Origin of the sequence: Vibrio sinus, from assembly GCF_023634645.1 — a bacterium.
GTDB classification, from domain to species: Bacteria; Pseudomonadota; Gammaproteobacteria; order Enterobacterales; family Vibrionaceae; genus Vibrio; species Vibrio sinus.
The window spans coordinates 228,976-286,646 of the sequence record NZ_JAMKMR010000004.1 but is presented as its reverse complement, the minus strand read 5'-3'; the positions used below and the strand labels follow the sequence as shown (position 1 = coordinate 286,646).

General features: G+C 44.5%; 47 protein-coding genes, 2 tRNA genes and 1 other annotated feature (2 of these 50 only partly in view). Of the genes, 20 read left to right on the top strand and 29 right to left on the bottom strand.

Translation table 11 applies throughout. The features are described from left to right. A protein-coding gene (locus tag M9194_RS06770) for a putative bifunctional diguanylate cyclase/phosphodiesterase (protein ID WP_250611859.1) crosses the window boundary here: on the top strand, positions 1–677 show its 3' portion. It extends 1,393 nt beyond the left edge of the window; only the last 677 of its 2,070 coding nucleotides appear in the window; its start codon lies off the left edge, out of view; it ends in the stop codon at positions 675–677. On the opposite strand, the gene rimI is transcribed toward M9194_RS06770, so the two are convergent. The 3 genes from rimI to M9194_RS06755 are packed head-to-tail and all read right to left on the bottom strand — an operon-like array spanning position 674 to position 2,069. Next, the gene (gene rimI, locus M9194_RS06765; RefSeq protein WP_250611858.1) at positions 674–1,123 is read right to left on the bottom strand and encodes a ribosomal protein S18-alanine N-acetyltransferase; all 450 of its coding nucleotides are present in this window, start codon (positions 1,121–1,123) and stop codon (positions 674–676) included. The two genes, M9194_RS06770 and rimI, sit on opposite strands and share 4 nt — an antisense overlap. Next, positions 1,113–1,529 carry a DNA polymerase III subunit psi gene (locus M9194_RS06760; RefSeq protein ID WP_250611857.1) on the bottom strand — a complete coding sequence of 139 codons (417 nt, stop codon included), beginning with the start codon at positions 1,527–1,529 and terminating at the stop codon, positions 1,113–1,115. Before M9194_RS06760 ends, rimI begins: the two co-directional genes overlap by 11 nt. Before the next feature lie 36 nt (positions 1,530–1,565). Further along, entirely contained in the window at positions 1,566–2,069 is a 504-nt protein-coding gene (locus M9194_RS06755; RefSeq protein ID WP_250611856.1) for a GNAT family N-acetyltransferase, read from the bottom strand. A 271-nt stretch (positions 2,070–2,340) separates the two neighbouring features. Between M9194_RS06755 and M9194_RS06750 the strand changes: the two genes are divergently transcribed. Then, positions 2,341–4,416, top strand: coding sequence for an EAL domain-containing protein (locus tag M9194_RS06750; protein ID WP_250611855.1), 2,076 nt, complete (start codon positions 2,341–2,343; stop codon positions 4,414–4,416). Positions 4,417–4,441: 25 nt separating this feature from the next. On the opposite strand, the gene M9194_RS06745 is transcribed toward M9194_RS06750, so the two are convergent. The 5 genes from M9194_RS06745 to M9194_RS06725 form a co-directional block, all read right to left on the bottom strand. After that, a complete protein-coding gene (locus tag M9194_RS06745; RefSeq protein WP_250611854.1) occupies positions 4,442–5,242 on the bottom strand; it encodes a class I SAM-dependent methyltransferase in 801 nt (266 codons plus the stop codon). An 84-nt stretch (positions 5,243–5,326) separates the two neighbouring features. Beyond that, a complete protein-coding gene (gene nlpI / locus M9194_RS06740; protein WP_250611853.1) occupies positions 5,327–6,226 on the bottom strand; it encodes a lipoprotein NlpI in 900 nt (299 codons plus the stop codon). A 169-nt stretch (positions 6,227–6,395) separates the two neighbouring features. Continuing rightward, positions 6,396–8,534: a polyribonucleotide nucleotidyltransferase gene (pnp, locus tag M9194_RS06735; RefSeq protein ID WP_250611852.1), complete on the bottom strand. Its 2,139-nt coding sequence runs from the start codon at positions 8,532–8,534 to the stop codon at positions 6,396–6,398. Between the two features lie 281 nt (positions 8,535–8,815). Beyond that, positions 8,816–9,085 (bottom strand): 30S ribosomal protein S15, encoded by a 270-nt coding sequence (rpsO, locus tag M9194_RS06730; RefSeq protein WP_250611851.1) that lies wholly within the window; start codon positions 9,083–9,085, stop codon positions 8,816–8,818. 130 nt (positions 9,086–9,215) lie between these two features. After that, a complete protein-coding gene (locus M9194_RS06725) occupies positions 9,216–10,385 on the bottom strand; it encodes an MFS transporter (protein WP_250611850.1) in 1,170 nt (389 codons plus the stop codon). Between the two features lie 216 nt (positions 10,386–10,601). Here M9194_RS06725 and mtnN point away from each other — a divergent pair, with 216 nt between their 5' ends. From mtnN to M9194_RS06705, 4 genes are all read left to right on the top strand, one after another. Continuing rightward, the gene (gene mtnN / locus M9194_RS06720) at positions 10,602–11,300 is read left to right on the top strand and encodes a 5'-methylthioadenosine/S-adenosylhomocysteine nucleosidase (protein ID WP_250611849.1); all 699 of its coding nucleotides are present in this window, start codon (positions 10,602–10,604) and stop codon (positions 11,298–11,300) included. Between the two features lie 31 nt (positions 11,301–11,331). Next, entirely contained in the window at positions 11,332–12,285 is a 954-nt protein-coding gene (locus M9194_RS06715) for a cobalamin biosynthesis family protein (protein ID WP_250611848.1), read from the top strand. After that, on the top strand, positions 12,286–13,110 hold the full coding sequence (gene btuF, locus M9194_RS06710) for a vitamin B12 ABC transporter substrate-binding protein BtuF (protein ID WP_250611847.1): 825 nt from the start codon (positions 12,286–12,288) through the stop codon (positions 13,108–13,110). A gap of 86 nt (positions 13,111–13,196) precedes the next feature. Continuing rightward, positions 13,197–13,817 (top strand): trimeric intracellular cation channel family protein, encoded by a 621-nt coding sequence (locus M9194_RS06705; protein ID WP_250611846.1) that lies wholly within the window; start codon positions 13,197–13,199, stop codon positions 13,815–13,817. A 78-nt stretch (positions 13,818–13,895) separates the two neighbouring features. On the opposite strand, the gene thrC is transcribed toward M9194_RS06705, so the two are convergent. From thrC to thrA, 3 genes are read right to left on the bottom strand one after another with little or no spacing between them, the layout of a single operon-like run. Then, on the bottom strand, positions 13,896–15,182 hold the full coding sequence (gene thrC / locus M9194_RS06700; RefSeq protein WP_250611845.1) for a threonine synthase: 1,287 nt from the start codon (positions 15,180–15,182) through the stop codon (positions 13,896–13,898). Next, the gene (thrB, locus tag M9194_RS06695; RefSeq protein WP_250611844.1) at positions 15,179–16,165 is read right to left on the bottom strand and encodes a homoserine kinase; all 987 of its coding nucleotides are present in this window, start codon (positions 16,163–16,165) and stop codon (positions 15,179–15,181) included. The genes thrC and thrB overlap by 4 nt, the downstream gene beginning before the upstream one ends. Positions 16,166–16,167: 2 nt before the next feature. Beyond that, positions 16,168–18,627, bottom strand: coding sequence for a bifunctional aspartate kinase/homoserine dehydrogenase I (gene thrA / locus M9194_RS06690; RefSeq protein WP_250611843.1), 2,460 nt, complete (start codon positions 18,625–18,627; stop codon positions 16,168–16,170). A gap of 30 nt (positions 18,628–18,657) precedes the next feature. Further along, positions 18,658–18,776 (bottom strand) — a sequence feature (Thr leader region). Positions 18,777–19,174: 398 nt separating this feature from the next. Between thrA and M9194_RS06685 the strand changes: the two genes are divergently transcribed. Next, entirely contained in the window at positions 19,175–19,645 is a 471-nt protein-coding gene (locus M9194_RS06685; protein WP_250611842.1) for a hypothetical protein, read from the top strand. 47 nt (positions 19,646–19,692) lie between these two features. Here the strand turns inward: M9194_RS06685 and M9194_RS06680 are convergent, their stop codons facing one another. Continuing rightward, positions 19,693–20,178, bottom strand: coding sequence for a putative 4-hydroxy-4-methyl-2-oxoglutarate aldolase (locus M9194_RS06680; RefSeq protein WP_250611841.1), 486 nt, complete (start codon positions 20,176–20,178; stop codon positions 19,693–19,695). A 613-nt stretch (positions 20,179–20,791) separates the two neighbouring features. Here M9194_RS06680 and arcA point away from each other — a divergent pair. After that, a complete protein-coding gene (gene arcA, locus M9194_RS06675; protein WP_250611840.1) occupies positions 20,792–21,508 on the top strand; it encodes a two-component system response regulator ArcA in 717 nt (238 codons plus the stop codon). 109 nt (positions 21,509–21,617) lie between these two features. Here arcA and M9194_RS06670 read toward each other — a convergent pair whose 3' ends face one another. Beyond that, positions 21,618–22,070 (bottom strand): putative periplasmic lipoprotein, encoded by a 453-nt coding sequence (locus M9194_RS06670; RefSeq protein ID WP_250611839.1) that lies wholly within the window; start codon positions 22,068–22,070, stop codon positions 21,618–21,620. Positions 22,071–22,074: 4 nt separating this feature from the next. Further along, positions 22,075–24,423 carry an aerobic respiration two-component sensor histidine kinase ArcB gene (gene arcB / locus M9194_RS06665; protein ID WP_250611838.1) on the bottom strand — a complete coding sequence of 783 codons (2,349 nt, stop codon included), beginning with the start codon at positions 24,421–24,423 and terminating at the stop codon, positions 22,075–22,077. Between the two features lie 550 nt (positions 24,424–24,973). Here arcB and gltB point away from each other — a divergent pair. The 8 genes from gltB to M9194_RS06625 all read left to right on the top strand — a co-directional run bounded on the left by gltB (position 24,974) and on the right by M9194_RS06625 (position 39,132). Then, a complete protein-coding gene (gene gltB, locus M9194_RS06660; RefSeq protein ID WP_250611837.1) occupies positions 24,974–29,437 on the top strand; it encodes a glutamate synthase large subunit in 4,464 nt (1,487 codons plus the stop codon). 24 nt (positions 29,438–29,461) lie between these two features. After that, positions 29,462–30,874, top strand: coding sequence for an FAD-dependent oxidoreductase (locus M9194_RS06655; protein ID WP_250611836.1), 1,413 nt, complete (start codon positions 29,462–29,464; stop codon positions 30,872–30,874). A gap of 210 nt (positions 30,875–31,084) precedes the next feature. Next, the gene (locus M9194_RS06650; RefSeq protein ID WP_250611835.1) at positions 31,085–34,660 is read left to right on the top strand and encodes a T6SS effector BTH_I2691 family protein; all 3,576 of its coding nucleotides are present in this window, start codon (positions 31,085–31,087) and stop codon (positions 34,658–34,660) included. Between the two features lie 2 nt (positions 34,661–34,662). Continuing rightward, the gene (locus tag M9194_RS06645; protein ID WP_250611834.1) at positions 34,663–35,580 is read left to right on the top strand and encodes a hypothetical protein; all 918 of its coding nucleotides are present in this window, start codon (positions 34,663–34,665) and stop codon (positions 35,578–35,580) included. 41 nt (positions 35,581–35,621) lie between these two features. Then, the gene (locus tag M9194_RS06640) at positions 35,622–36,563 is read left to right on the top strand and encodes a hypothetical protein (RefSeq protein ID WP_250611833.1); all 942 of its coding nucleotides are present in this window, start codon (positions 35,622–35,624) and stop codon (positions 36,561–36,563) included. Positions 36,564–36,619: 56 nt separating this feature from the next. Further along, on the top strand, positions 36,620–37,561 hold the full coding sequence (locus M9194_RS06635) for a hypothetical protein (RefSeq protein ID WP_250611832.1): 942 nt from the start codon (positions 36,620–36,622) through the stop codon (positions 37,559–37,561). A gap of 56 nt (positions 37,562–37,617) precedes the next feature. Then, a complete protein-coding gene (locus M9194_RS06630) occupies positions 37,618–38,550 on the top strand; it encodes a hypothetical protein (protein WP_250611831.1) in 933 nt (310 codons plus the stop codon). 117 nt (positions 38,551–38,667) lie between these two features. Then, entirely contained in the window at positions 38,668–39,132 is a 465-nt protein-coding gene (locus M9194_RS06625; protein ID WP_250611830.1) for a DUF1499 domain-containing protein, read from the top strand. A gap of 60 nt (positions 39,133–39,192) precedes the next feature. Here the strand turns inward: M9194_RS06625 and truB are convergent, their stop codons facing one another. The 12 genes from truB to rlmE form a co-directional block, all read right to left on the bottom strand. Next, a complete protein-coding gene (truB, locus tag M9194_RS06620; RefSeq protein WP_250611829.1) occupies positions 39,193–40,128 on the bottom strand; it encodes a tRNA pseudouridine(55) synthase TruB in 936 nt (311 codons plus the stop codon). After that, positions 40,128–40,553, bottom strand: coding sequence for a 30S ribosome-binding factor RbfA (rbfA, locus tag M9194_RS06615; RefSeq protein ID WP_250611828.1), 426 nt, complete (start codon positions 40,551–40,553; stop codon positions 40,128–40,130). Before rbfA ends, truB begins: the two co-directional genes overlap by 1 nt. An 88-nt stretch (positions 40,554–40,641) precedes the next feature. Continuing rightward, on the bottom strand, positions 40,642–43,353 hold the full coding sequence (gene infB / locus M9194_RS06610; protein ID WP_250611827.1) for a translation initiation factor IF-2: 2,712 nt from the start codon (positions 43,351–43,353) through the stop codon (positions 40,642–40,644). Between the two features lie 21 nt (positions 43,354–43,374). After that, positions 43,375–44,862 (bottom strand): transcription termination factor NusA, encoded by a 1,488-nt coding sequence (nusA, locus tag M9194_RS06605; RefSeq protein WP_250611826.1) that lies wholly within the window; start codon positions 44,860–44,862, stop codon positions 43,375–43,377. Positions 44,863–44,898: 36 nt separating this feature from the next. Continuing rightward, a complete protein-coding gene (rimP, locus tag M9194_RS06600; RefSeq protein ID WP_250611825.1) occupies positions 44,899–45,354 on the bottom strand; it encodes a ribosome maturation factor RimP in 456 nt (151 codons plus the stop codon). Between the two features lie 261 nt (positions 45,355–45,615). Beyond that, positions 45,616–45,692: transfer RNA gene (locus tag M9194_RS06595), tRNA-Met, on the bottom strand. A 54-nt stretch (positions 45,693–45,746) separates the two neighbouring features. Continuing rightward, positions 45,747–45,830 (bottom strand) — tRNA-Leu (locus M9194_RS06590). A 13-nt stretch (positions 45,831–45,843) separates the two neighbouring features. Beyond that, positions 45,844–46,206: a preprotein translocase subunit SecG gene (secG, locus tag M9194_RS06585; RefSeq protein WP_250611824.1), complete on the bottom strand. Its 363-nt coding sequence runs from the start codon at positions 46,204–46,206 to the stop codon at positions 45,844–45,846. A gap of 244 nt (positions 46,207–46,450) precedes the next feature. Continuing rightward, positions 46,451–47,791 (bottom strand): phosphoglucosamine mutase, encoded by a 1,341-nt coding sequence (gene glmM, locus M9194_RS06580; RefSeq protein ID WP_250611823.1) that lies wholly within the window; start codon positions 47,789–47,791, stop codon positions 46,451–46,453. A gap of 68 nt (positions 47,792–47,859) precedes the next feature. Next, positions 47,860–48,690 (bottom strand): dihydropteroate synthase, encoded by an 831-nt coding sequence (gene folP, locus M9194_RS06575; RefSeq protein ID WP_250611822.1) that lies wholly within the window; start codon positions 48,688–48,690, stop codon positions 47,860–47,862. Positions 48,691–48,774: 84 nt separating this feature from the next. Next, entirely contained in the window at positions 48,775–50,742 is a 1,968-nt protein-coding gene (gene ftsH / locus M9194_RS06570; RefSeq protein ID WP_250611821.1) for an ATP-dependent zinc metalloprotease FtsH, read from the bottom strand. Positions 50,743–50,850: 108 nt separating this feature from the next. After that, positions 50,851–51,480, bottom strand: a complete 630-nt coding sequence (gene rlmE, locus M9194_RS06565; protein ID WP_250611820.1) for a 23S rRNA (uridine(2552)-2'-O)-methyltransferase RlmE — start codon at positions 51,478–51,480, stop codon at positions 50,851–50,853. A gap of 136 nt (positions 51,481–51,616) precedes the next feature. Between rlmE and yhbY the strand changes: the two genes are divergently transcribed. Next, positions 51,617–51,913 (top strand): ribosome assembly RNA-binding protein YhbY, encoded by a 297-nt coding sequence (yhbY, locus tag M9194_RS06560; RefSeq protein ID WP_250611819.1) that lies wholly within the window; start codon positions 51,617–51,619, stop codon positions 51,911–51,913. Between the two features lie 124 nt (positions 51,914–52,037). Here yhbY and greA read toward each other — a convergent pair whose 3' ends face one another. Continuing rightward, entirely contained in the window at positions 52,038–52,511 is a 474-nt protein-coding gene (gene greA / locus M9194_RS06555) for a transcription elongation factor GreA (RefSeq protein ID WP_250611818.1), read from the bottom strand. Between the two features lie 597 nt (positions 52,512–53,108). On the opposite strand from greA, the gene M9194_RS06550 reads away from it, so the two are divergent. Further along, entirely contained in the window at positions 53,109–54,233 is a 1,125-nt protein-coding gene (locus tag M9194_RS06550; protein WP_250611817.1) for a porin, read from the top strand. Between the two features lie 126 nt (positions 54,234–54,359). Then, entirely contained in the window at positions 54,360–55,817 is a 1,458-nt protein-coding gene (gene dacB, locus M9194_RS06545; RefSeq protein WP_250611816.1) for a serine-type D-Ala-D-Ala carboxypeptidase, read from the top strand. A gap of 20 nt (positions 55,818–55,837) precedes the next feature. Here the strand turns inward: dacB and M9194_RS06540 are convergent, their stop codons facing one another. Continuing rightward, positions 55,838–56,197: a hypothetical protein gene (locus M9194_RS06540; protein ID WP_250611815.1), complete on the bottom strand. Its 360-nt coding sequence runs from the start codon at positions 56,195–56,197 to the stop codon at positions 55,838–55,840. Positions 56,198–56,636: 439 nt separating this feature from the next. Here M9194_RS06540 and M9194_RS06535 point away from each other — a divergent pair, with 439 nt between their 5' ends. Beyond that, positions 56,637–57,083, top strand: coding sequence for a YbaN family protein (locus M9194_RS06535; protein ID WP_250611814.1), 447 nt, complete (start codon positions 56,637–56,639; stop codon positions 57,081–57,083). Positions 57,084–57,145: 62 nt separating this feature from the next. On the opposite strand, the gene tyrS is transcribed toward M9194_RS06535, so the two are convergent. Then, a protein-coding gene (gene tyrS, locus M9194_RS06530; RefSeq protein WP_250611813.1) for a tyrosine--tRNA ligase crosses the window boundary here: on the bottom strand, positions 57,146–57,671 show its 3' portion. 662 nt of this gene lie beyond the right edge of the window; only the last 526 of its 1,188 coding nucleotides appear in the window; its start codon lies off the right edge, out of view — the gene reads right to left on this strand; the stop codon is at positions 57,146–57,148.

Genomic DNA, 57,671 nt, shown 5'->3' with positions numbered 1-57,671 from the left:
TTATGCCCATTGCTGAAGAAACAGGCCAAATACTTCAAATTGGCGATTGGATCATTGAAAAAGCCTGCTACCAATACGCGCAGTGGCAAAGAGACGGCGTACTTCCGGACACGTTTGAACGACTGGCGATCAACATCAGCCCACTGCAATTTTCACAAGACTCATTTGTCGAGCACATCACTCACACACTGTCTCAATCAGGAATCACAGGCGATCACATAGAACTCGAGATCACGGAAAGCTTATTGCTGGAGAACGTTGAAGGGGCAGTACAAAAAATGGCCCAGCTGAAAGAGCACCATCTTAAAATATCAATTGATGATTTTGGTACTGGTTATTCTTCACTACGTTATCTTAAACACCTTGCGGTCGATGTCCTTAAGATTGACCGCTCTTTCGTCACCCAATTACATTTGGATGAAAACGACCAAGCGATTGTCGATACCATCATAATGACCGCTAGACGCCTTAGCCTAGAAGTCATTGCTGAAGGGGTCGAAGATGCCTTTGAGTTGCATGCGCTGCTAGATTTGGGTTGCACCCAATTTCAGGGTTATTTGTTTGATAAGCCTTTGGAAGTCAGTGATTTATTACAAAGCTTTGCAAAAAACCAGTATGACATCACACCAGAAAAATACGATAACTCAAATCAAAACCACTTACGCAGTCAACTCTAAAGCATGTAACTCATAATAATGGCGTCTTCCTTGCCGTTAGCCGTCGGATAATAGTCCACTCGCCTATCCACTTCATTAAAGCCCATATCCAAATACAAGCCATATGCGCGATGATTACTTTCCCTGACTTCCAACCACACGCTCTCCGCACCATTCGCCATACATAATTCAAGAAAGTGCTCGATTAACCATTTACCACACCCACTCCCTTGCTGGTTTGGATCGATTGCTACATTGAGCAAAGTCACCTCACCTACAATGTTCTGTGCATAAAAGTAACCGATAAGCCTGTCATCTTTGAGCAGCGCATGGTGAAACGCCCCTCGAGAATCGAGGTTAAACAGTAAAGATTTAGACCAAGGGTGAGAGTGAGCTTTTTGCTCGATATCAAAGACACGATTTAGATGAGGCTCCTGTAAAGGAACCAGTTTAAGGTTATGATTCATAAGAACAAATTTGCTGCCAAAGTTGGCGTTTATGAGCTGGGTTGTTGTTAATGTCATTCAGTGCTGGCGAACATAGCACCTTTGTCACTACCTCATCAACTAACGGACATCCAGCAAACCATATCCATTGCAACGCTTCTAAGTTAAAGCTATTGAGTTGATGCGGAAAAATATGCCGAGATTGGTCCAAAGAAAGGTTCATACTTTTCAGCACCTTCTCAAACATATGGGCAACCTCACCGTTAGGCAGATCAGGTGATACTAGCAACAGCTGGCAGCCATCGGGTAACGAGGCAAGCTCGACATTAATGCCCTTCATTAGCTGAGGCTTATCAAGTTGCCACTCAGAAATACCCATTTCCTTTAAGTAGCCACTATTACGTACCGCGTTACTGCTGTCTTTCATAGTTCTGAATCCTACATCTAAAGTAACTTAGGTATATCAAAGTTCAGAAAACTCTGGGCAATACTCTATCAAACCGTCATAGCCTTCAAGCACTCCATCGACAAGACCTGCAATTTGAAAAATCCCATCGGGTAGCTGCCACTGGCTAGTAAAGCCATGTTTTTCAACCGACTCGAAGCCAAATCTGGAGTAGAAAGCAGGGTCGCCCACTACCACGCAAGCAGGGTAACCAAATTCCACTAACGAAGAAAAGCCCTCTCTAATGAGTTGGCTAGCAAGACCTTGTTTACGATAAGACTCATCTACAGCAACAGGTGCAAGCCCTTGCCATCCGATATCCTGGCCTTGCACGGTAACAGGGCTAAACATAGCGTGACCGATGACTTCACCATCGTCGGTACTGGCAACCAGAGAAAGGGTCAAATGGCCGTTCTCTCGTAACTTCATAACCAAGTTGGCTTCTGCATCTGTATCAAAGGTGGACTTAAGTAGTCTATCAATCGCCAATATATCAGCTGGCGACTCGGCTCGAATTAGCATGGCTTACCTCATTTTGTCTATGCGACAATTGTAAGCCCTTTGACACAAATTCTGCTAGCGCATTTATTAAGATTTTTAATAGCACAAAGCGGCTCCTATTTCTAACCTATCCATTGGGCCTTCCTTGTTCACTCCATTTTGACTCTCCTGCCCCAGCCAAAATGAGATATGCTGCCATGTATCTCAATTCATTGTGAAAGAGCGGCTTCGCTCACTTTAGAATTGGCACTGGTAAGTTATAGTTAAATTAAAAGGGACATTTAACTACGACATGCTGCCGTCAGAAATACAAGGTTGGTTTCAGGCTATTACCCAAGATAGCCCATTTTTTTTCGCTATATTGGATAATCAATACCGATATACGGCCGTCAATAAGCGGTATCAAGACATATCGGGTATGGCGGCTGCCCAGCTGATAGGGAAAAATGATGAGCTTGTCTTTGGTGAATCAACATTTCAGACACTTGCTCTGCTATACCAACAGGCATTAGCTGGAGAAATGCTCGAAACCGAAGTTTCATTGTTATCGCAAGGGAGAGAAACAACCCTACACGTATTCGTTTATCCTATCACCGTATCCTCTGTTGGTGCTCACATTGCTTTTCAAGCCATTGATGTCACCGAAAAACATCGACTTATCGAAAGTGTTCGCGAGTCTGAAGACAAATATTCAACGCTCACCCGTCTGATTCCCTTTGGTGTGATGCTGGTAGAAGACAGTGCCATTATTTCAGCCAATGATGCCTGTGCACAGTTGCTAGGTTTCAGCACACCCAAAGAAATATTAGGAGAAAATTTAGAGCACCTTTTTATCGATGGGAAAACCAAAGAAGCCTATAAAGAATCAATCGGTGGCCTGCTCAAGGAGAAACCGATCAGTTGCTTCACAAGTCCAGCCTGTGGGTTAGAGCGACGAATACAACTATTTTCTGGCAATGCCCAGTTATATGGCGCTCCTTTGCAGCTTATCCTTTTGCAAGAAATCCCTCCCCGTGCTGATATGCTTAGCACATGCACTCACGATGTTTATCGAGATTCCGTTACGGGGCTGTACAACCGAATGGGTTTTATACAGTGTACCGAGCAACTCATTAATCAATCTTCGCCATTAATTCTGCTGTATTTAGACATAGATAACTTCAAAAACATCAATGATTCGTTGGGCCATCAGATCGGTGACTTAGTATTGAGAGAGGTCGCTGAGAGGCTCAAAGATATTTTCCCCTCGACTTCCCTCATCGGTCGGCTTGGTGGCGATGAATTTGGCATCATAGTAAAAGAAGCGCACAGTGAAGAAGCCATTGCCAACTACGCAAAATCCATCAAGCTCGCTATTTACCAGCCCTTTGATCTGCATTATTTCAATAAAAGGCTGACTTGCTCTATCGGTAGTGTCAGCTACCCCGACGGGGGAAAAAATACCTACTCATTGCTACAAAATGCCAATTCCGCCATGTATCAGGCTAAGTACGCCGGCCGCAACCGGCTCGTTGCGTTTGACGAAAAAATAGGTAAAGAAGCGCGAAAACGGCTTTGGATAGAAATCGAGCTGCAAAAAGCGCTGCAACACGACGGCCTTGAAGTCTGGTACCAACCTAAAGTCAGTAGTGAAAATTATCTCATTGTGGGCGCCGAAGCGCTTATCCGCTGGAAACACCCCGTCGAAGGCTATATCAGCCCTAGCGAGTTTATCCCCGTAGCAGAAAACGCGGGGTTAATTGAAAACATCGGCCGGGTTGTAATGCGAGAGGTATTTCGTAGCGTCAAGTTATGGAAAGTGCAGAATATTCTTCCTGGTAAGATTGCAATCAACCTATCACCTGAGCAGTTTCTCAATACCCAACTCGTTGGCTACGTAGAAAAGCTGCTGACCAGCACCCAGCTCGATCCAAGCTGTATCGCATTTGAGCTCACCGAAAGCTCTATTATGCGCAACAGCCTAGACACGTTAAAAATGTTGAATGCTCTAAAAAGCTTGGGTTTTTCCTTATCCATCGATGATTTTGGCACCGGATATTCCTCACTGTCCTACCTAGCGCGCTTTCCTATCGACGAGTTAAAAATCGATCGGGCCTTTATTACCGATATCGAATCACTCCCTAAACAACTCACTGTGGTGGAAAGCATTGTAAATCTAGGAAAGTCTTTAGAGCTCACTGTGGTTGCAGAAGGCATAGAAACCGAACAACAAGCGCAGCTATTAAAAAAATTGAAATGTGACTCGCTACAAGGGTTTTATTTCCATACACCAAAGCCTAAACACGAAGTCGAAAAACTGTTTCTTGCTGATATGAACAGACGTAAAACCTACCAGCGTGTTAAAACGAAAAAGCGGAATGAAAGTTAGCTAAAACCATTGGCTCATCGCGTCTCTATAACTTCTTAACCAACATAAAAGCTCTTGGGTAAGTGATCTTAATGCTTCTATACCCATATATTTTTTCAGCCACTAAGTCGTAAAACTTACTCATACACTGTTTGTCTACCTGTTTTGTAAAATATTTGGGATCGGCATAGGCCTTTATTGGGCCAGAGTTAAATACTTTTAGTCCATCTTCTGCACTCAATTCATATTCAAAGTCTTTTGCCATAAAGCGCTGAAGAGCTAAGCCATGAGAATGAAAGAAGCTGCTGTATTCTTGTTCGTTATCTAGATAAAAACATGGAAACTGATGATAAGAAAACATTTCTCTTATATCTTCATTGTGGCTTTTTATTTCCTCTACAATATCAATAAACTCCGGACACCAACGATGGGTATATGATGTTTGAATATAAAACTCTCCTTCATCGGCAAGAGCACACTTGATGTTACGAAGCGCTAATTCAAAGTTGGAAAACCACAAAAACGATGAGTTTGAGATAATAGCGTCATATTTTTCTTGGCTCTCATAGCTTTCTATTGCAACATTTTCGAATCTAACACCTTCTACCTGACAGTTCTTTTTCGCCTGCTCGATCATCACCTCAGACTGATCAATTGCATGCAGAATCTTCGGCTTTAATGAAGAATGCAGTAGCTTGGTCACGAGTCCAGAACCACAGCCAATATCGAGTACCTTATTAACATTGGTTGTATTAACAAACTCAATCAACGTCCTTGCGGCATCAAACTGTATAAAACCATTCTTAGCATAGTTGACATCGTAACTCTTACGTAAATCACTTAACATATACTTGCCATATCATTGTTATTAAAGACAAATATTATATACGCATCGACCAAAAGAGTACTGGATTCAAAACACTAATTAGAGCTAATTAACTTTCTCTTCATCCGCCTCATGTTGCTGAAGCTGAGCGGCTTCTTTTTTAATCCTATCTAGCTCTATATAGGCGTATTTATGCTCGATGTAATCGTAAACATTGGAGGATAAGACAATTTTATACAGGGTATATGCGCTTTTTAGATCGCCCATCAATTGGTAACGCTTGGCAATATAGAAATACGTTTCAGTTAAGCGCTCAGCCAGTACCACATTGTCCGCTGAAGTAGTGACAATAGCTTTTAGCGCTTGCTCATTGGTGACTTTATTGAGCATGACACCCACCAAAAACCACCCCCAGCCCGGACGTTTAGATGCATAGCTTTCCGTTAATGTCTTTTTGGCAAGGGCGGGATCAACTTCGTACTGGATGATGTAGCGCCAAAGGCTGATGAAAGGATCAGCTTCGCCGTCTTTGGTAAGTGTTTGTAGATCTTCTAAGGCCAGTTCATAGCGACCGCCATAATACAAAGCGATAGCTCGATTTCGGATGGCAAACAGGTTTTTAGGATCGAGCTCAATAGCAGAATCAAACGCTTCATAGGCATCATCAAACTGCTGCTCTTCAGTAAAATTCACACCAAGCAGGTTATAAACATCGGACTGAGCAGGGTCAAGCGCCAACGATTGATCGAAATCCAGACGAGCTAACAAACGCAAACCGACACTGTCGTAAAAGCTGCCTCTTTCATACAGCATTTTAGCTCGAACTTTATCGTCGAGGTTTCGGCGCTGAATAAGCTGAGTCAATTGTGCAATTTGAACTTCTTTCTTCGCACTGACTTGCAAAGGAATTGCCATGGGAGGATAAAGCCATTGGTTTTGCGATGCACAGCCACTCACTAGTGCTAACAAAAACACACTCAATATAGCGGTTCGAATCCTTTTCACAAATAATACTCCTGTATGCCAGCAAAACTGCTGCTAGGCTTCGCAGCCTTAGGGTCTTTCCCTTATGATCCGCATTAAAAAAGGGAGCGGCAGTGCTCCCTTTTTTATAACACGCTTTTATCTAGCAAGGGGAATCCCCTGCTAAGCCGTGTGAAGTCAATACAGATTATTACTCTGCATTTCCTTCCGCGCTGTCATCGGCTACCACTTCTGTCTCTGGCTTTTCTACCGCTTCTTTCATGCTTAAACGAATACGGTTTTGACGGTCAATTTCCAGTACTTTAACTTGTACTTCTTGGCCTTCTTTCAAGTAGTCAGAGACTTTCTCAATACGCTTATCCGCGATTTGAGAAATGTGTACCAAACCTTCTTTACCGCCAAGAACAGCAACGAATGCACCGAAATCAACAATACGGGTCACTTTACCAGTATAGATGGTTCCAACTTCAACTTCTGCTGTGATCTCTTCGATACGTTTGATAGCCGCTTTTGCTGCAGTACCTTCAGTCGCTGCAATCTTAACTGTACCATCATCTTCGATTTCGATAGTCGTGCCTGTTTCTTCCGTCAACGCACGAATTACCGCACCGCCTTTACCAATCACATCTTTGATCTTGTCAGCGCTGATCTTCATAGTGTGAATACGCGGCGCAAACTCAGAGATATCTTCACGAGCACCAGAGATGGCTTGATCCATAACAGACAAGATGTGCTTACGAGCACCCTGAGCTTGGTTCAATGCAATTTGCATGATCTCTTTAGTGATGCCTTCGATCTTGATATCCATTTGCAGCGCTGTGATACCAGTGTGAGTACCCGCTACTTTAAAGTCCATGTCACCTAGGTGGTCTTCATCACCCAAGATGTCAGAAAGAACAACAAAGTCATCGCCTTCTTTCACTAGACCCATTGCGATACCAGCTACAGAAGACTTAATTGGTACACCTGCATCCATAAGCGCAAGAGAAGTACCACATACAGAAGCCATTGAAGAAGAACCGTTAGATTCTGTGATTTCTGATACAACACGTACTGTGTATGGGAACTCATCTACTGATGGCATTACTGCAGCAATACCACGCTTAGCCAGTTTACCGTGGCCGATTTCACGACGCTTAGGAGAACCAACAAAGCCAGTTTCACCTACACAGTATGGAGGGAAGTTGTAGTGTAATAGGAAGTGATCTTTACGCTCACCTGTTAGCTCATCGATGATTTGTGCATCACGTTGAGTACCTAGAGTCGCAGTCACAAGAGCCTGTGTTTCACCACGAGTAAATAGAGACGAACCATGTGTACGAGGTAGAACGCCAGTACGTACGTCTAGCGCGCGAACCATGTCTTTCTCACGACCATCAATACGTGGGTTACCAGCGATGATGCTGCGACGTACAACTGTCTTCTCTAGATCATGGAAGATAGTGTGAATTTCTTTTGTGTTCGCTTCAGGATCTTCAGCGAGAAGTGCTTCGTTTACTTCATCAGCAATCTCATGGATGCGGTCGTAACGAGCCATTTTCTCAGTGATTTTGTAAGCTTCAACAAGCTTAGTTTCTGCTAGATCAGCAATCTTAGCGTTAAGCGCAGAGTTCTCTTCAGGAGCAGTCCAATCCCACGCAGGAGTAGCAACGTCAGCAGCAAACTCGTTAATTGCTTTAATCACAGCTTGTTGCTGGTCGTGACCAAATACAACAGCAGAAAGCATTTCTTCTTCAGTTAGGTTGTCAGCTTCTGACTCAACCATCAATACCGCTGACTCAGTACCTGCTACAACTAGGTCTAGACGAGAGGTCTCTAGCTCAGTTTGGCTAGGGTTAAGTACTAGTTGACCATCGATGTGACCAACGCGAGCTGCACCGATAGGGCCATTGAATGGAATACCTGAAATTGCAAGCGCTGCAGAAGTACCAATCATTGTTGGGATATCTGGCTGAACGTCTGGGTTTACAGATACCACTGTCGCGATAACTTGTACTTCATTTTTAAACGCGTCCGGGAAAAGTGGACGAATTGGACGGTCGATAAGACGTGCAATCAAAGTTTCGCCTTCAGAAGGACGACCTTCACGCTTAAAGAAACCACCTGGGATTTTACCCGCTGCGTATGTACGCTCTTGGTAGTTTACTGTTAGTGGGAAGAAGTCTTGACCTTCTACCGCTTCTTTTTTACCAACAACAGATACGAATACTGCTGTGTCGTCCATTGTAACCATTACCGCAGCGGTGGCTTGACGTGCGATGACACCAGTTTCTAGAGTAACCGTGTGGTTACCGTACTGGAATGTTTTAACTACTGGTTTTTCAAACATTATATTTCCTTGCTCTAAGCATTGCTTAGAATAATTGACTTACCACTCAGAGCATTACAAATCGCGACTAGTAAAAGCACACTATTGTATAAATTTCACTTTTAATAGCCGCGACCTTCCGGTCGACTTCGGTGACTGCAATGCCTTAAGTATTTAAATGAGCGATTCCCTCGTTTTTACGATGACGTTCGCCGGACGTAGTATAAACTAGATACCTTTTGATTGGTAAACTCTAGATAACAAAAAAGGGGCATAATGCCCCTTTTTCGAACAAACTGATCTTAGCGACGTAGGCCTAGACGTTTGATTAGATCTTGGTAACGAGAAAGGTTTTTGCCTTTCAAGTAGTCAAGAAGCTTACGACGGCGAGATACCATACGTAGCAAACCACGACGGCTGTGGTGATCGCCTTTGTGCTCTTTAAAGTGACCTTGAAGGTGGTTGATAGAAGCTGTAAGTAGTGCAACTTGAACTTCTGGTGAACCTGTATCGCCTTCAGATTGAGCGTAGTCAGCTACGATAGCCGCTTTAGTTTCTGCATTCAGAGACATTGTTCTCTCCTAATAAGAGTAAAGTAGAATGTAGCAGCCAATCTCTGATTCAGCCGCTACGCGAAGCGCGGATTATAAGAAAACGCTGTCGTTTTATCAACCGCTAATTTCATCCCGCTTAAAAGACAATTTAAGTACGGACCACGTCTTTGAGCGCCCAAAATGAAATCAAAGCGGCAACCAAAATAAATACCCCTTCCCAATAAAAGTTGCCCAGATTGATGTACACGGTAATCAGCATCCCTATTCCGCCAGACACATACGTTGCCACACCAATTAACCCCGACGCACTACTTTTTCCTTCATCAATGGTATTGAAGGTATGAAAAAGCAGAATCGGAATTAAGGCAACGGAATACAAGGTGGCGAGAAAGCCAGGCAGCAGCCATAACCAGCTGATGGTATTATTAAAAAGGCTCAAAGCAAACGCACTCAGAGCCGCCAATATAAAGCACACCTTAACCGAGTTTAGTATAAACCGCTCGCCTAGCTTTTTGATCATGTAGTTGGAAAACGGCGGATAAATGATACCAGGTAACAATGTGGGTAGAAGATAATACGCCACTTCCGTCGGTTGAATGTGATAAACCGGAGTGAGCCAAAATGGCACAGCAATGTAGTAGCTCTGGATGATCGCAGCCATGCACATCACAACCACTAAGGTCTTTCGGAACACGCTGTTTTTGAAGTGCGCGCCCATCTGCAAAAGCGAACGTTTAAAAGTTAACGCTTGAGCACTTTGCGACTGCTCCGGCAGTTTGCGTACCAGAAAAAACATCACCACCAACCAGATGGGGATAATAACAAACACCGCTCGCCAACCAAGCCAAGTGCTGACCCAACCTGATAGCAATGGTGTCAAAAACGCTGCTGAATAACCACCAAACGAAGTCAAAGATAAGGCATGCTTTATTTGTTCAGCATCTTTGAGAAACGTAACAGGAAAGGCTCGACTGCATACAGACATACCACTGACAAAAGCACTACCAATAACAAAAACCACCCCAAAAAAAGCGATATTTCCAGCAATAGACGCCAATACAAGAGACACAACTCCCACGACGCACACCAGCTCAATAAATCGCTTCATCTGCATTTTGTCGATTAAAGGCCCCCAAATTAAAGGGAAGAGACCGGCAAAAATGAATGATAAAGAGATAATAAAGCGCACGGTGTCTTCAGAGGTATTCAATAAACTGGGCATGGATGGAAAAATGGGCAAGCCGACTTTCATCAGTCCCCAAAAGGTCGCCATAAACAGCATGGGAAAATAAACCAAAAAGCGAGTGTGTAAACTCATTACGCCTCCAAGAGCAATTCTGACGAGACGTATAATGTACCGAATTCATTGCAAAGCAAAGTTATCAATAACCAAAAGTTTCGAATAAAAGCCAATACTACCTTACTTGCCTAGATGCCAGTTTCACTTCAGACTTACACCAAACAACAGTCCCGACAATCAAGCTTACGTGGTACACTTTCGCCACATTTATTGCAAACAAGATAGAGAGTCATTATGAAAGTTGGCATCATTGGTGCGATGGAACAAGAAGTCACCATTCTCAAGCAAAATATCGAAAACTGTAAAGAAGAGAACAAAGTAGGCTGCACATTCTATTCCGGCACACTGAATGGCCTAGAAGTGGTATTGCTCCAGTCTGGTATTGGTAAGGTTGCCGCAGCCATTGGTACCACTATTTTGCTTGACGAGCACCAGCCTGATTGCATCATCAACACAGGTTCAGCTGGCGGTTTTGACTCCACTCTCAACCTTGGCGATGTCGTCATTTCGACAGAAGTGCGTCACCACGATGCCGACGTCACCGCATTTGGCTATGAAATGGGCCAAATGGCAGGACAACCCGCCGCCTTCGTTGCCGATGAAAAACTCATGAATATCGCAGAACAAGCCCTTACCGCAATGGAAGATAAGCACGCCGTACGCGGTTTGATCTGTACTGGTGACGCTTTTGTTTGCTCAGCAGAGCGCCAACAATACATCCGCCAGCATTTCCCATCTGTCATTGCTGTTGAGATGGAAGCCTCAGCGATAGCTCAAACTTGTCATCAGTTCAAGGTCCCATTTGTTGTCGTGCGCGCGATCTCAGATGTCGCAGACAAAGAATCACCAATGAGCTTTGAAGAATTTTTGCCACTAGCCGCACAGAGCTCATCAGAAATGGTGATTAAAATGGTAGAACTACTAAAAAATTAGGAAGAACTAAGCTCTCTAGAGCAAAGAAATCATGGAAGATTTTTTCAAACACATCTATTCCAATGGCACCCTCCTTATCATGTGGGGAGCGGTGCTGTTTAACTTTATCCTACCAATTCCTAAAAACGCTCATCCTATTGCGCTTTGGCACAAGTTTGCCGAGCTGCTGGCAGAAAAGGTCAACAACAATACCAACCATTCACAAAGCTTAATTTCTGGCACGTTAGCCTGGGCTTTGATGTGTTTGCCCGCTTTGGCGGTATTGATTGCTCTGCAGCCGTTGGTTTGGGAATCGCACCTTTTTGAGCTCGCCCTGCTTATTCTCGCGCTCGATTGGAGAAACAACGACAAACTGGCTCATCAACTTATCTCTGCGCTAGCAAAAAACGATAAGGAAACGGCGAAAGCCACGCTGCAGCCCTTTGTCAATCGCGACACCGCGACTTTATCGCAGCTCGGGCTTGGCAAAGCCAGCACTGAAACGCTTATCATGGGCTACGGACGAAACGTCATTGGCGTCTTATTCTGGTATGCATTCTTAGGCGGGATTGGCGCTTTCTTTTATCGGCTGGTTGCCGAACTCGCTAGGGCTTGGTCTCCTTCTAGGCAAGAATTTGTCCCTTTTGGATCACCAGCGATTGCTGTATTAGCGACGTTGGACTTTATCCCTCTAAGAATATTTGCTGCCTTGATCTCAATAGGGAGTCGTTTTATCAAAACTTGGCAACTGATTCGGATGCAATCGGCCTCTTGGCCCCTTCCTGGTCCTGGTTGGTTATTAATTGCAGTGGGTGGAAAACTGGAGTTGTCACTGGGTGGTCCTGCGATGTACAACAAAAGAAAAAGTGTCCGCGCCAAAGTTGGCGGTCGCATCGCTCCTGCGGCGATACATTTATCACAGGTGCAAAAATTATTAGCATGGAGGTCACTGGCTTGGGTAGTATTGCAAAGCATTACGCTAGGCATTATTTACCAAGGCATTTAAATGAAACGCTACTTACTTTTGCTGCTGAGCCTTCTTGTCAGCCACACTTACGCTCATGAAATAGCAAAACGTGTTATCACCTTATCTCCTCATGCAACTGAGCTTGCTTTTTCTGCTGGACTTGGAAAAAACATTGTCGGCGTCAGCGATTACAGTGACTACCCCCCTCAAGCCAAACACATAGAGCGGGTGGCGAACTATCAAAGCCTCAATATCGAACGTATTGTAGCGCTCAAGCCAGACTTGGTTATCGCTTGGCCTGCAGGCAACCCAAGCAAACAACTGAACAAACTCAAACAACTTGGCGTTCATGTCGTTGATCTCAATATTCACTCGTTAGACGACATCGCCAAAGCCATTGACCAACTCAGCCAATTCAGTAGCGACCCTAAAATAGGCGAGCAAGCCGCAATTAACTTTCGCCAGCAACTAAAAGTGCTTGCCAAACAATATCAAACCCAACAACCCGTGAAATATTTCTATCAACTGTCAAGTAAGCCCATCATCACTATTGCCAAAGGTAGCTGGCCTAGCGAGGTGTTTTCCTTCTGTGGCGGTAAAAACGTTTTTGCCAATAGCCCAGCACCTTATCCGCAAGTTGGGATTGAGCAAGTTCTGTTGGCAAAACCACAAGTGATTTTCACCACACAAGATCCCTCTCTGACCCAACAAATGTGGCAACAATGGCAAAGTGTTTTCCCTGCCGCCAAAAAAGACAACATTTGGCGCATCAATCCCGATTGGTTAAATCGCCCAACAATGAGAACGTTAAAAGCCATTAAGCAGGTGTGCCAAGATTTGGATTTGGTAAGAAAAAGATCGTAGATTTAATCGCTAAAGTCTGCGTACAATTGCTTGATATTCAGGTCAATACACCGATTAAAAACCTTGATAGATAAGAGTACATCACTGTGGAATCCCCGTTAATTTACACCGTTGATTTGTTTGGTACTGCGATATTCGCTGTTTCTGGCGTATTGCTCGCAGGAAGGTTAAAAATGGACCCTTTTGGTGTCATTGTATTAGGCAGTGTAACGGCGATAGGTGGCGGCACTATTCGCGATCTATCGTTAGGCGCTACCCCAGTATTCTGGGTGAAAGACACCACCTATATTTGGGTGATTTTGGTCACCTGTTTGTTCACCATGTTGCTGGTACGCCGGCCCAAGCGCATTGCGTGGTGGGTACTGCCCGTTTGTGATGCAATAGGCTTAGCCGCTTTCGTTGCTATCGGGGTAGAAAAATCGCTTATCTATCAGCACTCAGGGCTGATTGCGATCATTATGGGGGTCATTACTGGCTGCGGTGGTGGCATCATTCGGGACGTACTCGCGCGAGAAGTGCCGATGGTATTGCGAAGTGAAGTCTACGCCACGGCTTGTATCATTGGTGGTGTATTCCAAACTGGCGCATTGTCGTTAGGCTTTAGTAACTCGAGCGCGTTTTTCTCCTGTGTTCTTTCGGTGCTGCTGATTCGACTCGCTGCAATTCGTTGGCACTTATCTCTGCCAACCTTTGCTATCCATAAGTAGCATCTACAGCCCAACTCGGGGTAAGAGATCATACTCTATCTGAGTTGGGCTTTGAGCGTTTCCCTAACGTAACGTCACTTACTGACTAGCGACTTTTCTGAGCAACAATTTCAGACTAGAGAAATCATTCTCCATTTCTGATGAAAGAAGTGGCATTGAAGCATGTTTTGCCAACGGAGCAGGCAACTCAATATCCGATTGAAGAATCTCGTCAACGACTTCTTTAAACTTGGCTGGGTGCGCTGTACATAAGAACAATCCAGTCTCCCCATCCTCTAGCTGGTCATCGAGCACTCGATAAGCAATCGCTCCATGTGGCTCACATAGATAGCCAAGATCGTCTAGCTCTTTGACAGTTTGCGCACTTTGCTCATCCGTCACTGCACCTTTTGCTAGCATCTCAAGCGCCCAGCCTTTTGTCTTTACCAGCTCTTCAATACGAGGCCAATTATTTGGCTGACTAACATCCATCGCATTCGATGTCGTGGCAATCGTTGGCTTCGGGCTCCACTCACCCGTATCAAGATATCTTGGCACCGTATCATTCACATTGGTAGCAGCGATAAATCGTTTTATGGGTAGTCCCATGGCTTTGGCAAGCAGACCAGCAGTTAAATTGCCAAAATTGCCACTTGGCACTGACACCACAACCTGATCTCTTTTTGATTCAGGTAGTTGGGAAAATGCTTCGAAGTAATAACAGATTTGCGCCATTAAGCGGCTAATATTGATTGAATTGGCCGAATTGAGGCCAATTTCCTGACGTAGCGCTTCATCATCAAAGGCCTGTTTTACAAGCGCTTGGCAAGCATCAAAGTCACCATTGACCGCCACCGTATGAATGTTTTTACCTAGGGTACAGAACAGTTTTTCTTGTAGTGGGCTAATTTTGCCTTTCGGGTATAAGATCACCACATCAATATTGTCCATATCATAAAAAGCGTGGGCTACCGCTGCGCCTGTATCACCTGATGTTGCAGTTAAAATCGTAATTCTTCCACCGTCCGATACTGCCGCCAGTGATTGAGCCATAAAGCGTCCACCAAAATCTTTAAACGCTAGGGTTGGACCATGGAATAGCTCTAATGCATGAACATCCTCTTTCACTTGCTTAATGGGGGCGGGAAATTGGAATGCCGCTTCGACCATAGAATTAACTTGCTCTGGACTAAGCTCATCGCCAACGAGAGCGGATAAAATTTTCGAGCTGCGAGCGACAAAGCTTTCGGAGAGAAGCTGCTCAATATTATCAAACTCTGGCAATGTTTCAGGAAAGAACAAACCTTGCTTGCGGCCTAGCCCCTGACGTACAGCTTGAGCGAAGGAGACGCGCTCTTGATTGTCTTTAATATTGTATAGCTTCATAGTTTGCTTCCTGTGATTGTTGAGCCTTGTTTGTCCAATCTGCAAACGTGAACAAAGCCATCTTTATTTTGTACGTAATGAGTTTCAAGCCAAGTCGCTACACGCTGTGCGACTTCTTTTTCTTGGCAAATACTAAATAGTGTTGGGCCACTGCCTGAAATTCCGGTCGCTAAAGCCCCTGCAGATTCCGCAAAAGCACGTGCTTGCGCAAAACCTGGCAATAACTTTTCACGGTATGGTTCGGCGATGACATCTTTTATCATTTTCGCTGCCAGTTCTGGTTGCCCACTGTGGCAAGCGTGGATAAAGCCCGCTAAATGGCGGCCATGATTAATCACATCTTGGCGACGATATTGGCATGGTAATATCTCTCGGGCTTCAGAGGTGGATACCGTGATACCTGGGTAGGCCATCACCCAATACCAGTTTTCAAAACTGGGGACTTCCTGACTGATCATGCCCAATTCTTCAACCATCAGTTGAACACCGCCTAAATAGCATGGCGCGACATTATCGTAGTGGACACTACCTGAAATTTTGCCTTCCATTTCTCCCATGACCACCAGCAGTTCATCTTGACTCAGTGGTTCACCATGGAACTGATTAAGCGCATCCAGCGCCGCAACAATAGAGCAAGCGCTAGAGCCTAGCCCTGAGCCAATCGGCATGTTCTTTTCGAGTGTGAGATGAACGGGTTGGCATTCCAAGCCTTTCTTATCCAATTCCCGAGAGAAAGCAGCCCAGCAATCAAAAACAATATTATCCTTGGCATCTTCAGGCAGCTTATCGACAAAAGAGCCCGAGGTAGATAAAGAGAAGGGCTCAGAGCCAGCCGTCACCGCTACTCTGTCGCCTAGCAAGGAGCCATCTATAGGAGAGACGGCCGCCCCCAAAACGTCAAAGCCAACGCTGACGTTACCAATTGAGGCCGGCGCATAGACAACCACGTCATGGCTAACTTGCGCTGTTAAACTTCCAGGCATTGTTATACTCCTAGTTTCCATCCAAGTGTACGCATGACATCGGCAAACACACCAGCCGCCGTCACTTCTGTGCCTGCGCCATAACCACGCAGCACTAAAGGTATAGGCTGATAGTAACGGCTATAGAAAGCAAGTGCATTCTCGCCATCTTTTATCTTGAACATGGGATCATCTTGATCCACAGCGGCTAAGCTCACCTTACACTTGCCGTTTAGGATTTCACCAATATACCTAAGCACCTTGCCGTCTTTGGCTGCTTTTTCCAACAGCTCAGTAAAGTATTTATCCGCTTGCGGCAAACGCTGCAAAAACTCTTCAATGGTTCCGCTTGAATCGAAACCTGGTGGCAGTGCTGGCTCGACTTCAACCTCATCAAGCTCTATCGACAACCCCGTTTCTCTTGCTAGGATCAGTAGTTTTCTCGCCACATCCATTCCGGAGAGGTCGTCCCTAGGATCAGGCTCGGTAAAGCCATTTTCTTTTGCGATATTGGTTGCTTGGCTTAAGGTCATGCCTTCATCAAGCTTACCGAAAATATAGGAAAGTGAGCCTGACAAAATGCCATTAAATTTCTCGAGCTCATCACCGGCAGAAATCAGGTTCTGCAAATTTTCAATCACAGGAAGCCCGGCACCGACTGTGGTTTCATACAAGAACTTACGGCGGGATAAACTCGCGGCATTACGCAGTTGGTGATAATACGCCATGCTGGCCGTGTTGGCTTTTTTGTTTGGCGTCACAACATGGAAACCCGCGGACAAAAATTCATCGTATTGATTGGAGATGGCTTCACTAGACGTGCAATCCACAAGGACAGGATTGATAATGTGATTACGTTGCACCAGTGCGATCAACCTGGCCAAACTGAACCCTTCTGTCGCACCAGTCATTCGATCGCGCCAGTGCTCTAGAGGCAAGCCATTGCTATCGAGTAACAAGCCTTTCGAATTGGCCAAACCGCACACTCGGATCACAATCCCTCTTTCTGCCAGCTTATTTTGCTGGCGCTGAATTTGGTCTACAAGCTCTCCGCCCACACCGCCAACACCAACAACAAAAATGTCTAAGTGGTGGTTTGCATTAAATAAATTCTCATGACACGCTTTCACTGCTTCAGAAATCTTATCTTCAGGGACGACCGCCGAGATAGCTCGCTCTGACGAACCTTGGGCAATAGCAACAATGTTCACATTCACTTCAGCCAGTGATGAGAAGAACCTTGATGCCACGCCTTTCGACGTCCTCATGCCATCACCGACTAAAGTGATGATGGACAAGTTCTGCATAAACTCGACGGGTTCTAACAAGGCATTTTTTAATTCAAGGTCAAAAGCTTCTGCTAAGACTTGCTCGGCTCGAGATTTATCTGCAGATTCTATGCAAAAGCTAATACTGTATTCAGAAGAGGATTGTGTAATAAGCACAATGGAAATGCCCGCTGACGACATAGCACCGAAGACTCGGCTAGCCATGCCAACCATACCTTTCATACCGGGGCCGGACACATTCACCATAGTAAGGTTGCCTAGGGTGGTAATGCCTTTAATCGGCAACTTATCTTCGCCAGTATCTTGGCCAATTAATGTGCCCTCTCCTTGCGGATTAAAGCTGTTTTTGATTAAGCAAGGAATGTGGAACTGTGCAATGGGAGAGATGGTTTTTGGGTGCAGCACTGACGCGCCAAAATAAGACAGCTCCATCGCTTCTTGGTAACTAAGAGACTTAAGCAGCCTCGCATCATCAACCAACCTAGGGTCGCAATTGTAAACGCCATCTACATCGGTCCATATTTCGCAGCACTCCGCTCTCAAACATGAAGCCAATACAGCCGCAGAATAATCCGAACCATTGCGCCCCAACGTGACTAACTCACCTTGACGGCTGCCAGCGGTAAACCCGGGCATAATATGCACACATCCAGAAGTGAGCGGCTTTTGTTTAAAGTTTTCCGTTGACGCATCCACATCGACCATGGCTTCTAACGGCTCACCATCGGCAATCAAGTATTTAACCGGGTCAATCAGGCTTGCTTGTTGACCTTTCGCCTCAAGTACCGACTTCATCAACTGAATAGAGACGCGCTCACCTTTACTGATAATACGAGCGTTAACGTTGTCAGGGCACATCCCGAGTAGATTGATGCCATGGACAAATTGACGCAACTGAGACAGCGACATTTTGACCTGATTGAAATAACCCGTGCCGTCTAGCTCAGGTAATCGCTGCTTAATGTCATGAAAAAGGGATTGAAATGAAGACTCAAGCTCGGCAATTTGTAATTCCGCTTCTCCATTTCGAAGTGCTCCATCTATGACAGATACGAGTTTATTCGTGGTTTTTCCCGGTGCAGAGAGAACAACGGCGACCTCTCCTTGTTGGGCATTGTTAACAATTATGTCTGCAGCTCTTAAAAATCGATCAGCGTCCGCTAATGACGAGCCACCAAACTTCAATACTCGCATCTCATCCTCCACAAGTCTTAAAAAATGGCATAAAAAAAGGCCTGTATCTTTTGGGATACAGGCCTTTTTTAAAATTTCTTTCGCTCAGCAGCCTGCCCCAACATTGATGGTGTCGGTAATAATAATGGTTGTGGTCATTACTAGTTGCTTGGCAGAGTGCATAAAATAGTTATTCGATTACTTCTTTGTGTGCGTACCCATTACGTTTACCTTAAATTCGCCTTGGCAGTCAATCAAAAAATTCAATTATTTCCGATTATCTTGTCTTTCAGACATCGAGAAAGTGCACAATTTCCTGTGCAACAAACGTAACTGTTTGAGATAAGTAAGGCAGCCCTCCTTTATATGCAACAAGTTAAAATAAACTGGATGGACTAATAACCAAATACTATATAGATGTGACCACAGTTGGTGAAAAACTGTGCTTTACTTATACCCAAGTGACGCAAAAAAGCAGTGCTGACGTCACTGAGCTGACAACCGATTTGGAACGAAGTTGCAGCTATAAAAATGGATAATAACTAATATAAAAACTAAGGAGCGGTGGATGAAAACAGTCATGTATTGGTTGCCGCTTGCATTTTGTTTTCCGTTACAAGCAGAGGACTTACCTAACTTTCCTTCCGAAAAAAAAACCTCTCCGCATAAGTTGTTCGTATCTAGCGAAAACAATACGCAAAGCACAGAGTCTTACAAAATTGATAGTGGCTATTCCTATAATATTTTCAACAAGGTAGATCTTTATATCGGTGCTCGTATCGACCGAACCGAAGACAACAATGATCCGAAAATGATCGATGGATTATTAAGTGGTTTGAGTTATCAACTAACAGAAAATATTTCCGTAAAAAGCACATTACGCTCATACACGGAAACTGTTTATCAAGATAATGCGACCTCGATGGCAGCAGAAGTATCCAGCCGAATGAAGATCACCGACAACTTAGATGTCCACGCCACACTCGATTATCAAGAGTGGCGTCAAGGTATTGAAGTAGGTATAGGATTTCGTTTTTAGTCAGTTAAGTTTGTTCACCTTGACCGGTGAACAAACTTATATTCCTCTCATCTAATCTCTAACTTATCTTTAGACATCACGACACCATTCCAATCTGCATACAGATAATCACCAGGCTGAATCATTTGATTGTTGACGGTTAAAGACACATTGATTTCACCTACATTTTTTTTCTCTGTTTTTAATGGACAAGTGCCTAGCGCTTTGACTGCAATGTCCATTTCAGAGATGGTTGCTGCATCACGTATGGCTCCATAGATTATCACCCCTTCCCAGCCATTTTTCACTGCCAGCTCAGCAACTTGATCGCCAAGCAACGCCTTCTGACAAGAGCCATTTCCATCAACAAACAAGACTTTGCCATTCCCGCTTTCTTGCAAAACTTCACGAACTTTTGAATTATCGTGGTAGCAACGAACGGTAACGATTTCTCCACAAAATGCGCTTTTTTTCCCATAGTGGGCAAAATCTAGATCTAATAATGTCACTTTATCTTCGTACTGATCGCAAATATCTGGTGTTAAATCTTTCATTTTTCCTCCAAGAATTGCTCTACATACTGTCATTGATTCAATTTACATAAGTTGGCTCGTGACCAATGCTAGGGGCTCGCCGCTCGCAGAACCCTAGTCGCTGATAGACAAGTTAGACCTAAGTGGTATAGACGATGATGCCATTCTATATAATCATGGCTAGATCAACTCCGATACAGCTTCCAAACTAGCATATTTCGCTATACAGCCCCCTCCCACTACAGCAAACTTACATTGCATTCTAAAGGGTTTGAGTTTTTCGCCTTGAAAAGAGATGTTCAAAAAAGGTTGCACATTTTGTAACATTATTTTATTCGTATTCAATAGGTTTCAGCTATTGATATAAATCAACAAAATGTTGAGAATTAACATTATAACGTTGTTAGCAAGCTGTTAAGAATATAAAATTCCCTCTACCGACTAGCAGGCTTAATGAATGGAGCACGGAAATATCAGCGCCATTCGAATGTAAATCCAAGGAGGGCGGGCATCCAAAGTTAGTGTTTTTTATCAAACTTTGGTTTATTATCAACATCACATTACCCGTATGTTATCTTTTTTGCCTAATATTTATTCTGTTAGCACAATTTTTTCACAAGTTTAGGTATAGCCAATGCAAAGCCCGCAGATCCTCATCGTTGAAGATGAGCAAGTAACTCGTAACACTCTGAAGAGTATTTTTGAAGCAGAGGGATATGCTGTTTTTGAGGCCAGTGACGGTGAAGAGATGCACCATGTGTTATCCAACAACCAGATTAATCTGGTCATTATGGATATTAACCTACCAGGCAAAAATGGTCTTCTTCTTGCGCGCGAATTACGTGAGCAAGCAAATGTTGCACTGATGTTCTTAACCGGTCGTGATAATGAAGTCGATAAGATCCTTGGTCTTGAAATTGGTGCAGATGACTACATCACTAAGCCATTCAACCCAAGAGAGCTGACCATCCGTGCGCGAAACTTACTTGGTCGTTCAATGAACACCAGTATCGCTCAAGAAGAAAAACGCAGTGTCGACAAATACCAATTTAATGGTTGGGTGCTAGATATCAATAGCCGCTCTTTGGTCAGCCCAAATGGTGATGGTTATAAACTTCCTCGTTCCGAATTTAGAGCACTTCTTCATTTCTGTGAAAACCCAGGACGCATTCAAACTCGTGCCGATCTATTAAAGAAAATGACGGGCCGTGAGCTGAAACCGCACGATCGTACTGTTGATGTAACGATTCGTCGTATTCGTAAGCATTTCGAGTCAGTAACAGGAACACCAGAGATCATCGCGACCATTCACGGTGAAGGCTATCGTTTTTGTGGTGATTTAGAAGAATAACCTTCTCTTGCTCAAAACAGAAAAAGGTCGGGGTTTATCCTCGACCTTTTTGTTTGTACTTTTTTGTTTGCACCTTCTTGTTTAAAGAGAAGCCGCAAATCTATATCGCTCACTCAACCGAGTTAACCTGCACATCATGCTCAACAAGCCATTCCGAGCGCTTGCCATTTTTAACCTGCAACGCTACATCAACAGATTTCGCTAAGTTAACAGGGGCTTTTTGCCAGTGAAAGCCGACTTCCCACTGGTTTTCGTAGTTGGTTTGCACTTCCAGCTCATCGCCATTAAACACCCATACATCTTTGCCTTGTTTAATCGATACTTCGACCACGGCAAGATTTGGCGGCAAAGGTTTCTTCGATTCTAGATACAAGTTTCCATGTAGCGTTTGATCCTGGCCTTCTACGGACGCTGGAACATTGGTGATCCACAAGTTGCTCTTCATCACGATCTTGTCGCCAGATACTTGAGCGTGGTTGTCTTGATACCAAATGCCTTGTGGGGCACTGCTACACCCAGCCAGAAGCACCAATACTAGTGACGTAAAAAGAATTTTTTTCATAATATTACCTGTGTGATAGCCACTCTTTTAATACTTGAACATCATGTTGATATTCGTTTTTGATTTCTTCTACCCAATCAGCAATATTTTCTGACCAAGCTGGGGTGTCAGGTGTCTGCGCTTTTTTGGCAATCTGCTGAATGTGCTTTAGCCCGACAGAGCCCGCCGCCCCTTTAATCTTATGTGCTTCAGAAACGATGCCTTTTTGGTCTTTTGCTGTCAGGTTCGAGGACAATATTTCGACATAACCAGGCATCAACTTCTCGAACATTTCAACGCTATCTTTCATCGGATTAACTCCGACAATATCAACGTATGACTCAAGCATATCTAAATCGAGTAAATGCACATAAATCTCTTTATTGTCAGACTCGGGCACCACTTTATTATTTGGTGTTTTCATCGCAACCATTTCTTCATATTCGCTTTCAAATTTCGCAATGACTTCTTGAACTGCGTCTACGGAAAGAGGCTTGCTGATCGCATCATCCATGCCTTTATCCAAGTAATCTTTCATGTTGCTGATCGAGTTCGCCGTCAGTGCAACCAATGGTGGTAGATTCTCGTAGGTATCGCGATAGTAATTGGCAATATCAAACCCTGTCATATCTGGTAATTGAATATCGAGAAGTACCAAGTCAAACCGCTCTGGCTCAAAGGTTTCGAGAGCCTCTTTACCCGTCAAAGCCACCGTCACCGTATGTCCTAGGCTCTCTAGTAGAGAACAAGCCACTGTCACGTTAAGCTCAATATCTTCTACCATAAAAATGTTTAAGCTGCGTGTCGAAACACTTGTTTTGGGCAGCAAAGCTTGCTCGTCTGCAAGGGGAACTGGGATAGACACAGTAAACGTACTGCCGAAACCTTCTTCACTCATGACATCAATGTCGCCGCCCATCATCTTGATAAGTTGAGCCGACACAGCCAGACCGATCCCCGTCCCCACCGCATGTAAGTTATCTTTGTCGGATTTTACCTGATAATACATGGCGAAAATCTTATCTAGCTCAGAATTTGGGATGCCAATTCCACTGTCTTCGACCTGAAATACAATGGATGCGTCCTCTGCTTCCATATCGGCGCTCACCGAGACGATAACGCCCCCTTCTTTGGTAAACTTCATGGCGTTGCTGATCAAATTCCAAAGCACTTGCCTTAACCGGGTGGCATCCACCTCAATGGCTTTGGGAAAATCAGTCAGTCTTTCTAAGCTAAACCTTAATCCTTTTTGCTGCGCCATTAAGGCTGAGATCGATTCAAGCTCGTTAACGAAGTCGTCAAATCTAATCGGTACAGGAAATAATTCAAGCTTTCTCCTGTCAAATTTATCCATATCGATAATGTCGTTAAAAATATTGCCTAGAGTAATGGCACTGACATTAATGGTTTGCATATGACTGCGCTGCTCTTGTGATAAATTCGAATCCAACAGCATTCTGCTCAAACCAACGATACCATTGAGCGGCGTACGCAGTTCGTGACTGATGGTAGAAATAAAGGTGGTTTTTTCACGGCTCGCCCGCTCGAGAGATTCTTCATGGCGCTTACGCTCAGTAATATCACGACCAAAGCCGACCAAACCTAAGTGGTGGCCATCTTTGCTATAAAAGGGGACTTTGCGTAGCTCGAAGTAGTGTTTACGTCCATCAGGATACTCAAGCCATTGCTCATAGGTAAGCGATTGATTACTAGTAAACACTTCCTGATCAGTGGCAACAACTTGTTGCGCCACTTCTTTGCTATACACATCCCATGGCGTCAACCCCACCAGCTGACGTTCGGACTTACCCGTTAGCGTTTCCATTGCCTTGTTACAGCCAGAAAATACACCATTGGCTTTACGGTAATAGATAAGATCAGGCGAGGCATCGATAAACGAGCGCAGCAGTGCGGTCCTCTCGGCCAGTTCAACTTGAGTGCGTTCACGTTCATACACTTCGTTCTCAAGATCGAGGATAGCCATTTTACGTGCTTCTTCTGCTTTCGTTCTTTCTTGGATCTCTTGGTTTAGCTTTTCTATGTTTTCTTGTAACTCAAGGTTGAGCTCGTGATCTCGCACTCTCATGTCCTTGAGTTTCGACACCAATTTTGACAACCGCTGACGCGACTCTTCAAGCTGATCCACGACAACAGAAAGAAAATACACCGCCCATGGGGTAATCAAAATACCAAAAAAGACGGAACGGACGATATCGATGTTGGCCACATGTCCTGTTAGAGCCATGGTGATGCCTACTTGTACCACGACCGCTAAGGCCACCAAAGCGAGCGCTAAAAGAATTGAAAAGCGCAAAATGCCAAGTTTTACCAATAAATCAACATAATACTGTGCCAGGTTTTTGATCAGTTTCATGTAGCGTCTCACCATCCTTCGTTAGCGCTAGTTTACATGGTTTGCTTGATGGGAGTAACCGTTTGATGAGGAAGTTTACCTATAAGAAACTCAGGGCGTGTTGAGTGGACCACTACCTTAATTTAAAGCAGGTTTATCTATGAGTCGCAGTAAAGTAAGCGGAACTCGCTAGTAGAAGCAGATTAGTTAGCAAGAAATAATTTATTCATTTAATAGTAATGCCCTCAAATTTTGTCAGTCAGCGTATCGTGCATAAAAGAGGCACAATATTATTAACAAAACCGTTACAATCAAAGTTCAGATAAAATCACAACTTATTGTTATTTATAAAGAAGATTGCACTAACATGATAAGTTTCTCTATTCAGCCATTTTTTCTCAATAACTTGACCTTTTTCACAATAACCATTAGCTTGTAATTTCGGTTTAAATTTGAACTTATCGCAACATCAGATTTTTAGTCATAAGAATCGAATACTTAATCGATTTATACAATTATTATAACTATCCGTTTACTGTCTGGTAGACAGAAAATTACAGGGAGAATTGCAATGGCGCTTTACGATCCTCTTCTTGAGAAAGACAATTGTGGATTCGGTTTGATTGCCCATATGGAAGGCGAACCAAGTCATAAGCTTGTTCGTACCGCAATTTCAGCACTTGACCGTATGACCCATAGAGGCGGTATTGCCGCTGACGGGAAAACAGGTGACGGTTGCGGCCTTTTGCTGCAAAAACCAGATTCCTACATGCGTCTTGTCGCCGAAAATGAAGGGTTTAACCTAAGCAAACAATACGCAGTTGGAATGGTGTTTTTAAGTAGAGATACTTCTAAGGCCCAAAAGGCACAAGACATTATCAACGCCGAATTAGCAAAAGAAACCTTAAGCGTTGCAGGTTGGAGAGCCGTCCCAACCAATTCAGAAGTCTTAGGCCCGATTGCTCAAGATTCACTGCCTAACATTCAACAGGTGTTTGTCTCTGCCCCCGCAGGCTGGCTGGAGCGAGACATTGAAAGGCGTTTATACATCGCGCGACGAAGAATCGAAAAGCAGATTACCGACGACGATGATTTCTATATATGCAGCTTATCCACTCAGGTCATCGTCTATAAAGGCTTATGTATGCCAGCGGATTTACCGCGCTTTTATCTTGATTTAGCCGACCTCCGAATGGAATCATCCATCTGCCTTTTCCACCAACGCTTTTCCACCAACACCCAACCCCGCTGGCCACTGGCACAACCCTTCCGCTATCTCGCACACAATGGTGAGATCAATACCATCGAAGGCAATAGGCAGTGGGCTCGCGCAAGAGCCTATAAATTCGCCTCACCGCTACTGCCAGACTTACAAACCGCCGCACCTTTTGTAAACGAGACAGGCTCTGACTCCTCAAGCTTAGATAATATGCTCGACCTATTCTTAGCTGGCGGTATGGATATTTTCCGCGCGATGAGAATGTTAGTGCCACCTGCATGGCAAAACCATCCGGATATGGACCCTGACTTACGTGCGTTTTATGACTTCAACTCAAAACACATGGAACCGTGGGATGGCCCAGCAGGTATTGTGCTTTCCGACGGTCGTTATGCCGCATGTAACTTGGATAGAAACGGACTTCGTCCGGCTCGCTATGTCGTCACCAAAGACAAATTGATTACCCTAGCCTCAGAAGTGGGTATTTGGGACTATGCACCTGATGAGGTCGCTGAAAAAGGTCGGGTGGGCCCAGGTGAATTATTGGTCATCGATACCCAAGAAGGTAAACTGTGGCAATCTAGCGAAATAGATAACGATCTCAAAGAGCGCCACCCATATAAAACTTGGATGGAAAACAACGTCCATAAGCTCACGCCTTTTTCTGAATTGGCGGATGATTTGGTGGGCGAGCGCAGCTTTGATGGCGATTTGCTTAAGACCTATCAAAAGCAATTTGCCATGTCGAACGAAGAGATCGATCAGGTACTGCGTATATTAGGTGACATGGGCCAAGAAGCCGTCGGCTCCATGGGTGACGATACCCCAATGGCCGTATTGTCTTCAAAAGAGCGCTTAGTGACCGACTACTTCCGCCAGAAGTTTGCCCAAGTAACCAACCCACCAATCGACCCGTTGCGTGAAAAGCATGTCATGTCGTTGGCAAGTTCAATCGGACAAGAGATGAATGTCTTTTGTGAAACCGATGGCCACGCCAACCGAGTCACTTTCGATTCTCCAGTACTCCTTTATTCGGACATGCAACAATTACTCGAGCTGAGTGACGAACATTATCGTAATACCATCATCGACATCAATTATGACCCTGCGACAACTACGCTAAAACAGGCGATTGAAGCCCTATGTAGCGAAGCTGAGCAAGTAGTACGAGAAGGCACAGTCCTTGTCGTTCTATCCGATAGAGCACTGAGCAAGGGCAAACTGCCCATTCCAGCCGCGATGGCTGTCGGCGCGGTGCAAACGCGACTAATTGACGCTAACTTACGCTGTGATGCCAATATCATTGTTGAAACCGCAAGTGTCCGTGATCCGCACCAATTTGCCGTATTACTTGGCTTTGGTGCCACCGCGGTCTATCCATACCTTGCCTATGAAACATTAGGTAAGTTGGTCGATGACAACGCCCTCAACAAGAGCTATCGAGACGTGATGCAAAACTATCAGTACGGCATCAATAAAGGCCTGTACAAGATCATGTCAAAAATGGGTATTTCTACTGTTGCCTCTTATCGCTGCTCTCAACTATTTGAAGCAGTGGGCTTACATCAAGATATTGTCGACTTATGTTTTAAAGGTGTCGCGACTCGTATTCAAGGCGCGAACTTTGACGACTTCCAGCAAGATCTTTATAACCTTTCTCGAAAAGCCTGGGCCAAGCGTAAGCCAATTGATCATGGCGGATTGCTCAAATATGTTCACGATGGTGAATATCACGCCTATAACCCAGATGTCGTCAGCAGCTTACAAAAAGCCGTCAAGTCGGGTGAACATACTGACTACGCCAGTTTCGCCAACGAGGTAAACGCTAGACCCGCGACGACGCTTCGAGATTTGATGTCTATAGAAAAATCCTCAAAACCAACTCCGTTGAAAAAAGTCGAACCAAGCTCCGAGTTATTCAAACGATTTGACACCGCAGCCATGTCAATTGGCGCACTTAGCCCTGAGGCGCACGAAGCCTTAGCCATCGCGATGAATAAACTCGGTGGTTACTCCAACTCAGGGGAAGGCGGAGAAGATAAACGCCGCTTTGGTACCAACCGCAACTCTCGCATCAAACAAATTGCATCAGGTCGATTTGGCGTCACGCCGCATTATCTAACCAATGCTGACGTCCTACAGATCAAGGTAGCTCAAGGCGCAAAACCTGGCGAGGGTGGTCAGCTGCCTGGACACAAGGTTACCGCTGAGATTGCAAAACTTCGCTATTCTGTGCAAGGCGTAACGTTAATTTCCCCGCCACCGCATCACGACATCTATTCCATCGAAGATTTGGCCCAGCTTATTTTCGATTTAAAACAAGTGAACCCCAATGCTCTGGTCTCGGTAAAGCTTGTCTCTGAGCCAGGTGTCGGCACTATCGCAACAGGGGTTGCGAAAGCCTACGCCGATCTGATTACTATTTCAGGCTACGATGGTGGAACCGCGGCTAGCCCTCTTACTTCGGTCAAATATGCTGGTAGTCCGTGGGAACTAGGTCTTGCAGAAACTCAACAAGCACTGGTTGCCAATGGCCTGCGTCACAAGATCCGACTGCAAGTCGATGGCGGTTTAAAAACCGGACTCGACGTGGTAAAAGCCGCCATTTTAGGCGCAGAAAGCTTTGGCTTTGGTACAGCGCCTATGGTCGCTTTAGGCTGTAAGTTCTTACGAATTTGCCACCTGAATAACTGCGCGACAGGTGTGGCGACTCAAGATGAAAAACTCCGTAAAGAGTATTTCAAAGGCTTGCCCGAAATGGTGGTCAATTACTTCACAGGCTTGGCCGAAGAAGTGCGTCAGTATCTCTCCGAGCTGGGCGTGGAAAAACTCACAGACCTTATCGGCCGCACCGATCTGCTCAGCATAGTAGAAGGCAAAACGGCAAAACAAAGTAAATTGGATTTATCCCATATTCTGGAAATGCCAATCTCACCCGATAACCACCCTATGTACTGGACTAAGCCCAATACACCGTTTGATAAAGCGGAGCTCAACCAAACGATTGTTGACGATGCCAAAGAGGCTATCGAGAAAAAACAGGCGACGACCTTGTTTTATGATGTGCTCAATACCGACCGTTCTATCGGCGCTCGTTTATCGGGTGAAATTGCCAAGCGATATGGCAACCAAGGGATGGCAGCATCACCAATCAAGCTTCAGCTTCAAGGTACTGCTGGTCAATCATTTGGTGTCTGGAATGCAGGCGGGGTGGAGCTGCACTTAACTGGCGATGCAAACGACTACGTCGGCAAAGGCATGGCCGGTGGCAAAATTGTCATCAAACCACACCTAGGCACAGCGTTTAATTGCAATGAAGCCACCATTATTGGCAATACCTGCTTGTATGGCGCAACAGGCGGAAAACTGTTTGCCGCAGGCACCGCTGGTGAGCGATTTGGCGTTCGAAATTCAGGGTGTATTTCAGTGGTTGAAGGCGCAGGGGATAATGCGTGTGAATACATGACTGGAGGCATCGTGGCTATTTTAGGCGCAACCGGGGTCAACTTTGGCGCAGGTATGACTGGCGGCTTTGCTTATATCTTAGACGCTAACGACGACTTCCAGGGCCGCGTCAACAACGAATCGGTTGAAGCCCTATCGCTTTCATCGCTCAACATTCACCAAGAACATCTTCGTGGACTCATTGCGGAGCACCTTGAGCTGACAGGCTCAGTTCACGCAGAAAATATTCTGGCTAACTTTGACGAGTGGATTCCAAAATTCTTCCTCGTCAAACCCAAAGCTGCTGACCTCAATACCTTACTCGGTCATCAAAGCCGTAGCGCCGCTGAACTGCGCGTTCAAGCACAATAAGAATTGGAAGGAGCCCGAATTACAATGAGCCAGAATGTTTACCAATTTATCGACGTTAACCGCGTAGATCCGGCAAAAAAACCGCTTAAAAAGCGCAAAATCGAGTTTGTAGAAATCTACGAGCCCTTCACCAAGCAGCAAGCGACAGCGCAAGCTGATCGCTGCTTAGACTGCGGCAACCCTTATTGTGAGTGGAAATGCCCAGTGCACAACTACATCCCACAATGGCTTAAATTAGCCAATGAAGGCCGTGTAATTGAAGCAGCAGAGCTGTCACATCAAACCAACAGCTTGCCAGAAGTGTGTGGCCGAGTATGCCCACAAGATAGGCTGTGCGAAGGCTCTTGCACACTCAACGATGAGTTTGGCGCAGTCACCATAGGTAATATCGAAAAATACATTACCGACGAAGCCTTTAAACTTGGCTGGAAACCCGATATGTCCAATGTGGAGTGGACGGACAAAAAGGTTGCGATTGTTGGCGCGGGCCCCGCCGGGCTTGCTGCGGCAGATATTTTAGTTCGTAACGGCGTTAAAGCAGTCGTGTACGATCGCTATCCTGAAATTGGCGGCCTGCTGACTTTTGGTATCCCCTCATTTAAGTTAGAAAAAGGGGTAATGGAGAACCGACGCAAGATCTTCAGCGAAATGGGGGTCGAATTCAAACTCAATGTTGAAGTGGGCAAAGATGTCTCTTTTTCTGAGCTAGTCGATAACTACGACGCAGTGTTTCTCGGGGTCGGCACATATAAAAACATGCGTGCAGGCCTTGAAAATGAAGAGGCACAAGGCGTTTACGACGCGCTGCCATTTTTGATTTCCAACACTTATAAAGTCATGGAGTTAACCACTGATCAACCGTTCATCGACATGGCTGGCCAAAAAGTTGTGGTACTCGGTGGTGGTGATACCGCCATGGATTGTGTACGCACTTCGGTAAGACAGGGCGCGAGTAATGTCATCTGTGCTTATCGCCGTGATGAAAGCAATATGCCAGGTTCACGCCGCGAGGTAAAAAATGCCAAAGAAGAAGGAGTGAACTTTATGTTCAACCTCCAACCTCTCGGCATTGAAGTGAATTCATCAGGCAAAGTAACTGGGGTCAAAGTGGTCAAGACCGCCCTAGGTGAGCCGGATGAAGCGGGACGTCGCAGACCGCAACCTGTAGAAGGCAGTGAACATGTCCTCTCCGCCGATGCCGTCATTATGGCGTTTGGCTTCCAGCCGCACCAGATGGATTGGTTAGCACCTTTTGATGTTGAACTCGACCAATGGGGGCGCATCAAAGCACCAAATGAGCAAGAGTTCATGTATCAAACCAGCAACAAGAAAATATTTGCTGGTGGCGATGCGGTGCGCGGCTCTGATTTGGTCGTCACAGCTATTGATGAGGGAAGAAAAGCCGCTGAAGGCATCCTGGATTACTTAGAGATCTAGCTGCCAACAAAACGATCAAGGGCCCTATCATAAGATTGGGTCCTTTTTATCGCAACAAATTAGCAGAATTTCTCAAAAGTTAGCGAAGCCGCCCAAAAACTCACAAAAACAACTCTTTTATCAATAAAAGCCAATGATAAATAACACCTTATCATTGGCATTATTCCTGCCTAATGCTATTGGTTGTCACCAATAAATGAGCATTAGCACGTGAGTAAGTCATACCCTTTTCCGCCAAAAGATTCGATTCACTGGCAACATAGCAGCTACAGCCATGACCAAGCAAGTCAAGCCTTTGATAAGGATGGGACACTGGCCCAGTTTGTTAACAGCAACTTTGCCTCAGCCGATGATGTCGATGGCCTGCCACCAAAACACAGCATGTATTGGCAAGGCCACACGGAAAAAGCACCTCAAGTAACGGAACCCGTTTCTCCCGCTCCGTTAGACTTAACACCAGCCACAAAGCCCGAGCCAGCGGATGCCCACTTTATTCCCGTACGTTACGCCATCGACCAAATGGATGATCCTAATTCAATCCCCTTACAACAACCTTTTGGTCTACCAAGTGACTGGCAAGGCCAAGGGCTGTTAGCTAGCCGCCTTGAGTCTTGTCACTATACGTTGCGCCAGCTTCGTGATGGATGGATTTATATCTACAACAAAACGACCCAAACTTTGGATGAGTACCAGCTGAAAGGGAGCCAGTTTAGCTACTTTAAACCCACCCCAAACGAAAACCCAGATAGTGAAGGCCGAGGTGAAGAACAACCGAGCAAAACCTATATCAGCTACCCAAAAGGCAGCGTGTTATCACTTGTGTTCTCCACACATCGTTGGACATGGATTAAATATTTAGAAGTACTGAGCAACATCAAGGTGCATTTGCAACATATGCAAACCATTATCTTGACTGATGAGCAGCCGACAGAACATGTGGGTCCGATCAGTCAATTAAGCCAAGTTGCGGATATTGAACCTTCTGAAGTGGAAGATGAACGTTTTTCTCTCAGTTGTGTGATGACTCAAGCCAACGATAGAGAGGATATAGATTGCGATGATATTGAAATAAAACCCATTGTGAGTGAAGACAGCTTAAAGTCCAGCCTACCTCAAGACGAAGTTGCCCTTATCGTTGCTATTAATGACCCAATCGCTGACGGTCAGGATATTGCAGCAAGGCATACTTATTATGCGTCGAGTTACAAATTTGTCGAAGAGCAATACGCTAGCCAATGGGCACTGATGCAAACCGTCATGACCCTTTGTATGTTTGGAGCCAGTGACGAAATCCGCTTTCCCTACTCGGTCAAAAAAAATCATCAGGAGATTGAGTTTTATGCGGACATGGCAAAGTACTATCAAAACCAAAGAGGACTAGAAGCTGAGATAGCCAAAAGCCAATATATGCCAATGTCGGTAATCAATTCCGATCAGCATGTCATTCGCTCAGATAGTTATACCGAGCAACCCCAATTAGCCGATGCCATTCAAAAGAAATATCAGGTCAACCCTGACACGTTTGGTCGATTTCAAGATTGGATGGCGACTGACCGCTATCGACAACAAATTGATTGGCAAAAGCTATTATCTGATATGCAAGACATCGTCGACCAGCGAGATGGCTATTTACCTGAAATCCAAGCCAGCAAACAAGATCTGCACCGCTATTGCGACTACCTCAATGGCTTTCGCTGTGAAGCCTTATTTGACTTGTGGAGTGTCGATACCCAGAGTCTTCTGCAATCATTCCACACTCAACTGGCCGAGGCATTGACTCTACTTGTCGATGAAAAAGATCAAGCTTGGCTAAAAGCGAAATTTATACACCCCAATTCGTTTATTGCTTTATATACGGTTGGCTTCAGTCACTCACTCTATGATGCCTTAATACAAAAGAAATTTTACCCAGACACTCAGGCTATCTTAAAACCCAAAGAAAAAGATAAGACCGCGTGGAAAACCTTCACCTCTCTCGCATCAGACTGGTCGCAAGCCACGGGTATTTACACGTCAATGAACAATTTCATCACCGCTCCAGATGTCCAAGAAACCAAGATACTTAAAGACATTGCCAGTGGGTTTGGCCACCTCAATAAACTAATGCTCGCTTATGCTGAAGCTCTGAGTAAGGGAGTAACAAATATGGGTGTCAGTGCCATCGCCCAATCTTCCGCTTTGCTTCTGTCAGCATTACCAAAAACCTTTAACTCGCATCAGCTAATGTGGATGATAGCAAGCGCAGAGAAAATGGCACTCAATACTCAGTTTTCTGTCGCTCAAACGTTTAAAAACCAAATGCAAGACTGGTATCTTCAGCTCAAGAACTTGGAGAAAGAAATCACCCAGTCAAAGAATGTTATTGAACGGTATAATCTCAACCGACATAAAGGTACTGTATCTCGAAAAGCCTACCGAAATGCCACCAAGAAAATTATCAACCTTCAACATGAGTTTGCCGTGGCAGTCAACAGCCCTCCTGCTATGCTCGTTGAAACTCAATCCATTGCTAATACGATAAAAAACAACCTTAAGGACTTTATCAAGGGCCAAACTGACGCAATCAAGCAGCGCATTTCCACCATTGGCGGCTTAGGTTTTTTTGCCGCAATATTAAACTCTATTGCTTTGGCTGATGCATTGATAACCCTAGATAAAACAGGATTGGCCACCAAAGACGAATGGCAAAATATAGGACAAGTGACGTTTTATACTGCGGCAGCATGGTCAGGGATACGGACGTCTAAGGCTTGGACGCCGATTAAAGGGAATCAGGTATTAAGAAAAAGCTCTCTTCGAACATTAAACCAACTTATGAGTAGGAAACGGCTTCAGGGAACAAGCGAACTCGAGCTATCACAAGCCAAATACTTTAGTAAATGGCTAGCTATTACAGCAACTTTTGGGCTAGTTGCAAGTGGAATTGAAGGCTTCCGTACCTTGGATACTATTGACAAAACCGAAGGTGTAGAAAAAATGCTAATTAAAGCTAAACTTGGCGCGATAGCATTAAATTTCGTAGCGTTTGGTATTCAAACGATTGGAAGCACCTTTGGTATATTTACCATTTCATTTATGACTGGCGCATTCATTACAGGCGCATTTTTCTTTACTACAGTAGCCCTGCTTTTTATTGGTTTTATATTACAAGCCATAAAAAAAGATGAATATCAAAAATGGCTATTCTATTCACCTTGGGGCTACAGCAAGAAACATCTCAGGTGGTCTAACGCCAATGTGGAGCTATCCGATATCCAAAATCAAGATACTGCGGAAAAAGCTTTACAAAGGTTAGAAAAAATCATTTTTCAGCCAAGCATCACGCAAAAGCCAATAGAACTTATCGAACCCTACTATCATTACACACGCAAAGAACTTGTAGAGCTTGAAGTCACTTTCCATATCCCGGAAAGATATGCTCTCCGAGGGATACAAATTTCCACCAATCTAGTTAAAAACGAGAAGTCGATAGAAGAAGGCGGGTGGCTGACAAATTATGCAGATAGAAATGGCAAGATTAATAAGCCTACCACTGACAAGATACTTAGCTATCGCATAACCTTACCGATAGACGATACACAAAGTATTTTATCAGTAAAGTTGGACTATTTATCAGGTATCGCTCCAAATAATGGCCCACAAAATGACAATATTCAGTTCAGCTACTTCTTACAACATGTCATTTCCAAAAAATCAGAATACACTGCCCTCTCCGACCCAGAAAAAATAGAGAAATGTCGGGCGAATATTCAAGGAGAACCTGTCATCATTTGCGCAAGGAGTTAAGCGTGGCCTATTTACCTTTTTATATTACGCCTGAAAAGTTTCAGGAACACCAACAACAGCGTGTAAATTCCATTGAATATTCTCCAGATGTCACTTGTTGGATGTGCAAAAATGTAGAACACAATTATCGTTTCTTTCGTGCTATTTTTTGGTTACTCCCGACATTACTAGCTGGTGCATACTTTTTGGGCATAAGCCAAATATCACGTGAACCATTTTGGTCTTTGGCACCTTATATTATCGTTCCACTTGCCATTGGCGGGTGGGCAGGCTACCTAAGCTATGGCATTGACGACCGATATGACTACACCTTATCTTCTGCTGGCCTCGTCTATCAAAAACGTTTAGACGAACCCTTATGGGGACCTAGATTTGTGCAAATCATGGCTTATTTTGGCTGCATTGGGTGTCTACTCGCCGTTATTATCGCTGGCCCCATGGTTTTAGTCGGCTCAGGTGGCTTTCTTCTGCTTGCTTTTGCCAGCACTAAGAAAAGAGAAATCCATGTTGATGAACATATCATTCCTTCAGAGCAATTCCTGTTTGTTCGGCATCATAAAAAAAGAAAGGTGTTTTGCCTGTACTCAAAATACGATGTTTGCGAAGAATCACTAGAGCAACCTAAATCTGTTTTTCGTGTTCATACCAAAGAAGACAGTTGTTTGTTCTATAAGAACAAACAACAATTCACTGCAATAAATCAAATACTTAGAGGCTTAAACATCCCTTACGAAGACGTCGATGATATCAAGTTAATCTTTGACTTTAACCAAGCACCAAAATGTTTTTATGAACTGCCGATGGCAAGTGAAACCTTCCACCGCGATGAAGCTCTAACTCGATTTAACGATCCACCTCCAGCAGGAAAGTCACAAGAGCAAGCAAACAAAGAAGCCGAGGAGCTGTTTAGTAAAATCTGAATAAAAGGAGAACCTGTCATTATTTGCGCAAGGAGTTAAGCGTGGCCTATTTGCCCTTTTATATTACCCCTGAAAAGTTTCAGGAATACCAACAACAGCGTGTAAAATCCATAGAATACACTCCAGATGTTACTCGTTGGATGTGCAAAAATGTAGAACATAATTATCGCTTCTTTCGCGCTATTTTCTGGGTTATACCTGTACTAGTCACTACCATTATAATTGGCGGAATAATGACATTTGGTAGCAACAGGCCAGTTTGGTATATTTCTAACCCTGATATTTACTTACTCATTGTTCCATTAATTATTGGCGGGTGGGCGGGCTACCTAAGCTACGGTATTGACGACCGATATGACTACACCTTGTCTTCCGCTGGCCTCATCTATCAAAAACGTTTAGACGAACCCTTATGGGGGCCTAGATTTGTACAAATCATGGCTTATTTTGGCTGCATTGGGTGTTTATTCGCTGTAGTTATCGCTGGCCCATTGATTTTAGTCGGCTCAGGTGGTTTTCTTCTGCTTGCTTTTGCCAGTACTAAAAAAAGGGAAATCCACGTAGAAGAGTGGATAATTCCTTCAGACCAATTTGTTTACGCTAGAGAGTATAAAAAGCGCAAGGTTATTTGCTTATATGCCACAAAAGAAAACTGTGAGTACTCTCCTCGAGCCACTACAGCTCATAAAATTAATCGAACGCAAAATCGTGGTGATTTTTTTCTGTTTTATAAAACCAATGAAGAATATGAAAAAATCACAAGCATACTGAGCCAAAAGTTAGGTATTAGAATAGAAGCAGTGAATGATTCTTCTCATATTTTTGTCTTCGAACAATGGCCGCAACAAGTTATTGATTTATTGATGTTCTCAGAGCAATATTGCTCCGAAGACATTATCAGCCGCTCAGAGTCAGACCGCCCGAAAGGAGAGACACAAGAAGAGGTCAATCAAAGATATGAAAGGTTATATGGGAACCTGTAATCGAGGAAAAATGAGCCCCAAGAAGAGCCCGTCATCATTCGCGCAAGGAGTTAAGCGTGGCCTATTTGCCCTTTTATATTACCCCTGAAAAGTTTCAGGAATACCAACAACAGCTTGTAAAATCCATTGAATACACTCCAGGTGTTACTAGTTGGATGTGCAAAAATGTAGAACATAATTATCGCTTCTTTCGCGCTATTTTCTGGGTTATACCTGTACTAGTCACTACCATTATAATTGGCGGAATAATGACATTTGGTAGCAGCGGGCCAGTTTGGTATATTTCTAACCCAGATATTTACTTACTCATTGTTCCATTAATTATTGGCGGGTGGGCAGGCTACCTAAGCTACGGCATTGACGACCGATATGACTACACCTTGTCTTCCGCTGGCCTCATCTATCAAAAACGTTTAGACGAACCCTTATGGGGGCCTAGATTTGTACAAATCATGGCTTATTTTGGCTGCATTGGGTGTTTATTCGCTGTAGTTATCGCTGGCCCATTGATTTTAGTCGGCTCAGGTGGTTTTCTTCTGCTTGCTTTTGCCAGTACTAAAAAAAGGGAAATCCACGTAGAAGAGTGGATAATTCCTTCAGACCAATTTGTTTACGCTAGAGAGTATAAAAAGCGCAAGGTTATTTGCTTATATGCCACAAAAGAAAACTGTGAGTACTCTCCTCGAGCCACTACAGCTCATAAAATTAATCGAACGCAAAATCGTGGTGATTTTTTTCTGTTTTATAAAACCAATGAAGAATATGAAAAAATCACAAGCATACTGAGCCAAAAGTTAGGTATTAGAATAGAAGCAGTGAATGATTCTTCTCATATTTTTGTCTTCGAACAATGGCCGCAACAAGTTATTGATTTATTGATGTTCTCAGAGCAATATTGCTCCGAAGACATTATCAGCCGCTCAGAGTCAGACCGCCCGAAAGGAGAGACACAAGAAGAGGTCAATCAAAGATATGAAAGGTTATATGGGAACCTGTAATCGAGGAAAAATGAGCCCCAACAAGAACCTGTCATCATTTGCGCAAGGAGTTAAGCGTGGCCTATTTACCCTTTTATATTACCCCTGAAAAGTTTCAGGAATACCAACAACAGCGTGTAAAATCCGTTGAATACACTCCAGATGTTACTCGTTGGATGTGCAAAAATGTAGAGCATAATTATCGTTTCTTTCGCGCTATTTTCTGGGTTATACCTATACTAGTCACTGCCATTATATTTGGTGGAATAATGACATTTGGTAGCAGCAGGCCAGTTTGGTATATTTCTAACCCTGATATCTATTTCCTCATTGTTCCTTTAATTATTGGCGGGTGGGCTGCCTACCTAAGTTACGGCATCGATGACCGATATGACTACACCTTGTCTTCCTCTGGCATCATCTATAAAAAACGTTTAGACGAACCCTTATGGGGACCTAGATTTGTGCAAATCATGGCTTATTTTGGCTGCATTGGGTGCCTACTCGCCATTATTATCGCTGGCCCCATGGTTTTAGTCGGCTCAGGTGGCTTTCTACTGCTAGCATTTATCAGCACTAAGAAAAGAGAAATCTATGTTGATGAGCATATTATTCCTTCTGAACAATTCCTGTGTGTTCGGCATCATAAAAAAAGAAAGGTGTTTTGCCTGTACTCAAAATACGATGTTTGCGAAGAATCACTCGAGCAACCTGAATCTGTTTTTCGTGTTCACACCAAAGAAGACAGCTGTTTGTTCTATAAGAGCAAACAACAATTCACTGCAATAAAACAAATACTTACAGGCTTAAATATCCCTTACGAAGACGTCGATGATATCAAGTTAATCTTTGACTTTAACCAAGCACCTGAATGTTTTTATGAACTGCCGATGGCAAGTGAAACCTTCCACCGCGATGAAGCTCTAACTCGATTTAACGATCCACCTCCATCGGGGAAATCACAAGAGCAAGTAAACAAAGAAACCGAGGAGCTGTTTGGTAATATTTAGATTAGGCTCTAATAACCTAGGTGTTCGGTTTCCAAAATACATTTGATGCCGTTCACTTTATCTACGTAACTCGAATGATATGGTTAAAACAACCTTTAAGTAGATAGTTGCGCTAACATGCTGAAAACCCGATACCTAATACTAACTTTGTTGGCGGCTCTCGTCGCTGGATGCAGTCAGGGAGTTGCTGATATGAAAAATCGTGTGGAGCTGCCTTGCGCGGACAAGCCGAATTGTGTTTCTACCCAAGATTCACGTAAAGAGCACCATCTTGATCCCTACGTGCTTAAAAAAGGGGTCACGATCAATCAAGTCGAAGCTGCGGCGCTCACCCTACCTCGTTCGAAAGTGATCAGTAAATCTGGCGACTACTTACACATCACTTGTACTACAAAAATTTTGCGATTCACCGACGATCTTGAACTGGAGATTAAAGGAGAAAAACTGCTGGTTCGTTCAGAATCACGAGTGGGTTATTCTGATTTTGGTGTCAACCGTAGCCGGGCAGAGGCATTACGCAACATATTACTCGAGAAAGAGCTGATAGTCCCCAACGAAAACGTTGATAACAAATCTGAGTAGCTTGGATATAAAAAAACCAAAGCGTTATGCTTTGGTTTTCAGACTGCTAGTGGTGCTGCGTTACCTAAACACAACCAATCGCTTCGGTGCAATACGGCCATCATCATCGATTTCTGCCACACCAATGAATTGACGATCTTCACCAGAGGTCATACGCACAAAACCTTCGCTCGGCGCACCAAACACTTGCACAGGTTGACCATGCTGAACCATGTCCGTTAACTCAGGGATTAAGTTCACTTCCGGCAAAGATTCTACCGCAGTATCCATTGGCATCAAGATGGGATCGAGCAACAAACGTGGTTCGATCTCTTGCTCTCTTGCTTGCTCAAGCAAAGTGTTCAGCTGCTCTAACGTCACCATCTTGTCTACTGGGTAGTTTGCTACACCAGTACGACGCAAATAGGTTACGTGTGCACCACAGCCTAGCATTTCACCTAGATCATCGGTGATGGTTCGAATGTACGTGCCTTTCGAGCAGTGGATCTCCATTTCAACTTCATCGCCTTCAAAACGAAGCAGCTCAATTGAATAAACGGTGATCTTACGTGCTTCACGAGGGACTTCGATACCTTCACGAGCGTATTCATACAGAGGACGACCTTGGTATTTTAGTGCCGAGTACATGGATGGCACTTGATCCGTTTCACCCTTAAACGCTTCGATGCACTCAAGCAAACGCTCTTTGCTGACATTGACTTCGCGAGTTTCTACCACTTCGCCATCAGAGTCCGACGTGTTTGTTCGCTCACCAAGCTTGGCGACCACAACATAACGTTTATCTGAATCCAGCAAAAACTGAGAGAACTTGGTCGCCTCGCCCAGACAGATTGGTAGCATGCCAGTTGCCAATGGATCTAGAGCGCCAGTGTGACCGGCTTTCTCTGCAAAGTAGATGCGTTTGACTTTCTGCAACGCATCATTAGAGGAAATGCCTGTTGGCTTATCCAACAACACAATGCCGTTAACTGGGCGACCTTTACGACGACGTGCCATTAAGCTTGCTCTCCTGATTCATCAGAACCAGATTGCTCGTCTTCACGGCCTGCCTGTTTTTGCTTACGCTTGTCTTCGCTGAGTACTTCACTCACCAAGTTAGACATGCGCATACCTTCCACTAATGTGCTGTCATATTGGAAGCGAATTTCAGGGGTCAAACGCAAACGAATACGTTTGCCAAGCATCATGCGAATATGGCCTTCGTGCTCTTTTAATGCATTTAAACAGCTCTTAGGTGTTTGTTCGCCGACACAAAGAAAAGTAACGAATACTTTGGCGTACGCCAAGTCTCTTGACACTTCAACGTCTGAAATAGTGACCATTCCAATTCGTGAATCTCTCACTTCACGTTGAAGGATAATAGCTAGCTCTTTTTGTAGCTGTTGGGATACCCGTTGGGTACGGCTAAATTCTTTTGACATATCTTTTCTCACAATAGAAAGAATGGGGGGATGGTTCTAACCAGCCCCCCATGGTGTATGTAACAACCAATTAAATGATGTCAGTCAATTAATCTAGTGTTCTCTTAACTTCAACGACCTCGAATACTTCGATTTGGTCACCAACGCGAACATCATTGTAGTTCTTAACGCCGATACCACATTCGTAGCCGTTTTTCACTTCTTGTACATCGTCTTTAAAGCGACGTAGTGACTCAAGCTCACCTTCATAGATAACCACGTTATCGCGAAGTACACGGATTGGGTTGTTACGCTTGATGATACCTTCTGTCACCATACAACCTGCAATTGCGCCAAGTTTTGGAGACTTAAATACATCACGCACTTCTGCAAGACCGCTGATTTCTTGTTTGAATTCAGGAGCAAGCATACCGCCCATCGCTTGTTTCACTTCATCAATCAATTGGTAAATGATTGAGTAGTAACGAAGATCTAGGTTTTCTGTCTCAACAGTACGACGAGCAGATGCATCCGCACGAACGTTAAAGCCAAGGATAATCGCGTTAGAAGCAGCAGCAAGTACGGCATCAGTTTCTGTAATACCACCTACGCCAGAGCCAACGATGTTCACTTTCACTTCGTCAGTTGATAGTTTCAGTAGTGAGTCAGAAATTGCTTCTACAGAACCTTGTACGTCAGCTTTAAGTACCACGTTCAGCTCAGCAACATCACCTGCTGCCATGTTAGAGAACATGTTCTCTAGCTTAGCTTTCTGTTGACGTGCTAGTTTCACGTCACGGAATTTACCTTGACGGTAGTTAGCAACTTCACGTGCTTTACGCTCATCACGTACGACAGTCGCTTCGTCACCAGAAGAAGGCACACCTGAAAGACCTAAGATCTCTACAGGGATAGATGGGCCAGCTTCAACCACTTCGTTACCTACTTCATCACGCATCGCACGAACACGGCCATATTCTTGACCACAAAGTACGATATCGCCTTTGCGTAGCGTACCAGATTGAACCAGTACAGTTGCAACAGGACCACGACCTTTATCAAGACGAGACTCAACCACAACACCTGAAGCCATGCCATCTGCAACCGCAGTCAGCTCAAGAACTTCAGCTTGTAGAAGAATTGCTTCTAGAAGACCTTCGATGTTAGTGCCTTGTTTTGCAGAGATGTGAACAAACATGTTCTCACCGCCCCACTCTTCAGGGATCACATCGTACTGAGCCAGTTCGTTTTTAACGTTGTCTGGGTTCGCATCTTCTTTATCGATTTTGTTTACCGCAACAATCAGTGGCACTTGTGCCGCTTTTGCGTGCTGGATAGCTTCGATAGTTTGAGGCATCACACCATCGTCCGCCGCTACAACCAAAATAACAATATCGGTCGCTTGAGCACCACGTGCACGCATCGCAGTAAAGGCTGCGTGTCCTGGAGTATCCAGGAAGGTGATCATGCCATTGTCAGTTTCTACGTGGTACGCACCGATGTGCTGGGTAATACCCCCGGCTTCACCAGACGCAACGTGTGCACGACGAATGTAGTCTAGTGTCGACGTTTTACCATGGTCTACGTGACCCATGATAGTCACAACAGGTGCACGGTGAATCGCTTCAGCGTCATGGTCGCGATCTGAAAGTACCGCTTCCTCTAGCTCGTTCTCTTTACGTAGAACAACCTTGTGACCCATTTCTTCAGCAACTAGCTGTGCAGTCTCTTGGTCAATGACTTGGTTGATGGTTGCCATCGCGCCCATCTTCATCATTACCTTAATGACTTCAGTGCCTTTTACTGACATTTTGTTTGCCAGTTCAGAAACAACAATCGTTTCACCGATCACAACGTCTTGTTTTGCAACGGTCGCCGTTTTATCGAAGCCATGTTGCATAGAAGTAGGTTTAGCTAGCTTGCCTTTGTTGCGACCTTTACCACGTTGGTTACGGCCACCGCGATCATTATCTTGATCGTTACCAGCAGGCTTTTTCTTCTTCTTGCGACGAGAGTTCTCTTCACGACGATCTGCTTCATCTTCGGCTTCACGTGCATAACGTGAAGTCGTTACATGGTAATCTGTATCTTCCATATCACCCTTTTTCTTTTCTGCAGCAGACCAACGCTCTTTGTTTTTCTCAGCCATTTCGCGAGCTTCTTCAAGCTTGCGCTGACTTTCCTCTTCAGCTTTACGCCTAGCTTCTTCTTCCTGACGACGTTTAAGTTCGTCGGCCTCAATTTTTGCTGCTTCTTGCTTTAATTTATCTTCAGCATCACGATCCGCATTTTCTTCTGCATCACGTTTTGCTTTCTCTTGAGCTTCACGTTTGGCTTTTTCTTCAGCTTCACGTTTTACTTTTTCTTCCGCTTCGCGCTTAGCTTTCTCTTCAGCTTCACGCTTGGCTTTTTCTTCCGCTTCACGCTTGGCTTGTTCTTCTGCTTCGCGTTGGGCTTTTTCTTCCGCTTCACGTTTCGCTTGTTCTTCTGCTTCACGTTTCGCTTCATCTTCGATTGCACTGCGTTTTACGTACGTACGTTTCTTACGCACTTCAACTTGCACATTCTTGCTCTTACCGCCGCCAGCGTTAACGCTAAGCGTGCTGCGAGTTTTGCGCTGCAATGTCAATCTAGTCGGAGCTGCTTCGCCCTGAGTGTCACCATGTTCTTTTTTAAGGTGAGCAAGAAGTTGTTGCTTCTCATCCTCAGTCACATTATCCGCACTAGATTTGTTCATGCCTGCATCAGCAAGTTGTTCTAACAAACGGTCAACTGGCGTACCAATTTCGTCACTCAGTGTTTTAACTGTAAGTTCTGTCATACCGCTACCTCCTTGCTGAAATTATTCTTCGTCGCCAAACCAACAGATGTTACGAGCTGCCATGATCAGTTCGCCTGCACGCTCTTCTGTCAGTCCTTCGATACCTTCTAGCTCGTCAATGCCTTGGTCAGCTAAATCTTCTAGCGTTGCTACGCCTTTTGCTGCCAATTTAAATGCCATTTCGCGCTCTAAACCTTCTAGCGCTAGCAAGTCTTCTGCTGGCTCTAAGCCTTCAAATGATTCTTCCTGCGCCAATGCAAGCGTGGTTAGCGCTTCTTTTGCACGGCTACGTAGCTCTTCAATGATTTCTTCATTTAAACCATCGATTTCGAGCAACTCGTTAACCGGAACATAAGCGACTTCTTCAAGTGTTGAGAAACCTTCTTCAACAAGCATCTCCGCAAAATCCTGTTCAATATCAAGATACTTCATAAAGTTCTCGATAGAAGCTGTGGACTCTTCTTGGTGCTTTTTCTGTAGGTCTTCAACTGTCATTACATTCAGTTCCCAACCTGTTAGTTGAGAAGCCAAACGTACGTTTTGACCATTACGGCCAATCGCTTGTGCTAGGTTATCCGCTTCAACGGCAATGTCCATTGCGTGTGCATCTTCATCAACGATGATAGACGCTACATCAGCTGGAGCCATGGCGTTAATAACAAACTGCGCTGGGTTATCATCCCAAAGTACGATATCGATACGCTCACCACCGAGCTCACCCGATACCGCTTGTACACGCGCGCCACGCATACCAACACACGCACCCACAGGGTCAATACGCTTGTCGTTGGTTTTTACTGCGATCTTGGCACGAGAACCTGGATCACGTGCTGCGCCACGAAGTTCAATCAGTTCTTCACCGATTTCTGGCACTTCAACACGGAACAGCTCAGCCAGCATTTCAGGCTTAGAGCGGGTAACAAACAATTGGAAGCCACGCGCTTCTGGCTTAACTGAGTACAGTAGACCACGAACGCGGTCGCCAGAACGGAAGTTTTCACGTGGTAACTGGTCTTCACGTAGGATAACCGCTTCTGCATTGTTACCTAGGTCAAGCACGATGGTATCGCGGTTAACTTTCTTAACCACACCAGTAACCAGTTCACCTTCGTTATCGATAAACTGTTCAACGATTTGTGCACGCTCAGCTTCACGTACTTTTTGTACGATCACTTGTTTTGCCGTTTGCGTTGTGATGCGATCGAATGTCACTGATTCGATTTCGTCTTCAACGTAGCTGCCCACTTCCATGCTGTCGTCTTCATATTGAGCGGCTTCAAGTGAAATTTGCTTAGTTGGGAATTCCACTTCTTCCACGACTTCCCAGCGACGGAAAGTATCAAATTCACCGCTTTTACGGTCAATTGCCACCCGGACATCAATGTCCATTTCATGTTTTTTCTTTGTTGATGTGGCAAGCGCAATTTCCAACGCTTCAAAAATACGCTCACGAGGTACCGCTTTCTCGTTAGAAACTGCCTCTACTACCGCTAAAATTTCTTTACTCATTCTATCTAGCCTCTTAAGCTCTTTTCTCTAGGAGAACTAAAATTTCGGGATCAGGTTAGCTTTCGAAATATTGCTTAGCGCAAATTGTTCTTCTTGTCCTTCGACAGTAACCGAGATGGTTTCGCCATCCACAGAGTGAATAACGCCTTTCCATTTGCGACGATTACCAACAGCCATTTTCAGAACGATGCTCACCTCGTGACCAATATACTGCTCATAGTGCGCTGCTTTGAAAAGTGGTCTTTCTAATCCTGGTGAAGAAACTTCAAGGTTATAAGCCACAGAAATTGGATCTTCAACATCCAAAACAGCACTTACTTGATGGCTAACCTCTGCACAGTCATCAACATTGATCCCATTCTCATGATCGATATAAATTCGCAATGTCGAATGTTCGCCAGCGCGGATGAACTCTAATCCAACCAATTCATACCCAGAAGCCATTACTGGAGCTTCAAGCATTTCAGTAAGTTGTCTTTCTAAACCAGTCATTTAAACCACTCCAGAAACAAAAAAAGGGCTCAGAGCCCATAATAAATCCCAAGCAACATCTAAACCTTTTTCTCCTTATCACAAAGAGAAAGTTTAGATAACAAAAAACCCCGAACGTCGGGGTTTTTTGTTGCTGGACCCTGATAAGTTAAATATTTGCCTTGCCTTAGCGAGGTTCGTATCTAACTTGCAGTGAGTCTGTTCACTGCACAAACTTGCCCACTCTATCCAAAAGCCTATCTAAAACAATGGCTAAGGGATTGGTTGCGGGGGCCGGATTTGAACCGACGACCTTCGGGTTATGAGCCCGACGAGCTACCAAGCTGCTCCACCCCGCGTCCGACTGCAAAGCATTATACGCTCTACAAAGTGTTTTACAAGTTTGTAAATCATGGTGCCGAGAGAGGGACTCGAACCCTCACACCTAAGGCACTAGCACCTCATGCTAGCGTGTCTACCAATTTCACCATCTCGGCATCAATAATTTGATTATTGAGGAATTTCGCTGTCTTTTTTCTTAGCAGGAACTTCACTCTTAGTATCCGTAGCTGTCTTCTGAGTCGTTGTGGTTTGTTGCTGAACCTGGCCTTGTGCCGGGTCAACCCACTGTGAGTCAGATTTATGAGAAGTCGAAAGATTTCCCAAAACTAAGCTAAGGATGAAAAATGCTGTAGCTAAAATCGCTGTTGATCGAGTTAAAAAGTTACCCGATCCACTGGCACCAAATACTGTGTTTGATGCTCCAGAGCCAAAAGAGGCTCCCATATCTGCGCCTTTACCTTGCTGTATCAACACTAGGCCAATTACACCGACTGCGACCAACAGGTAAATCACAAGTAGAATCGTAAACATTCTTTCCACCTATGTTCCAAATTGTTGAGCCAGCGCGCCGAAAAATGTGATTCCAGGGCAAAGCTAGCGACCTCCTTTGCTGAAGGCCGGGCAATACTAGCGAAACACCGTCACGCTGACAAGTAAAAATTATAAAAAAGTCGTCTCTTACGGTTTAAACGATTAAAAAAGGGACAAATGACTAATTGTTAACCTTTTATATCGCTTAACTCCATCAGCTAGAGCTGAGGATTCCACCACAAAATTAACAACTTGCCTTGACCGCTTCAGCAATTTTTAGTGCCGAAGAGCGAACTAGCTGATCATCTTCCCCTTCCACCATCACTCTTAATAGGGGCTCAGTACCGGATTTACGTAGTAATACTCTTCCCTTATTACCTAATTCTGCCTCTACGTCCACAACGGCCGCTTTGACCGCTTCAGCCTCCAAAGGATTACTATCGCCACTAAAACGAACATTTTCTAGTACTTGTGGATAAAGCGTCATACCTTGCGAGAGCTGATTGAGTGATTGCTTGCTATCTACCACTGAAGCCAGAACTTGAAGCGCTGCAACTATTGCGTCTCCCGTTGTGACCTTGTCGAGTAAGATAATATGGCCTGAGTTTTCTGCGCCTATCTTCCAGCCATTTTCTAACAGCTGCTCCATCACGTATCGATCGCCTACCGCGGCTCGAATCAATGGTATACCTAGTTTCTCTAGGCCTTTTTCCATGCCAAGGTTGGTCATTGACGTTCCAACAACGCCGCCTTCAAGCTCGCCACGCCTTTGCATATCACGCGCAATAATAAAGGCAATTTGGTCACCATCAATCTTATTGCCCTTCTCATCGACCATGATAAGACGATCACCGTCACCATCAAATGCCAAGCCGAGATCCACGTTCTCTTCCAGAACTCGTTGCTGCAACGCGTTCACGTCTGTCGCACCAACCTGATCATTAATGTTAAGGCCATCAGGGTCCACCCCCATGGCAACCACGTTTGCGCCAAGTTCTTTAAACACGCTAGGCGCAATATGGTAAGTCGCACCATGCGCGCAATCGACCACGATTTTTAACCCAGCCAAACTCAATCGGCTAGGGAAAGTGCTTTTACAAAACTCAATATAACGGCCCGCTGCATCGGTTAAGCGACTTGCTTTACCTAATTGCGCGGAATCCACACATTCAATTTGTTTGTCTAGCTCGGCTTCGATGGCCAATTCAATCTCATCTGGAAGCTTAGTGCCTTCTGAAGAAAAGAACTTGATGCCGTTATCGTAAAAAGGATTATGAGAGGCCGAGATCACAATACCGGCCTCTGCTCGGAACGTTTGCGTCAAATAAGCAACGGCTGGCGTTGGCATTGGCCCGGTAAAAGTGGCCTTTAGGCCTGCCGCAGCCAAACCTGCCTCAAGAGCAGATTCCAACATATAACCTGAGATACGCGTATCTTTACCAATAATGACCTTTTTGGTTCCTTGTTTTGCCAACACGCGTCCCGCTGCCCAACCAAGTTTCAAAACAAAATCGGGAGTGATTGGGTATTGGCCAACTTTTCCACGCACACCGTCGGTGCCAAAGTAACGTCTTTTATTTGACATGTGACATTCCTATCTAAACTTCTAATGTCTGTATTTTCGTCTCTTACCACATTCGTTGCAGTAAAAGGTTATTTATTCTCTGCAGTGATGCTAACAATCTTTACTGCATCCATTGTTTCGGCTACGTCATGAACACGAATGATGTGTGCCCCTTTCGTTGCCGCTATTGTGGCGCAAGCAATACTTGCACCAATAACTTCTGAAGGCGATTTTTCAAGCAGCTTAAACAGCATTGATTTTCTCGACATCCCCACTAACAAAGGTAACCCGAGCTTATGCAGCTCTTCTAAGTTGGCAAGCAAATGGTAATTGTGAGGAAAAGTTTTACCAAAACCAAAACCAGGGTCGAGAATCAATTGATCGCGGCTGATTCCAGCTGACTCACAAGCGGTAATTCTTTCATCCAAGAAGTGCTTAATATCATCCAGCACATGATTATAGGTTGGATTTGATTGCATGGTTCTCGGTTGCCCTTGCATATGCATTAAGCAAATCGGTACGTTAGCTTGCGCAGCAACCTCTAACGCCCCAGGCTCTTGCAATGCACGGACGTCATTAATCAGATCAGCGCCAGCTTCAACAGCCTGCCTCATCACTTCCGCTTTGCTGGTATCAATCGAAATCCACACGTCATGCTTTTCGCGTATCGCTTGAATAATAGGAATCACTCTTTGCAGTTCTTCTTCAAGCTCTACATCAGGTGCACCAGGCCGAGTCGATTCACCACCAACATCGATAATGCTGGCTCCAGCTCGGATCATTTGTTCCGCTTGCTCGACAGCCCGCTCAATCGTGGTGAACTTACCGCCATCAGAGAACGAATCTGGTGTGACATTGAGTATTCCCATCACTTGTGGGGTGGTCAAATCCAACTGCTTGTTTTTACTTTTAATAATCATGTGGGTATCAACTTATTGGACTAGATGAGAGAGATAAGAACAAAAAGCCCCGAGCAAAACCCGGGGCTTTTAGTAACACTGATATTATTCGCCGTCTTTTTTATCCGTTGGCTCGCTAGGTGCGGCTTCAGAAGTTTCAACAGGCTTTTCAGAAGATTCAGATGCTGGTTTTTCTTCAGCAACTGGCTTTTTCTCTTCTGGTTTATTGTCGTCTGATTTGTTTGCTTGATCACCCCAGCCAGCAGGCTCACGGATGTCAGCTTTGCGTTCCATCAAATCGTCAATTTGACCAGCATCGATCGTCTCATACTTCATCAATGCATCTTTCATCGAATGCATGATGTCCATATTATCTTCGAGGATTTTTTTCGCTCTGTCGTAGTTACGATCAATCAGAGTGCGAACTTCATCATCAATCAGCTTAGCGGTGTCGTCAGACATATGCTTGGTCTGAGTTACGCTACGGCCTAAGAACACTTCGCCTTCTTCTTCAGCATAAAGAAGTGGACCAAGTTTTTCAGAGAAGCCCCATTGAGTCACCATTTTACGCGCAATGTCTGTGGCACGTTCAATATCGTTTGAAGCACCAGTAGAGACTTTATCCGCGCCGTAAATGAGCTCTTCGGCAAGGCGACCACCGTAAAGGCTTGAAATCATCGATTCAAGATGCTGACGAGACATGCTCACTCTGTCTTGCTCAGGCAGATACATAGTCACACCTAATGCGCGACCACGTGGAATGATTGAAACCTTGTATACAGGATCGTGCTCAGGCACCAAACGACCAACAATGGCATGGCCCGCTTCATGATAGGCCGTTGACTCTTTGGTTTCTTCCGACATCACCATAGAGCGGCGCTCTGCACCCATCATGATTTTGTCTTTAGCCAGTTCAAACTCAACCATAGAAACGTTGCGCTTGTTGCCGCGTGCAGCAAACAATGCAGCTTCGTTCACAAGGTTAGCAAGATCAGCCCCTGAGAAGCCTGGTGTACCACGGGCAATCAAAGATGGTTCAACATCACCAGCCAATGGCACTTTACGCATGTGAACTTTCAGAATTTGCTCACGGCCACGTACATCTGGCAAACCAACTACAACTTGGCGGTCAAAACGGCCAGGACGCAGTAATGCAGGGTCTAGAACATCTGGGCGGTTGGTTGCAGCGATAACGATGATACCTTCGTTACCTTCGAAGCCATCCATTTCAACCAGCATTTGGTTCAAGGTTTGCTCACGTTCATCGTGACCACCACCAACACCTGCACCACGTTGGCGACCTACAGCGTCAATTTCGTCGATAAAGATGATACAAGGCGCGGCTTTCTTCGCTTGTTCAAACATGTCACGAACACGTGATGCACCCACACCAACAAACATTTCAACGAAGTCAGAACCTGAGATAGTGAAAAACGGTACTTTAGCTTCACCGGCAATGGCTTTCGCCAATAGCGTTTTACCCGTACCAGGAGGACCAACCATCAACACACCCGTTGGAATTTTACCACCCAGCTTTTGGAAACGGCTTGGATCACGTAGGTAATCTACCAGCTCTTTCACGTCTTCTTTGGCTTCATCACACCCTGCCACGTCGGCAAAAGTGGTTTTGATTTGCTCTTCGCTCATCATGCGAGCTTTGCTCTTACCGAAAGACATAGCGCCTTTACCGCCGCCGCCTTGCATTTGACGCATGAAGAAAATCCACACACCAATCAGTAAGATCATTGGGAACCAAGAAATAAAGATAGTACTTAGTAAGCTTTGCTCTTCAGGCGGAGTGCCTTTCACTTTCACGTTTTGATTAATCAAATCATCTAGGATTTTATTATCATAAACTGGCATGTAAGTGGTGTATTTGCCACTTACGCCATTACGTGTAAATGAGATCTGCTCACCTTTAAATGTCGCTTCCTGAATTTGGCCTTGACCAACTTCATGTACAAACGTGGAGTAATCGATGGTTTTCCCATCGTTGCTGCCAGGTCCAAAACTTTGGAATACCGACATCAAAACTACAGCAATAACAAGCCACAGAATTAAATTTTTTGCCATGTCACTCAAGGTGTCAGCCTCTCGATAACTAATTGTAATTAAAGGTAGGGTACTACAGTTTCAAAGCTGTAGCTATACTATAAAATTTAACATTTAGAGGTTAATCCGTTAGCCTTTGTAACCAGTCGCTACAACATACACTTCACGGGATCGAGCCCTTGAAGAATCAGGCTTTCTGATCTTAACCGTTCTAAACATGTCGCGCACTTCTTTCACATATTGGTCAAACCCTTCTCCTTGGAAGACCTTAACAACAAAACTACCACTAGGTGCGAGAACTTGTCGACACATATCTAATGCTAGCTCAACCAAATACATAGCGCGCGGCTGATCGACAGATAAATTGCCAGCCATGTTTGGAGCCATGTCAGACATCACAATATCGACCATATCTGGTTGAATTCTTTCTAATAACGCATCTAGTACAGACTCTTCACGAAAGTCACCTTGCAAGAAAGCAACGCCCGCAATGGAATCCATGGGTAAAATATCGCAGGCAATGACCTGCCCCTCATCTCCAACTATATTGGCCGCATATTGAGACCAACCACCCGGAGCAGCACCTAAGTCGACGACCGTCATTCCCGGCTTGATCAACTGATCTTTGTTTTGAATCTCTTCGATTTTGAATATAGCGCGTGAGCGATAACCTTTTTTCTTCGCCTCATTCACATATTTGTCATCAAAGTGTTCTTTCAACCAACGACCTGAGCTGGCAGAATGTTTTTGTTTACTCATTCCGGATTTAAGCCTTTATTCACTCTTCCATCCAATCTTTATCGGATAAAGCTGGGTATAAAATATAGTCTTCATTGATAGATGGCGTTAAAATAGCGCTTTTCAACCCTAATAGTAAAAAATAATTGGCCGCAAAATGAATTTAAGCACCAAACAAAAGCAGCACCTAAAAGGCCTTGCGCACAACTTAAAACCTGTTGTGTTGATGGGCGCCAATGGACTGACTGAAGCGGTATTAGCAGAAATTGAAATCGCACTCGATCATCATGAGCTAATCAAAATCAAAGTTGCCTCAGAAGATCGTGAGACAAAACAGCTTATTATCGACGCTATCGTTCGTGAAACGGAAGCCGAGAAAGTACAAACCATCGGAAAAGTGTTGGTGCTGTATCGTCAATCTGAGCAAAAGAAGATTGAGCTGCCGCGTAAGTAACGCGCTTCGCTCGTTAAGGTAAAAAAGGTCGCGCGAGCGACCTTTTTAATACGTAACAAAACATAACACACTAGGCCAAACACCGCCGAACTAGGCAGCCTGTGCACCAAGTGACATGTTTCGTTTAAATGTACTCAACTTTATCGATTTCGAAATCTTTGTCACCGCCTGGTGTAGAGATAATCACTTCATCTCCTTCCATTTTGCCGATAAGGCCACGGGCAATTGGTGAGCTAACTGAAATGCGCATCGCTTTGATGTCTGCTTCATCATCGCCGACGATTTGATAAGTCTTCTCTTCGTCGGTGTCGACATCAATCAATGTCACCGTTGAGCCAAAAATGACTTTGCCGCTATTGTCCATCTTCGACACATCGATAACCTGCGCCATAGATAGCTTGTATTCGATATCACGAATTTGCGCTTCGCAGATACCCTGCTCTTCTCGGGCAGCATGATATTCGGCATTTTCTTTTAAGTCACCGAGCTCGCGCGCCTCAGCGATAGCTGTAGAAATCAGTGGGCGTTGTTTGAGTAGTCTATCTAGCTCTTCACGCAGCATTTGCTCGCCGCGTACTGTCATTGGAACCTTTTCCATTTTATACCTCTCGCCAAAGCTAACTTTGGACAAAAAAAACCTACCCAACTGCACTGGTTAGGTAGTGTTCGATTAATCGCGTTTTCATTAGTGTAAACAAAGTTCGATACTAAATCACCTTAAAGTTCTAACACCTTGTTTTCTCGTTCCTGGTGGTTATTTTTCAAACAAACAATAAGCTAAAAAACACTGTTCAAAATTGTAAAAAACACTATTCAAAATAAAAAAAACTAAAGAAAAAAAACTTTAACATCGATCACAAAATGAAATAATTGTTATTTAAAAACAATATGTTGATATTTTTTTATCAAAGTATAAAATCGACCACCAAAAGCGATTTATATCATTTTACTAACGAAGTCAGGAACTTTAACGGTAAAACATCCGCAGTCATTGCACAGATTCGCTTTGATGCCTCGTAAAGGACACACTACGGTGCACAGCTGGTTTGGAGCAATACCAAGAGAACATCGAACTTGATTGGAGCTCCAGTAGCGACTCAATTGAAACTCCAGTTGATAAATCAGCTTGAATCGATAGTGCTCATATATAAATACAATTATCTATTTATGAACCATAAATTTAGGATTTAATAAGATGAAAAAGACTCTGATTGCTCTTGCGGTATCTGCTGCAACTCTAGCATTTGGTGCAAACGCTGACACTCTAGCCACTGCTCAAGCAAATGATGCAAACCTAAGCGGTACTACTCTATATTCTGCTAACGGTAATACCATTATCATGAACGGTCGTATCGAAGGTGTAGCGAAAGAACAAGGTGGTAAGGTAACTAGCGACTCTGACGCTCGCATCGGCTTTGGTGGCGTTTCCGTCATTAACGCTAAAAATAATCTTTATGGTGTAGGTTATTATCAAGCCCAGCTTACAACGGCTGACAACGGTTCAACAGATTCGGGAAGTACCACTATTACTAACCGTTACCTATATGCTGGGGTTGGTGGCAACTTTGGTCAAGTTGTCTACGGTAAGGATGATGGTGCATTCGAAACCTTTATGGATGGCTACACTGATATCATGTCTACCTTTGGCGACAACTACAGAATGCTAAACGTAGCAGATCGTTCAGACAACACCGTTACTTATCAAGGCTCTTACGGCAACTTCTCTGCTATAGCAAACTATCGCTTCGCAGATGGTAGCACTAACACTAACGGTGATGTAGTAAGCAACGGCCAACGCGGTACCTCTGCGGCGGTTAACTATGTAATTGGTGATACAGGCGCGACCATTGGTACTGGTTACTCTAACCAAAATGGTTCTCATCTATATATGACCGGCGTTGGATACACTATTAGTAACTTCTATGTAGGTGCTACTTACAACACTGGTAAGCTAAACTTTGGTAATACTACTTCACGAAGCGCATTTGGTGGCTATAAAACTTCAGAAAACTTTGGAGCAAACACTTTAAGCTTTACTAATGAGCAAGACTACCGTGAGTACGAACTAGCGGCTTCTTACACTCTAGGCAAGACACTATTCACAACTAACTACAGTAACGAGAAAACGGGCGACTTCACCACTGGTAAAGCTCTTGCTATAGACGCAACTTACTTCTTTACCCCGAACTTCCGTTCATACATTGGTTATAACTTCAACCTATTGAGCCAAGGTGATTCAATTGGAACTAGCTCAACTGACGTAGTGACCAAAGCAGGTGCTGAAGACCAAGCTATGGTTGGTATGCGCTACGACTTCTAATTTAGACCCCTGTCTAAATCCAATAATAACGCCTGCTTTATGCGGGCGTTTTTTATGGCCTTTTAACAAAGGCATGGAGGTTTCGGGTTATACTTTATGGTCCTAGCGCTTTACATGGACTTTGCTATGCCTTTAAATCGGACCTTGCGTCGCTGCCACTTTTCCACTTTTGTATTTTTTATCTCTGTTTTCTTTAGTGCAAACAGTTTTGCTGCTTTACCTAGCGATCCATTACCGTTAGGCGCTCGCAGCACGCTTATTGTACAAGATCTGAAAACTGGCAAAGTGCTGATGCAGTCTGGCAGCAATGAAGACTTTTTCCCTCCCGCCAGTACGCTAAAGCTGATTACTGCGCTTGCGGCCAAGTTAGAGCTTGGTAACCACTTTCGCTTTCATACCTCGCTGATTAAATCTGGCAATGATCTGGTGTTTAACTTCTCAGGCGATCCGACCTTAACCAGCCAAGATCTGAATGCCATGGTTAAACAGATTGCTAAAGATGGCATTCAGACCATTAAAGGGGATATTTGGCTAAATGGCAGCGCATTTAATGGCTATGAAAGGGCTATTGGTTGGCCTTGGGATATTCTTGGTGTGTGCTACAGTGCCCCGCCTAGTGCGATTAATTTGGATGAGAATTGTGTTCAAGCGTCTATTTCAACACCTAACCCAACTCCTTACAGCACCAAAACGCGCGTTTACGTGCCTGAGCACCTACCCATCCATGTGGCAAACAAAGTCGTGGCGGTCAGTAAGCAAGAGCAAGAAGACACCCACTGCGCGTTAGAGTTGCTCACCTCATCCAACAATCACTACACACTAAAAGGGTGTGTTGTGAAACGCAAAAATGCCATCCCACTCAAATTTGCCGTTCAACAGCCAGAGCTTTACGTAACACGCATGATTTACACCATGTTAAAGAAACAAGGTATTCGATTGGATGGGCAAATTAAAATTGGCAAACCGGCTATCAAAAACTCTCGATTGATTGCCTCTCATCAATCCAAGCGTTTACCGGAATTGCTAGAAGTCATGCTTAAACAGTCTGATAATTTAATTGCCGATACGCTAACCAAAACCATAGGCGCGAAGTATTACCAGCAACCGGGCAGTTTTAACAACGGCACCGCTGCGATTAAAGCCATTATTTTAGAACATACTGGGATCAATCTAGAGCATGACCAACTGGTGGATGGTTCTGGGCTGTCTCGTAACGATCGCATCACTCGCGCCAATATGACAGATATCCTGCGCTATATTTGGCAGCATAATAATCAACTAGAATTGATCGACATCATGCCCGTCTCTGGCCAATCCGGTACACTGCAATACCGTAAAAGCATGCGTAAAGCGCCGATTAAGGGCAATATCATTGCCAAGAGTGGCAGTGTTTACGGCACTTACAATATGGCAGGCTTTGGCTTAGACAGACAAGGTAAACCAAGGACGTTATTTGTTCAGTATGTCGCCGATTACTTTGTTAAAAAAGACAAAAATGGCAAAAAGACCGCCTCACCGATCACTCGGTTCGAGCAGTCTTTTTATAAAGAAGTGGTGAAACTCAGCCGTTCCGCTCAGCCATAAGCTCTTTCTTAGCCGCAAAGTTAGCCGTAAAGAATGTAAGTGGATATACCCGATATGGCACCAATTAACGCCACGCTCGCCAAAGCGATACGGGCGTTGAGCCAATCTAAAGAAAGCTGATTTTTACTTAGCCCGAGTTGACTGGCAAAATATCGAGCATGGTGGTGATGGCCGTGCTCTTTAAGTTCATCCAACAACTCTTTCACGAAGTTATCTGGGCTAGTTTGCAATATCGCCAGCGCTTCATCCATTGGCATAACTGTCAGCAGATGCACTTGCTTATTGCGCTCATTACGCACAAAAGCGTTTCGAGCTGCATCAATCTCGGCCTTTGAGTAACGAGATTGACTTTGATCCAACATATTGTTCATTACCGTCATAACACATCTCCCTAGTGAGCCTGTTAACAGGCTCGATCAGGTACAAAGGTAACGACCACCAATTGACAACGTGCTCTTGTTGTTGGGTACTAACCCAATGAGCAAGCGAACTTTTCCGTAAAGCTTCATTCGTTGTTTAAGGTTCGGGATACGACAGGAATTGAGAGAAAGGGCCCTCTACCACGAAGGCAGGAGCAAAAGACACTTACCGACGCGGATTACTCCTTACCCAATACCTGATTCTTCCCAGCCTTGGGAGGATGGTCGGCATTGACATAAAGTTCTCCATAACTACTGTCCCTTCGACAGCGATCATACGGTATCAAAAAAGGTGATTAGGAACCGTTATCTTACCCTCAGTAACACGAAATATTTGCTTTTCAACTTTGACCCAAGCCATACTTTGGATAAAAGATCCTGCAAAGCATCAGGCCAAGATATGATTTCTTGTAAAACCAAGCAAAAGAGAAAGACACTCAGCAAAGAGCGCATTAAGCGCAAAGGCTACATTTGTGTTGGCTGGACGAGCGTGATCCTCGGGCTAATTGGTGTCACGGTTCCGCTACTACCTACCGTGCCGTTTATTCTTCTGGCACTGTACTGCTTTGGCGTTGCCTCACCTAAATTTCAGCATTGGCTGCTCACTCATAAACGGCTTGGCCCTATTGCGAGGCGTTTGCAAAGTAAAAGCGGTTTGACCGTTAAAGAGAAAGTGCAATCGCTGATCCTGATCTGGATCTCGATGGGCGCGATGTTTTACTTTGTTGCGCTAGGCACCCATTGGCAGTGGGCCATTTTGGGGCTAATCGTTTTTGAAACTTGGTTTATTCTGCGCTTTAAAACTCATCGCCCCAACAGCGATGAAAACATAAAACCCACTGAGTAGAGAATCAGACAGTAAAAAAGCGCCGTGATGGCGCTTTTTGGTAGATTGGGTGTTTTTAATCACTACACCAAAGTGACTCGGGCAAATTTACGTTTGCCGACTTGCAACACGTAAGTGCCTGCCTCTAACACAGATTTAGCATCAGTGATTTTTTCGCCTTCCAATTTTGCCGCACCTTGCTTGATCATGCGCATCGCATCAGACGTTGAAGAACACAAGCCCGCTTCTTTTAATAGGTTGCTCATTGGCATGCCCACTTCAAATTGAACTTCTGGCATTTCATCTGGCACCGCACCTTTTTGAAAACGATTGATAAACTCTTGCTCAGCCGCATCAGCATCCGCATCGGTATGGAAACGGGCAATGATCTCTTTGGCTAACAAAATCTTAATATCGCGTGGGTTTTTGCCTTCTGCGACTGCCGCTTTGAAGCCTTCGATTTCTTCTAGTGGACGGAAAGACAACAGCTCGTAGTAGCTCCACATCAGATCATCAGAAATCGACATGATCTTACCAAACATCTCACCCGGCGCTTCGCTCACACCAATGTAGTTGTTCGCAGATTTAGACATTTTCTTCTCGCCATCT

Bases quoted from the DNA above. Each gene is read 5' to 3' on its own strand.
- rbfA (WP_250611828.1), bottom strand. From the start codon at position 40,553: ATGTCAAAAGAATTTAGCCGTACCCAACGGGTATCCCAACAGCTACAA.
- M9194_RS06725 (WP_250611850.1), bottom strand. From the start codon at position 10,385: ATGAGTTTACACACTCGCTTTTTGGTTTATTTTCCCATGCTGTTTATG.
- M9194_RS06680 (WP_250611841.1), bottom strand. From the start codon at position 20,178: ATGAAAGATTTAACACCAGATATTTGCGATCAGTACGAAGATAAAGTG.
- rlmE (WP_250611820.1), bottom strand. From the start codon at position 51,480: ATGAGTAAACAAAAACATTCTGCCAGCTCAGGTCGTTGGTTGAAAGAA.
- M9194_RS06750 (WP_250611855.1), top strand. From the start codon at position 2,341: ATGCTGCCGTCAGAAATACAAGGTTGGTTTCAGGCTATTACCCAAGAT.
- secG (WP_250611824.1), bottom strand. From the start codon at position 46,206: ATGTTTACGATTCTACTTGTGATTTACCTGTTGGTCGCAGTCGGTGTA.
- M9194_RS06755 (WP_250611856.1), bottom strand. From the start codon at position 2,069: ATGCTAATTCGAGCCGAGTCGCCAGCTGATATATTGGCGATTGATAGA.
- rimP (WP_250611825.1), bottom strand. From the start codon at position 45,354: ATGACTGGTTTAGAAAGACAACTTACTGAAATGCTTGAAGCTCCAGTA.
- thrB (WP_250611844.1), bottom strand. From the start codon at position 16,165: ATGCCTGGAAGTTTAACAGCGCAAGTTAGCCATGACGTGGTTGTCTAT.
- pnp (WP_250611852.1), bottom strand. From the start codon at position 8,534: ATGTTTGAAAAACCAGTAGTTAAAACATTCCAGTACGGTAACCACACG.
- glmM (WP_250611823.1), bottom strand. From the start codon at position 47,791: ATGTCAAATAAAAGACGTTACTTTGGCACCGACGGTGTGCGTGGAAAA.
- dacB (WP_250611816.1), top strand. From the start codon at position 54,360: ATGCCTTTAAATCGGACCTTGCGTCGCTGCCACTTTTCCACTTTTGTA.
- nusA (WP_250611826.1), bottom strand. From the start codon at position 44,862: ATGAGTAAAGAAATTTTAGCGGTAGTAGAGGCAGTTTCTAACGAGAAA.
- M9194_RS06760 (WP_250611857.1), bottom strand. From the start codon at position 1,529: ATGAAAGACAGCAGTAACGCGGTACGTAATAGTGGCTACTTAAAGGAA.
- arcA (WP_250611840.1), top strand. From the start codon at position 20,792: ATGCAAAGCCCGCAGATCCTCATCGTTGAAGATGAGCAAGTAACTCGT.
- greA (WP_250611818.1), bottom strand. From the start codon at position 52,511: ATGGAAAAGGTTCCAATGACAGTACGCGGCGAGCAAATGCTGCGTGAA.
- truB (WP_250611829.1), bottom strand. From the start codon at position 40,128: ATGGCACGTCGTCGTAAAGGTCGCCCAGTTAACGGCATTGTGTTGTTG.
- M9194_RS06540 (WP_250611815.1), bottom strand. From the start codon at position 56,197: ATGACGGTAATGAACAATATGTTGGATCAAAGTCAATCTCGTTACTCA.
- ftsH (WP_250611821.1), bottom strand. From the start codon at position 50,742: ATGGCAAAAAATTTAATTCTGTGGCTTGTTATTGCTGTAGTTTTGATG.
- gltB (WP_250611837.1), top strand. From the start codon at position 24,974: ATGGCGCTTTACGATCCTCTTCTTGAGAAAGACAATTGTGGATTCGGT.
- rpsO (WP_250611851.1), bottom strand. From the start codon at position 9,085: ATGTCTCTGAATGCAGAAACTAAAGCGGCTATCGTAGCTGACTACGCT.
- thrC (WP_250611845.1), bottom strand. From the start codon at position 15,182: ATGAAGCTATACAATATTAAAGACAATCAAGAGCGCGTCTCCTTCGCT.
- infB (WP_250611827.1), bottom strand. From the start codon at position 43,353: ATGACAGAACTTACAGTTAAAACACTGAGTGACGAAATTGGTACGCCA.
- arcB (WP_250611838.1), bottom strand. From the start codon at position 24,423: ATGAAACTGATCAAAAACCTGGCACAGTATTATGTTGATTTATTGGTA.
- btuF (WP_250611847.1), top strand. From the start codon at position 12,286: ATGAAACGCTACTTACTTTTGCTGCTGAGCCTTCTTGTCAGCCACACT.
- M9194_RS06670 (WP_250611839.1), bottom strand. From the start codon at position 22,070: ATGAAAAAAATTCTTTTTACGTCACTAGTATTGGTGCTTCTGGCTGGG.
- M9194_RS06715 (WP_250611848.1), top strand. From the start codon at position 11,332: ATGGAAGATTTTTTCAAACACATCTATTCCAATGGCACCCTCCTTATC.
- M9194_RS06685 (WP_250611842.1), top strand. From the start codon at position 19,175: ATGAAAACAGTCATGTATTGGTTGCCGCTTGCATTTTGTTTTCCGTTA.
- folP (WP_250611822.1), bottom strand. From the start codon at position 48,690: ATGATTATTAAAAGTAAAAACAAGCAGTTGGATTTGACCACCCCACAA.
- rimI (WP_250611858.1), bottom strand. From the start codon at position 1,123: ATGAATCATAACCTTAAACTGGTTCCTTTACAGGAGCCTCATCTAAAT.
- yhbY (WP_250611819.1), top strand. From the start codon at position 51,617: ATGAATTTAAGCACCAAACAAAAGCAGCACCTAAAAGGCCTTGCGCAC.
- M9194_RS06745 (WP_250611854.1), bottom strand. From the start codon at position 5,242: ATGTTAAGTGATTTACGTAAGAGTTACGATGTCAACTATGCTAAGAAT.
- M9194_RS06535 (WP_250611814.1), top strand. From the start codon at position 56,637: ATGATTTCTTGTAAAACCAAGCAAAAGAGAAAGACACTCAGCAAAGAG.
- M9194_RS06655 (WP_250611836.1), top strand. From the start codon at position 29,462: ATGAGCCAGAATGTTTACCAATTTATCGACGTTAACCGCGTAGATCCG.
- M9194_RS06550 (WP_250611817.1), top strand. From the start codon at position 53,109: ATGAAAAAGACTCTGATTGCTCTTGCGGTATCTGCTGCAACTCTAGCA.
- M9194_RS06625 (WP_250611830.1), top strand. From the start codon at position 38,668: ATGCTGAAAACCCGATACCTAATACTAACTTTGTTGGCGGCTCTCGTC.
- thrA (WP_250611843.1), bottom strand. From the start codon at position 18,627: ATGCGAGTATTGAAGTTTGGTGGCTCGTCATTAGCGGACGCTGATCGA.
- mtnN (WP_250611849.1), top strand. From the start codon at position 10,602: ATGAAAGTTGGCATCATTGGTGCGATGGAACAAGAAGTCACCATTCTC.